Here is a 57,671-nt window from a genome sequence, read left to right as displayed (position 1 = left end):
ACGCTCTTACAGAGGAAAATGTAGAAGCAGTTCGTGCAGGTTTTGCTAACTTGAAACGCCACGTTGAGAATATCCGTAAGTTTGGTATTCCAGCAGTTGTAGCTATCAATGAATTTGTCTCTGATACAGAAGCTGAAATTGCAGCCTTGAAAGAACTTTGTGCTTCTATTGATGTACCAGTTGAACTAGCAAGTGTCTGGGCTGATGGGGCAAAAGGTGGTGTAAAACTTGCCGAAACGCTTGTCAATACAATCTCAGAAAATCCAGCTAACTACACACGTCTTTATGACAATGACCTTTCTGTCCAAGAAAAGATTGAAAAAATTGTCACTGAAATCTACCGTGGTAGCAAAGTGAACTTTGAGAAGAAAGCCCAAACGCAAATCGCTCAAATCGTTCAAAACGGATGGGACAAATTGCCAATCTGTATGGCGAAAACTCAGTACAGTTTCTCTGACAACCCAAGTGCACTTGGAGCTCCAGAAAACTTTGAAATTACCATTCGTGAATTGGTACCAAAATTAGGTGCAGGCTTTATTGTTGCCCTGACTGGTGATGTCATGACCATGCCAGGACTTCCAAAACGACCTGCAGCTCTCAATATGGATGTTGAAAGTGATGGAACCGTTTTAGGCTTGTTCTAGTAAATTGCAATTGATTTAAATGAGTTTGGAAATAATATCCAAGCTCATTTTTTTATCTAGATATGAGGAGTTGTCTTCAGCTGATGATAGAGTTACTTTCTAGACGCAATCAGTCTAGGTAAAGATATTTTCCCTGATTTTTGATATAATAGAAACATTGACTTCAAGAGTAAGGAAGAGAAAATGAACGCATTATTGAATGGAATGAATGACCGTCAAGCTGAGGCGGTGCAAACGACAGAAGGGCCCTTGTTGATTATGGCGGGGGCTGGTTCTGGAAAGACTCGTGTTTTAACTCACAGAATCGCCTACTTGATTGATGAAAAAATGGTCAATCCTTGGAATATTTTGGCCATTACCTTTACCAACAAGGCTGCGCGCGAGATGAAGGAGCGTGCTTATAGCCTTAATCCAGCAACCCAGGACTGTCTAATTGCGACCTTTCACTCCATGTGTGTTCGTATTCTACGTCGTGATGCGGATCATATTGGCTACAATCGTAATTTCACTATTGTAGATCCAGGAGAACAGCGAACACTTATGAAGCGCATTCTCAAGCAATTAAACTTAGATCCGAAAAAATGGAATGAACGGACTATTTTGGGAACCATTTCCAATGCTAAGAATGACCTAATTGATGATGTGGCTTATGCTGCTCAAGCTGGTGATATGTATACGCAAATCGTGGCTCAGTGTTATACAGCTTATCAAAAGGAGCTTCGTCAGTCTGAGTCCGTTGACTTTGATGATTTGATTATGCTGACCCTGCGTCTCTTTGATCAAAATCCTGATGTCTTGACCTACTATCAGCAGAAGTTCCAGTACATTCATGTTGATGAGTACCAAGATACTAACCATGCCCAGTATCAATTGGTCAAACTCTTGGCTTCACGCTTTAAAAATATCTGTGTAGTTGGAGATGCGGACCAGTCCATCTACGGTTGGCGTGGGGCTGATATGCAAAATATCTTAGATTTTGAGAAAGACTATCCCAAAGCCAAGGTTGTTTTGTTAGAAGAAAACTACCGTTCAACCAAAACCATTCTCCAAGCCGCCGATGACGTCATCAAAAACAATAAAAATCGTCGTCCTAAGAATCTCTGGACCCAGAATGCTGATGGGGAGCAGATAATTTACTATCGTGCTAACGACGAACAAGATGAGGCTGTTTTTGTAGCCAAAACCATCGATGAACTTGGTCGCAGTCAAAACTTCCTTCACAAAGACTTTGCAGTGCTTTACCGTACTAATGCTCAATCTCGTACTATTGAGGAGGCCCTCCTAAAGTCCAATATTCCTTATACTATGGTCGGCGGGACCAAGTTCTACAGCCGTAAGGAAATCCGTGATATTATCGCCTACCTTAATCTTATCGCTAATTTAAGTGACAATATCAGTTTTGAGCGCATTATTAACGAACCAAAACGTGGAATTGGCCCAGGAACGGTTGAGAAAATTCGCGACTTTGCGAATATGCAAGACATGTCTATGCTGGATGCTTCAGCCAATATCATGTTGTCTGGCATCAAAGGAAAAGCAGCCCAGTCAATTTGGGACTTTGCCAATATGATCTTGGATTTGCGAGAAAAACTGGATCAATTAACTATCACCGAGCTGGTTGAGGTTGTTCTAGAAAAAACAGGTTATATCGATATTCTTAATGCTCAGGCAACCTTGGAAAGTAAGGCGCGGGTTGAAAATATCGAAGAGTTCCTATCTGTTACCAAGAATTTTGATGACAATTCTGATAGTCAAGAAGAGGAAACAGGTTTAGATAAATTCAGTCGTTTCTTGAATGACTTGGCTTTGATTGCAGACACAGATTCAGGCAGTCAGGAGACATCAGAAGTGACCTTGATGACCTTGCACGCTGCTAAGGGACTCGAGTTCCCAGTTGTCTTTATCATCGGGATGGAGGAGAATGTCTTTCCACTTAGCCGTGCAGCTGAAGATCCAGATGAGCTAGAAGAGGAACGCCGTTTGGCCTATGTCGGTATCACACGAGCAGAAAAGATCCTCTATCTGACCAATGCCAACTCACGCTTGCTTTTCGGTCGTACAAATTATAACCGTCCAACTCGTTTTATCAATGAAATTAGTTCGGACTTGCTTGAGTATCAAGGTTTGGCCCGTCCAGCGAATACTAGCTTTAAAGCCTCTTATAGCAGTGGTGGAGTGGCCTTTGGTCAAGGTATGAGCTTAGCTCAGGCCCTTCAAGAACGGAAACGCAATGCTGCACCAAGCTCTATCCAGTCAAGTGGTCTTCCGTTTGGACAGTTTGCAACTGCTGCAAAATCAGCGTCTAGTGATACAAGCTGGTCTATTGGTGATATTGCTCTCCACAAGAAGTGGGGAGAGGGAACTGTTCTGGAAGTCTCTGGTAGCGGTGATACTCAGGAATTGAAAATCAATTTCCCAGAAGTCGGTCTGAAAAAACTCTTAGCCAGCGTTGCTCCAATTGAGAAAAAAATCTAATTTTTCATCCTTCTCACGAATAATAAAGTGAGGAGGATTTTTATGTACAGTATTTCATTCCAAGAAGATTCACTCTTGCCTAGAGAAAGACTAGTTAAAGAAGGAGTAGAGGCGCTGAGCAATCAAGAATTACTAGCTATTCTGCTCAGAACGGGAACGCGTCAGGCCAATGTTTTTGAAATCGCTCAGAAAGTCTTGAATAGTTTGACCAGTCTAACTGATCTGAAAAAAATGACCCTGCAGGAATTGCAGAGTTTGTCTGGTATTGGACGGATTAAGGCCATTGAATTACAAGCGGTGATTGAACTGGGACATCGCATTCACAAACATGAAACCCTTGAGATGGAAAGTATTCTCAGTAGTCAAAAGCTAGCCAAGAAAATGCAACAGGAACTTGGCGACAAAAAACAAGAGCACCTAGTGGCGCTCTATCTCAATACTCAAAATCAAATCATTCATCAACAGACCATTTTTATCGGATCTGCGACACGCAGCATCGCTGAACCAAGGGAAATCCTTCACTATGCTTTGAAGCATATGGCAACCTCTGTGATTCTCGTTCACAATCATCCATCTGGTGCTGTATCTCCTAGTCGAAATGACGACCATGTCACTAAGCTAGTCAAGGAAGCCTGCGAACTGATGGGAATTGTGTTTCTGGATCATTTAATTGTCTCTCACTCGGATTACTTTAGTTACCGTGAAAAAACGGATTTGATTTAGAGTTCGTTAACAACATAGTCAAATAGAGTTTTATCTTTGGGGCGATTTTCAAAGAGAAATTCAGGATGCCATTGGACACCAAGATAAGGAAAGTCGTCCGTAGTTGTCACAGCCTCAATGATTCCATCTTTAGGATCATGTGCTACAACCTTAAGATTTGAAGCTAGATCTTTAATACTCTGGTGGTGGAAGGAGTTGATATGAGAGATTTCTCCATAGATTTCTCGGAGAATGGTATCAGGTTCCGTTACGAGACGTTGTGTCGTGTATTCGGCTGAACAGTCCTGCCAATGATCCTCGATATCTTGGTGAAGCGTGCCTCCCATGGCGACATTGAAAAGTTGAGTACCCCGACAAACAGAGAAAATTGGCTTCTTCTGCTTAATCGCTTCTTTGATAAGTGCTAGTTCAAAAATATCTCTTTGAAGGTGGTAGTCATCACTATCAATAGCCTTTGGTTCACCATAGTATTTTGGATCAACATTTTGCCCACCCGTTAGGATGAGCTTATCAATGATACTGATGTAATAGGCAGCCATTTCTTGATCACCAATCGGTAGGATGATTGGAATTCCGCCAGCGTCCTTGACTCCTTCAACAAAGCCTTTTGCTGCATAGCTCATCATGATGTCATCATCTGGATGAGCTTTTTCATTTCCTGTAATCCCAATAACTGGTTTTTTCATAAATGTTTTCGCTTTCTAATCCTCTTTACGCATAAAATAGAGGAGGGTTTGGAGTTCGCTTGTCAAATCGACATACTGAACGACCACATCTTTTGGGAGGTGAAGGTGAACAGGGGAAAAACTGAGAATACCTTTTATACCTGCATCAACCAAAAGATTGGCAACTTCTTGTGATTTAACACTTGGAACAGTTAGGATAGCAGTTTTAACATCTGCTTCTTTGATTTTTTCTTTGATCTGTGAGATACCATAGATTGGAATTCCATCAGGTGTCTGGCTTCCAACTTCTGGATGGTCATCTAGATCAAAGGCCATGATAATTTTCATCTTGTTACGCTCGTGGAAGCGGTAGTGGAGAAGGGCATGGCCCATATTTCCAATCCCAACCAGCATAACATTTGTAATGGAGTTATCATTTAGGAGATCAGCAAAAAAATTCATCAATTTTTTGACATCGTAACCAAAACCACGACGACCTAGTTCACCAAAATAGGAAAAATCCCGACGAACGGTCGCAGAATCGATTCCGATAGCCTCTGCAATTTGCTTGGAGTTGGCACGTTCGATTTTTTCTGCATGAAATCTCTTGAAAATTCGATAGTAAAGAGAGAGCCTTTTTGCTGTTGCTTTTGGAATAGCAGACTGTTTATCTTTCACAAAATCACAACCTTTCTATTCTTCTATTTTATAGAAACATTGTGAAAAAATCAACAAAAACAAGAAAAAACTAAGAAATTTCTTAGTTTTTATCTGAAAAATGAGCTTGTGATAGAAAACGGTAGAGATCGCCAACCAATCCTTGATAAATCACCTTATCATTCAGCGTTAAGGAGCTGATTAGGAGAGTATCAGGTAGGGTCACACAGCCAGATAGAGATAACATGAGCTCTTCGTAATCCTTATATTCAAGTATACGTTCTACGTGATAGTTATCTTGATAGGTAAGTCGATACATAGTCAATTATCTTTCTTCTTTAGTGAAGATACCGCGTTCTACAAGGCTGTCCATGAGGAAGTAGAATTTTTCTTGATGAATGTGGTGGTCTTCTGATTTAAAGATATTCACCAAACGAAGGCCAGACTTGTCAGTAATGTTGAGTTTAGCACCTGTAAGGTCTTTGTTGATGATGATTTTTAGCTTGAAACCTTCACCACTGTTGGGTACTTTCTCAAGCAAACGAGTCAGTTCGTAGTTTCCAACCTTTGTTTCAAAGAAAGTATTATCTTTCAGTGTGAACTTTTTGACAGTTGGGCTAAGTGTGTAGTCGTAGCGGCAGTTTTGTAGTTTAATGGTTTTTTCGAATGCCATTAGATTAATCTCCAATAATATTTTTTAAGGTTTGTGCGAGTTGTTTCAGTTCCTCCTCAGTGTTAAGAGGAGAGAGACTGATACGGACAGATTCTTTCAATCGATGTGAATCTGGTCCATAAAATGCTTCAAGCACATGACTGGTTTGCACAATACCAGCAGCACAAGCTGAACCGGTAGAAATTGAAATTCCTTCAAGATCTAACCGAAGTAAAAGTAAATCATTTTTCTGACCAGGAAAACCGATATTAAAAACATAAGGCAGTTGGTGGTTACTTTCATTGAGGTAGTAGTCGAGACCTGCAATTTCTTCTAAAAAAGTAGATTTGAGTGCACTTAGTTTTTGGTAATGCTTAGCTTGGTCATTTAAATCTTCTTTGAGAGCAGCGACCATGCCTACAATGGCAGCGAGATTTTCTGTTCCAGCCCGTTTCTTTTGTTCTTGGTCCCCACCGTGAAGGTAGGAATCAAAGTCCACGGAAGAAGCATAAAGAAAGCCGACTCCTTTTGGTCCATGGAATTTGTGGGCAGAAGCGCTGAGAAAATCAATTCCTAATTCCTCGGGATGGATAGGGATTTTCCCGATAGCTTGAACAGCATCTACATGATAAGCAATAGGATGATCTTTTAAAATACGTCCAATCTCAGCGATAGGTAAGAGGCTACCTGTTTCATTATTAGCATACATGGTGGAAACGAGAATGGTATCGTCACGTAAGGCTTCTTGAATTTGCTGGGCAGTTATCTCTTGATTTACTGGTTGGATGATGGTCGCTTCAAAACCAAAATGTTGAACCAAATAATCGATAGTCTCAAGCACAGAATGGTGTTCAATAGCTGTCGTAATGATATGTTTTCCATTGTCTTGATGACGGAGACAATAGCCAATAATGGCTGTATTGTTACTTTCTGTACCGCCAGACGTGAAAAAGATATGTTGAGGTTTGGTTCCTAGTAAGTGGGCTAAGTCCTGACGAGCCTCTCGCAAGAGTTTGCCAGCCTGCCGACCATGACTATGAATACTAGAAGGATTACCATGAGTTTCTTGCATGACCTTGGTCATTTCTGCAATAGCTACTGCTGACATAGGAGTCGTAGCAGCATTGTCCAAATAAATCAAAGAATCACCTTATTTCTTTTTGTTGTAAGCAAAGAGCGGGCTGACTGGTTTTCTTTCATGGATGCGGACAATCGCATCTCCGATTAATTCGCTAGCAGTAATGTAACATACATTTTCTGGAGTTCTTTCTTTGGTTGCTACTGAGTCAGTCACAAGGATTTCTTTAATGTTAGTTGCATCTAGAAGTTCAGCAGCACCTTCAACGAATAAACCGTGACTAGAAACTGCATAAATCTCAGTTGCGCCTTCACGTTCAACGATTTTGGCTGCTTCAGAGAAAGTACGACCAGTATTTAGGATATCGTCAATCAAGATAGCCTTCTTGCCTTCAACATCCCCGATGATATAGCCTTCACTGCGTTCTGAGTCGTCTTGAGCATAGTCTATGATAGCGATTGGAGCATCCAAGTATTCAGCTAAGCTACGAGCACGTTTAACACCAGAGTTCTTTGGACTAACAACAACGACATCAGAACCAAGAAGACCTTTGTCACAGTAGTGTTTGGCAAAAAGAGGAATTGTATAAAGATTGTCCACTGGAATGTCGAAGAAACCTTGTACCTGTACAGCATGGAGATCGAGAGTTAGAACACGGTCAACCCCAGCTTTTACTAACATATTTGAAACCAATTTAGCTGTCAGTGGTTCACGGGAAGAAGCGATACGATCTTGACGCGCATAGCCAAAGTAAGGAAGGACGACGTTGATACTATGAGCACTGGCGCGAACACACGCATCAACCATAATTAAGAGTTCCATCAAGTGATTGCTAACAGGGTAGCTTGTTGATTGGATGATATAGACGTCATAACCACGAACACTCTCTTCGATATTGACTTGGATTTCACCATCAGAAAATTGACGTGAAGATAATTTTCCAAGAGGGACACCAACAGTATCAGCAATCTTTTGAGCGATTTCTGGGTTAGAGTTTAGGGTGAAAAGTTTCATGTTGTTTCTATCTGACATTATAGACCGTCCTCTGTAAACTTTGTGAATCATCATTAGGAAAAGTCTCTTTTTCCTAATGATGATTCTATTATTTTTATCTTTTCTATTTTACCAAAAAAAGGAGATTATTTCAGCTTTTTTTCATGCTTTTAATAAAACGAATTAATTTTGATGGAGCTTTCTGATAAGTTATCTGATTTTCATCTAAAAATCTCTGAAAATCGGCTTTGCCTTTTTCATGGTCAGTGACTTCAAGCTCGAGTTCATAGTCCGTCTGGTCAAGGTAGTGACTTTCATCTAAGGCCATTAAGCCAATTTCTGTTTTCGTTTCATAACGAAGGGTGGAAAGGCAGCCTAGAACAAGCCATTCATGGCTTTCAATACCAATCTTAGCAAGCTTCTCTAGAACGAGCCCTTGAGGTAGTTTTTGTTTTTCTAGGTATGATTCAGCTTCTGGAAGAGTTAGTTTCTGGTTGTATTCCATATTTCCTACAGTTTGAGGCACTTTTAAGGTCAATTCCGCCCAATCTGCAAAAGTGCGAATGCGCATGGCAACCTTCTTTTCACGCAATTGGAAACCTGGTGTATCAATGTAGTAGTTTTTCTGAAGGACGGGTTGGATATGGGAAAACTGTTTTTTTAGATGATCATATTCCTCTTTTTTCAGAAGTGTTTTCAATTCTATTTCTAAATGTTTCATTTTTTCAACCTTTTCTATATCTTTGAAAGCGATTTATGGTATAATGGACAATGTATTTATTGTATACGAATGTACTGAAAAAATCAAAGATTTTCGACAGAGCAATCAAACATTACAAGGGAGAAAGTATGACCATAGAATGGGAAGAATTTTTAGATCCTTACATTCAGGCTGTTGGTGAATTGAAGATTAAACTTCGGGGAATTCGCAAACAGTATCGTAAGCAAAACAAGCATTCTCCGATTGAGTTTGTAACGGGTCGTGTCAAACCGATTGAAAGTATCAAAGAAAAAATGGCTCGTCGAGGAATTACTTATGCAAGTCTAGAACATGATCTGCAAGATATTGCGGGTTTACGTGTCATGGTTCAGTTTGTTGATGACGTTAAAGAGGTAGTTGAGATTCTACGTAAACGCCAAGATATGAGAGTCGTTCAGGAACGAGACTATATCACTCATCGTAAGGCTTCGGGCTATCGTTCTTATCACGTGGTTGTCGAGTACACGGTTGATACGATCAACGGAGCGAAGACGATTTTGGCGGAGATTCAAATACGGACGTTAGCCATGAATTTCTGGGCTACGATTGAACACTCGCTCAATTATAAATATCAGGGCGATTTTCCAGAAGAAATCAGGAAAAGACTGGAAATCACGGCCAAAATAGCCTATCAACTGGATGAAGAAATGGGTAAGATTCGTGATGATATCCAGGAAGCGCAGGCTCTCTTTGATCCATTGAGCAGAAAACTAAACGATGGTGTAGGAAATAGTGACGATACAGATGAAGAATACAGGTAAACGAGTTGACCTCATAGCAAATAGAAAGCCACAAAGTCAGAAGGTCTTGCATGAGCTGAGGGAAAAACTCAAGAAACAACATTTTATACTGAACGATACCAATCCCGACATCGTCATTTCGATTGGTGGCGACGGGATGCTTTTGTCTGCTTTTCACAAGTATGAGAATCAGTTAGACAAGGTTCGATTTGTAGGTGTTCATACAGGGCATTTGGGATTTTACACAGATTATCGTGATTTTGAGCTGGATCAGTTGGTGACCAATCTTTTACTAGATACTGGTGCCAAAGTTTCCTATCCAGTCTTGAATGTCAAGGTAACGCTTGAAAATGGAGAAGTGAAAATCTTCCGTGCTTTAAATGAAGCCAGTATCCGTCGATCAGATCGGACCATGGTTGCGGATATCATCATTAACCACGTTCCGTTTGAGAGATTTCGTGGAGATGGAGTGACTGTTTCAACGCCGACGGGAAGTACCGCCTACAACAAATCCTTGGGTGGAGCTGTCTTGCATCCTACCATTGAAGCCTTGCAGTTGACGGAGATAGCGAGTCTTAACAACCGAGTCTATCGCACTTTGGGGTCATCGATCATTATTCCCAAAAAAGATAAGATTGAACTTTTGCCGACACGCAATGATTACCACACGATATCAGTCGATAACAGCGTCTATTCCTTCCGTAATATCGAACGGATTGAGTATCAAATCGACCATCACAAGATCCACTTCGTAGCGACTCCAAGCCACACTAGTTTCTGGAATCGTGTCAAAGATGCCTTCATCGGAGAGGTGGATGAATGAGGTTCGAATTTCTCGCAGATGAGCACGTCAAAGTCAAAACCTTCCTCAAGAAACATGAGGTTTCTAAGGGACTTTTGGCTAAGATTAAGTTTCGAGGTGGAGCTATTCTGGTCAATGGCCAACCTCAAAATGCGACTTATCTCTTAGATATTGGAGACAGGGTGACTATTGACATTCCAGCAGAGGAAGGATTTGAAACCTTGGAGGCCATCGATCGTCCACTGGATATTCTCTATGAGGATGACCATTTTCTAGTTTTGAACAAGCCCTATGGAATAGCTTCCATCCCCAGTGTCAATCATTCCAATACCATTGCCAATTTTATCAAGGGCTACTATGTCAAGCAAAACTATGAAAACCAGCAAGTTCACATCGTGACTAGGCTTGATAGAGATACTTCTGGTTTGATGCTCTTTGCCAAGCACGGCTATGCTCATGCACGGTTGGACAAGCAACTGCAACGAAAGTCTATCGAAAAAAGGTATTTTGCACTGGTTAAAGGAGATGGTGTCTTGGAGCCAGAAGGAGAGATTATCGCCCCGATTGCGCGTGATGAAGATTCCATTATCACGAGACGGGTTGCAAAAGGTGGGAAATACGCCCATACATCTTACAAAGTTGTAGCGTCTTATGGAAATATTCACCTAGTCGATATTCATCTGCATACTGGACGAACTCATCAGATACGAGTGCATTTTTCTCACATCGGCTTTCCTTTGTTGGGAGATGATTTGTATGGTGGTAGTTTGGATGATGGTATCCAACGTCAGGCTCTGCATTGTCATTATTTATCTTTTTATCATCCTTTTCTTGAGCAAGATTTGCAATTAGAAAGCCCCTTACCGGATGATTTCAGCAATCTTATTACTCAGTTATCAACTAATACTCTTTAAAATCTATCTGGAGTATAATTTATTTTCTTAAAGGAGAAAACTAATGGAAGTTTTTGAAAGTCTCAAAGCCAACCTAGTTGGCAAAAATGCTCGTATCGTTCTCCCTGAAGGGGAAGAACCTCGTATTCTTCAAGCGACAAAACGCTTGGTAAAAGAAACAGAAGTAATTCCTGTTTTGCTCGGAAACCCTGAAAAAATTAAAATTTATCTTGAAATCGAAGGGATCATGGATGGTTATGAAGTCATCGACCCTCAACACTATCCTCGATTTGAAGAAATGGTTGCTGCTTTAGTAGAGCGTCGTAAGGGCAAAATGACTGAAGAAGAAGCGCGCAAAGTTTTGGTTGATGATGTCAACTACTTTGGTGTGATGCTAGTCTACTTGGGCTTGATTGACGGTATGGTATCTGGTGCGATTCACTCAACTGCTTCAACAGTTCGCCCAGCCCTTCAAATCATTAAAACTCGTCCAAATGTAACGCGTACTTCAGGTGCCTTTCTCATGGTTCGTGGTACAGAACGTTACCTATTTGGAGACTGTGCCATTAACATCAATCCAGATGCAGAAGCCTTGGCTGAAATTGCGATCAACTCAGCAATCACAGCTAAGATGTTTGGTATTGAACCTAAAATTGCTATGCTAAGCTATTCTACTAAAGGTTCAGGTTTTGGTGAAAGTGTTGATAAGGTAGTGGAGGCTACTAAAATTGCTCACGACTTGCGTCCTGACCTTGAGATTGATGGTGAGTTGCAATTTGATGCGGCCTTTGTTCCTGAAACTGCAGCTCTTAAAGCTCCAGGAAGTAATGTAGCTGGTCAAGCAAATGTCTTTGTCTTCCCAGGTATCGAAGCAGGAAATATTGGTTATAAGATGGCTGAACGTCTCGGTGGTTTTGCGGCTGTCGGACCTGTTTTGCAAGGATTGAACAAACCAGTTAACGACCTTTCTCGTGGATGTAATGCAGATGATGTGTACAAGTTGACCCTTATCACAGCAGCTCAAGCAGTTCATCAATAAGATTTAGTCCTCTTTCCCATGGGAAGAGGCTTTTTAGTACTGAGAAAAGGACAGTTAGAAGCTTCTATGTTATACTAGATATATGTTAGATTTGAAAGAATACGGTATCGTCATGTGGCCAGAGGAGAAGATTATTTCTTTCCGTGAGAAACTTCTCACTTGGTATGATGAAAACAAAAGAGATTTACCCTGGCGTAGAAGTAAAAATCCTTATCATATCTGGGTATCTGAAATCATGCTTCAGCAGACTAGAGTTGATACAGTTATCCCATACTACGAACGATTCTTGGACTGGTTTCCAACTGTTGAAAGTCTGGCGAATGCCCCTGAAGAGCGTCTGCTGAAGGCTTGGGAAGGTTTGGGTTATTATTCTCGAGTGCGCAATATGCAGGCTGCAGCTCAGCAGATTATGACTGACTTTGGGGGGCAATTTCCAAACACCTATGAAGGAATTTCTATTCTGAAAGGGATTGGCCCATACACTGCGGGAGCTATTTCCAGTATCGCTTTTAACCTGCCTGAGCCAGCGGTCGATGGTAATGTCATGCGAGTTTTGGCACGCTTGTTTGAAGTTAACCATGATATCGGAGTTCCCAGCAATCGAAAGATTTTCCAAGCTATGATGGAAATCTTGATTGACCCGAAACGACCAGGTGATTTTAACCAAGCTCTGATGGATTTAGGTTCTGATATAGAGTCTCCGGTTAACCCTCGACCAGAAGAAAGCCCTGTTAAGGACTTTAGCGCAGCCTATCAGAACGGAACTATGGATGTATATCCGATTAAAGAACCCAAGAAAAAACCTCTCCCAATTTATCTCAAGGCTTTAGTTGTACGCAATGACCGTGGTCAATATCTACTTGAGAAAAATGAAAGCGAGAAACTACTAGCCGGTTTTTGGCACTTCCCCTTGATCGAAGTTGATGATTTCTCAAGTGATGACGATCAGCTAGATCTCTTTTCACAAGTCAAAGAGGAAAGCAGAGCATTTGGACCAAGCCCTCAAGAAAACTTTGAGCAGGATTATGATTTAGAAGTGAATTGGTCCCAGCAAGTATTTGACCAGGTCAAGCATGTATTTAGTCATCGGAAATGGCACATTCAAATCCTAGCTGGTCAAGTGTTGGAAACAAAACAGTTTTCGGACAGAGAAATTCGCTGGGTTTCTCCTCAGGAGTTTTCTGATTATCCACTTGCGAAGCCTCAACAAAAAATTTGGCAGGCTTATAAAACAAGTTTTGAAGATGAAGGCCTACAGTAGCCATTTGTGCCTTCTTTGCATTTTTTTGTTATAATAGATAGAGAAAAGGTGATAAAATGAAAAAAATATTAATTGTAGATGATGAGAAACCAATCTCAGATATTATTAAGTTTAATATGGCCAAGGAAGGTTATGAAGTCGTGACAGCCTTCAATGGTCGTGAGGCAATCGACCTATTTGAAGCAGAGCAACCAGATATTATTATCCTCGACTTGATGCTACCTGAAATTGATGGTTTAGAAGTTGCTAAAGCTATTCGTAAGACTAGTAGCGTGCCGATTATCATGCTATCAGCTAAGGATAGCGAGTTTGACAAGGTTATTGGTTTAGAGTTAGGTGCAGATGATTATGTTACAAAACCTTTCTCAAACCGTGAATTGCAGGCTCGTGTCAAGGCCCTGCTTCGTCGTACAGACCTGGTTTCTGTGGATAGCCAAGAGTCTGATGAGAAGAAGACGCAGCCTTTACAAATTGGTGATTTGGAAATCGTTCCAGATGCTTACGTGGCTAAGAAATATGGTGAGGAGTTAGATTTGACCCACCGCGAGTTTGAACTCTTGTATCACTTGGCATCTCATATTGGTCAAGTGATTACGCGTGAACACTTGCTTGAGACTGTATGGGGTTATGACTATTTTGGTGATGTTCGTACAGTGGACGTGACCATTAGACGCTTGCGTGAGAAAATAGAAGATACTCCAAGTCGTCCAGAGTACATTCTCACACGTCGTGGTGTTGGATACTATATGAGAAATAATGATTGAAGATATTAGACAAACTATTCTGACCAGCGATTTTATCTTTATCTTGATTTTACTTGGCTTTATCCTGGTGGTGACCTTGCTGTTACTGGAAAATCGTCGGGATAATATCCGTCTGAAGGAGATAAATCAAAAGGTTAAGGACTTGATTGCAGGTGATTATTCTCAAGTTTTGGACTTGCAAGGAAGTACAGAAATCACCAATATCACCAATAATCTGAACGATTTGTCAGAAGTTATTCGTTTGACCCAAGAAAATCTGGAACAAGAGAGTAAACGATTGAACAGTATTCTTTCTTACATGACAGATGGCGTTCTTGCGACTAATCGCCGTGGTCAGATTATTATGATTAACGATATGGCAAAGAAACAGCTCGGTGTGCAGAAAGAAGATGTTCTGAATAAAAGCATCCTCGAATTGCTTAAGATAGAAGATGAGTATGAGCTGCGTGATCTGATTACACAGATTCCTGAGTTGACGATTGACTCCCAGGATGTAAATGGGGAATACCTAAGCCTTCGTGTCCGTTTTGCTCTGGTTCGCCGTGAGTCAGGTTTCATCTCTGGTTTGGTTGCCGTTTTACATGATACGACCGAGCAGGAGAAGGAAGAACGTGAGCGGAGACTCTTCGTTTCAAACGTAAGTCATGAGTTAAGAACTCCTTTGACCAGTGTAAAATCTTATCTTGAAGCCTTGGACGAGGGAGCCTTGTATGATCCCATTGCCCCTGATTTTATCAAGGTTTCACTCGATGAAACCAACCGTATGATGCGGATGGTGACAGATCTCTTGCATCTCTCTCGTATTGATAATACGACAAGTCAGCTAGATGTGGAACTGATTAATTTTACAGCTTTCATCACATTTATTCTCAACCGCTTTGATAAGATGAGAAGTCAAGATGACGAGAAAAAATATGAACTTGTTAGAGATTACCCTATTAATTCAGTTTGGATCGAGATTGATACCGATAAGATGACTCAAGTGATTGATAACATTCTTAACAATGCCATTAAGTACTCACCAGATGGTGGGAAAATCACTGTCAGCATGAAAACCACTGACGACCAGATGATTTTATCCATCAAAGACCAAGGTCTAGGTATTCCAAAGCAAGATTTGCCGAAGATCTTTGACCGCTTCTACCGTGTGGATCGTGCAAGAAGCCGGGCTCAAGGTGGAACTGGTCTAGGTCTGGCTATCGCAAAAGAAATCATTAAACAACACAATGGCTTTATTTGGGCCAAAAGTGAATACGGTAAGGGATCGACCTTTACCATAGTGCTCCCTTATGATAAGGATGCCGTAAAAGAAGAAATATGGGAGGACGAAATAGAAGACTAGAATGAGTGAAATAGGCTTTAAATACAGTATTTTAGCATCAGGTTCCAGTGGAAATTCCTTTTATCTGGAAACCCCAAAAAAGAAAATTTTAGTGGATGCAGGCTTGTCTGGTAAGAAAATTACCAGTCTTTTGAGTGAAATCAATCGCAAACCTGAAGATTTGGATGCGATTTTGATTACGCATGAGCATTCAGACCATATTCATGGAGTCGGTGTCTTGGCTCGCAAATATGGCATGGACCTTTACGCCAATGAAAAGACCTGGCAGGCTATGGAAAATAGTAAGTATCTTGGCAAGGTAGACTCTTCGCAGAAGCATATCTTTGAAATGGGCAAAACCAAAACCTTTGGCGATATCGACATTGAGAGTTTTGGAGTCAGCCATGATGCGGCAGCACCACAGTTTTACCGATTTATGAAAGACGACAAGAGTTTTGTCATGCTGACTGACACAGGTTATGTTAGTGATCGTATGGCAGGAATTGTTGAGAATGCTGACGGTTATCTCATCGAGTCCAACCACGACGTGGAAATCTTACGAGCAGGTTCTTATGCTTGGCGTCTCAAACAGCGAATCCTGTCGGATCTCGGTCACCTCTCTAACGAAGACGGTGCTGAGGCCATGATTCGTGCCATGGGAAATCGCACAAAGAAAATCTATCTTGGGCATTTATCCAAAGAAAACAATATCAAGGAGCTGGCTCATATGACCATGGTCAATCAGCTAGCCCAAGCTGATCTGGGAGTCGGAGTAGACTTTAAAGTTTATAATACCTCACCAGATACTGCAACACCATTGACAGATATATAAAAAAGAAGGCGAGTGCCTTCTTTTGTTTTGTACTTTGTCAGGGTTTTAGTGTGGTATAATGATAAAAATAACTAAAGGAGCAGCAGTGTGAAGAGAAAATGGCTATTAAAGGATTACTATGACACAACGATTATCATACTTGCATTGATATCCGTTGTCCTTGTTTTGCTTGGATTTGCTGAGATAATTGATTTGGATAATCCACCCTATAGTATTATTGACTTACTACTTTGGTTTGTTTTTGTGGTGGATTATGGCTGGCGTTTCTTTTCAAGTAAAGAAAAATGGAGATTTATATTTGAAAATATCTTCGACTTGCTAGCTATTCTTCCTTTGAATGCTATTTTTACAGTATTTCGCTTAGGGCGTATCTTCCGTTTAGCAAGGCTGACAAAATTACTGAAACTAACTCGTCTTTTAAGAGTCGTTGGCTTGACTGGCAAGTTGGAAAAGAAGGTTGGAAAACTCTTACGAACAAATGGCTTACTTTATATTTTCTATCTCAATTCCTTTATTGTACTGGTAGGTAGTTCAATTTTATCTGTTGTTAAAGAAAAATCATTCTCAGATAGTCTTTGGTGGGCGCTTGTGACTGTAACGACTGTTGGTTATGGAGATATTGTTCCTGCGTCGATTTTTGGGAAGTGGTTAGCTGTTTTACTAATGCTTGTTGGTATTGGCACAATAGGGATGTTAACGAGTGCCTTGACAAACATTTTTGTAAAGGATAATCCAGATGAGCAGATAAAACTTGATAACCTCCAAGACGAATTACGGAGTCAAAGGATCTTACTAGAGAAACAATCTGAAAAGATAGAAGAACTGCATAGAATGATACAAGACTTGCTTGAAAAAAAGTAATTTAGACCATACAAAAACCACTCGACGAGTGGCTTTTTTACAATCCAGCAAATTCCTTGATTTCTTGTGCAGACATAGAAGAGTCGCAACGGACCTTGATTTGGCCATCTGCAATGTGAACAAATCCTGGTACAGTTGGAATTCCATAGCGTGAACGGAATTCTTGTAACTCATTGAGTTGGCTTGGTTCTTCACTGTTGATGAAGTAGATGTGAGCTTTAGTTTCAGCTACGACACCTGCCAAGGTACCTGCGAATTTACGGCAGTAAGGGCAAGTTTTACGACCAATAAAGAAGGTTGCAGTTTCTTTCTTATCAAGAGCTTCTTGCGCACGCGCAACTGTAGTGACTTCAAGGTCTTTGATGTTTTCTAAAAATTGTTCCATGAGATTACCTCGCTTTCATTGATAAGTCTAGTATGCCATAAAGTTTCTAAAAATGCTTAGATTTGATACGAAAAAAAGATGAGATTGGTTGGTCTCATCTTTTATAATTTCTTATTTAACAAAGGCATTGATTTCTGCTTCGATGTTGGCAATCTTAGCTTGTGAATCTTCATTGCTTTCACCCACAACAGCAATGTAGAATTTGATTTTTGGTTCTGTACCTGAAGGGCGAACTGCAATCCATGAACCGTCAGCAAGTGTATATTTCAACACATCACTTGGAGGAGTTGTCAAGTTTGTAACAGTACCATCAGCAGCAGTAGCAGTTTGAGCCTTGAAGTCTTCTACGACAGTGATAGCTGTTGCATTCCATTCTTTTGGAGCATTGTTACGGAACTTAGCCATGATTTCCTTGATTTGTTCTGCACCATCAACACCAGAAAGGGTAACAGAGATAGTCTTTTCAGCGTAGTAGCCGTATTCTTTGTAGATTTCTTCGATACCGTCAGCAAGTGTCAAACCGCGTGAACGGTAGTAGGCAGCAAGCTCAGCAACGACTAGAACGGCTTGGATGGCGTCTTTATCACGTACGAATGGTTTAATCAAGTAACCGAAGCTTTCTTCAAATCCCATCATGTAAGTGTGATTGTGTTTTTCTTCGAATTCTTGGATTTTCTCTGCGATAAATTTGAAACCAGTCAAAACGTTGAACATGGTTGCCCCGTAGCTTTCAGCAATCTTGGTTACCAAGTCAGTTGATACGATAGATTTACATAGGGCTGCATTTTCAGGAAGAGTTCCAGCATTTTTGTGGGCTTCCAAGATGTATTTAGCCATGATGGCACCAATTTGGTTACCTGAAAGGTTGAGGTAGCTTCCATCTTTTTGAAGAACTTCAACACCAACACGGTCAGCGTCAGGGTCAGTTGCAACAAGCACATCTGCACCAACTTGACGACCAAGTTCTTCAGCAAGGGCGAAGGCTGCTTGGCTTTCTGGGTTTGGAGATTTTACAGTTGAGAAGTCAGGGTCAGCAGTTGCTTGCGCTTCAACGACTTGAACAGAGTCAAATCCTGCTTGGGCAAGAGCACGACGAGCCAACATTTCACCCGTACCATGAAGTGGTGTGTAGACAATCTTCATGTCTTTACCGAATTCTTCGATCAAGGCTGGGTTGATGTTTACGTCCTTAACTTCTTTAAGGTATTCTGCATCAACAGCTTCGCCGATAACTTCAATCAAACCAGAAGCTTTTTCAGCTTCGACATCAGCAACTTCCACAGCGAATGGATTTTCGATAGCACGAATGTAAGTAGTCAAAGCGTCTGCATCGTGTGGAGGCATTTGCCCACCGTCTTCACCGTAAACCTTGTAACCGTTAAATGGAGCAGGGTTATGGCTGGCAGTAATCATGATACCTGCGAAACAGTTGAGGTGACGAACTGCAAATGACAGTTCTGGAGTTGGACGAAGGCTTTCAAATACGTAAGATTTGATACCGTGTTTAGCAAGAACTGCAGCAGATTCAAAGGCAAACTCAGGTGAGAAGTGACGGCTATCGTAGGCAATTGCCACACCACGTTCTTTTTCATTTCCACCTTTTGATTCAATCAAACGAGCCAAACCTTCGGTAGCTTGACGAACAACGTAGATGTTGATGCGGTTTGTACCAGCACCAATCAAACCACGCATACCAGCAGTACCAAATTCAAGATTGGTATAAAAGGCATCTTCCTTTGTTTTTTCGTCCATATTTTCCAAATCTTGACGAAGGTAGTCTGGAAGATCAGCGAAATCGAGCCATTTTTGATAATTTTCTTGGTAAGTCATAGAGTGTCTCCTTTGTTGTAAATTGTTTTAATCGGTTTCATTATACCATGATTTAGGATTTTAGTAAAACGGTAGCATAGTTGTTATTGCTCGAATCGAGCTTTTTTCATTTCCCTAAAAAGGATAAACAAGAGTTTATAACTAAACGGTTTCAGATTGAATTCCTAATAAATTTAGAAAAATATATAGAAAAAGTTTTCAAAGGAAAAACGTGACTTCGTATTGATTCTCTAAGATGATGCTTCTATACTTAAAATAATTTTTTGGAAAATTTTAAGCTATTATTCTAAAATTTTAAGTTTTTTTTAAAAGGTTCGGTTTCTATTTTGAATTTTATTATCGCTATGGTAGAATATAGTAAATAATAAAAGGAGATATTCTATTATGAAAAAAATTCTTAAGCATTCTGCTTTGCTGGTATCAGCTTTAGCACTTGTTGCTTGTGGATCAACAAAGAAGGCAAGCGACAACGGTACTGCCTCAAACTCCAACTTTGAAGTATCTGTTAAAGATGGGATGTTTGTATTGCCTAAAGATGAAGATTCATCTTCAAGCTACCTTGCTCTTCAAGTAGAAATCAAAAACAACCGTGACAAACAGTTCAGTTTCACTAGCCGCGATATCACCCTTTACAATGAAAAGGATGAAAAATTAGAACCAATTCAAATTTATGAAAGCGACAGCAAGACTAAATTCATGTCATATGGAGATAGCATCTCTAAAGGTAAGAGTGTAGCTGGTTATGTTGTTTATGAAGTAGACAAAGATGCTAAATATGAGCTTCATTTTGCACCTAGCTTCTACGATGATATCAAAGAAAACTCTAAAAAGAATAACGACGTAGCTATCAAAGTTGATCCAAGCCAATATGAGGATCACATTGATGAAGCTAAAGAAGTAATGAAAAAATATGTTGATGCTGTTTACCTTAATGGAGAAAGCTCAGGTGGCGGAACAAACCTAAGCACATCTGATAACAAGGCTCAAGTCGTATCACTTGCTGATGATAAAAAATCTTCTGATGGTAATGCTGAATTTACAAACGATGTGAAGGCTGATAGAGAAGAATTCATCAAGAAATTTGTAGAATCATTCGGAAAAGGTTTCTATAACTACAAACCTTCAGATGCCGAGCTTCGTACATTTGCTGAGGCGTATATCAAAGCAAACTCTAAACGAGCAAAAATTGATTACAAAGTTAAAACATACTTGCCTGATTACGCTGTTATCTATGTAAGACCTGAAACGATTGACTTGGACAACTTGAATGTCTATGAATTGAGCAGTAAATTCTATGACGAAAACAAAGGTAAGTACAGCAGCTACTCAGAGGCTATGAAAGCCGGTGAGAAGTACATCTTAGAAAACGCACCAAGCCAATTTGAATCTACTCCTCTAGATACTAGTGATAGTATGAGAAAAGAGGGATATGAAATCAAAATGACGAAGAAAGATGGTAAATGGACCATTGATACCTCTTCTAAGAATTACGACTTAAACGATATGGCTCGCACATTCCGTGGAGGCATTGGATATTAAGCTAAAAAGTTCGAGTGTTAACTCGAACTTTTTTCATTGCAATTGTCTAAAAGTGAAAAAGATAGTAAAATAGAATCATGATTATTTTACAAGCTAATAAAATTGAACGATCTTTTGCTGGTGAGGTTCTCTTTGAACATATCAACCTGCAAGTAGATGAACGGGATCGGATTGCCCTCGTTGGAAAAAATGGGGCAGGAAAGTCCACACTTTTGAAGATTTTAGTTGGAGAAGAGGAGCCAACTAGAGGGGAAATCAATAAGAAAAAAGACATCTCTCTTTCCTACCTAGCCCAAGACAGCCGATTTGAGTCTGAAAATACCATTTACGACGAAATGCTCCATGTCTTCGATGATCTACGGAGTACAGAGACACAACTGCGTCAGATGGAGTTGGAGATGGGTGAAAAGTCTGGTGCTGAGTTGGATAAACTGATGGCGGATTATGACCGTTTGTCAGAAAATTTCCGTCAAGCAGGTGGCTTCACCTACGAAGCAGACATTCGAGCGATTTTAAATGGATTCAAGTTTGATGAGTCTATGAGGCAGATGAAAATTGCTGAGCTTTCAGGTGGTCAAAATACCCGTCTGGCACTGGCTAAAATGCTCCTTGAAAAGCCAAATCTCTTGGTCTTGGACGAGCCTACCAACCACTTGGATATCGAAACCATAGCCTGGCTAGAGAATTACTTGGTGAACTATAGCGGCGCCCTCATTATTGTCAGTCACGACCGTTACTTTTTGGATAAGGTTGCGACGGTTACACTGGATTTGACCAAGCATTCCTTGGATCGTTATGTGGGCAATTATTCTCGTTTTGTTGAGTTGAAGGAGCAAAAGCTAGCTACTGAGGCAAAAAACTATGAAAAGCAACAAAAGGAAATCGCTGCTCTAGAAGACTTTGTCAATCGCAATCTAGTCCGAGCTTCAACGACCAAGCGTGCCCAATCTCGCCGTAAACAACTAGAAAAAATGGAGCGTATAGATAAGCCTGAATCTGGGAAGAAATCAGCCAATATGACCTTCCAGTCTGAAAAAACATCTGGTAATGTTGTCCTGACAGTTGAAAATGCAGCTATTGGCTATGATGGGGAAATATTGTCAGAACCTATCAACCTAGACCTTCGCAAGATGAATGCTGTTGCTATCGTTGGACCAAACGGCATTGGGAAGTCAACCTTTATCAAGTCAATAGTAGACCAGATTCCTCTTATCAAAGGAGAGAAGCGTTTTGGAGCAAATGTCAAGGTTGGTTACTATGACCAGACTCAAAGCAAGTTAACACCTAGTAATAGTGTTCTGGATGAACTCTGGAATGACTTTAAATTAACACCAGAAGTTGAAATCCGCAACCGCCTTGGTGCCTTCCTCTTCTCTGGTGATGATGTTAAGAAATCAGTAGGCATGCTGTCTGGGGGTGAGAAAGCTCGTTTGCTTCTTGCCAAACTTTCAATGGAAAACAATAACTTCTTGATTTTGGATGAGCCAACCAACCACTTGGATATTGATAGCAAGGAAGTGTTGGAAAATGCCTTGATTGACTTTGATGGGACCTTGCTCTTTGTCAGTCACGACCGTTACTTTATCAATCGTGTAGCCACTCATGTTTTGGAATTGTCCGAGAGTGGTTCAACCCTCTACCTTGGAGATTATGACTACTATGTTGAAAAGAAAGCAGAAGTAGAAATGACTCAGACAAAAGAAGCTTCAACTAGTAATCAAGCAAAAGAAACAAGTCCAGTTAATGACTACCAAGCTCAGAAAGAAAGTCAGAAAGAAGCCCGTAAGCTCATGCGACAAATCGAAAATCTAGAAGCTGAAATTGAAGAGTTAGAAACTCAAAGTCAAGCCATTTCTGAACAAATGCTGGAAACCAACGATGCTGAAAAGCTCATGGAATTGCAGGCTGAACTGGACAAAATTAGCCATCGTCAAGAAGAAGCTATGCTTGAGTGGGAAGAATTATCAGAGCAGGTGTAAGAAATGGAACATCTTGGAAAGGTATTTCGTGAATTTCGAACAAGTGGGAAGTACTCCTTAAAAGAGGCGGCAGGTGAATCATGTTCAACCTCTCAGTTATCTCGCTTCGAGCTTGGGGAGTCTGATCTAGCAGTTTCTCGTTTCTTTGAGATTTTGGACAATATTCATGTGACTATTGAAAATTTCATGGACAAGGCTAGAGATTTTCAAAATCATGAACATGTTGCCTTGATGGCACAGATTATTCCGCTTTACTACTCAAATAATATTGCAGGTTTTCAAAAGCTACAAAAGGAACAGCTTGAGAAAGCAAAGAGTTCGACCAATCCCCTCTATTTTGAGCTGAATTGGATTCTGCTACAAGGACTGATTTGTCAAAGAGATGCTCATTACACGATGAGGCAGAGTGATTTGGAAAAGGTAGCAGATTATCTTTTTCAAACAGAAGAATGGACTATGTATGAGTTGATTCTTTTCGGTAATCTCTATACTTTCTACAATGTGGACTATGTGGCTCGGATTGGCAGAGAAGTTATGGAGAGGGAAGAGTACTACAAGGAAATTGGTCGGCATCGTAAACTCGTTTTGATTTTAGCTCTTAACTGTTACCAGCATTGTTTGGAAAACCGTTCCTTTGCGGATGCGGACTATTTTGAGGGCTATGTGGAGAAGTTGATTGGAAATGGTATCAAGCTTTATGAGCGCAATATCTTCCATTATCTCAAAGGTTTCGCCCTCTACCAGAGAGACTTGAAAGAAGAGGGTTGTAGTCAGATGCAGGAGGCTATGCATATTTTTGATGTGCTTGGGCTTCCAGAGCAAGTGGCTTACTATCAGGAACATTATGAAAAATTTGTAAATGCTTAAATTTCCCAAATAAGGGAAAAATAAAGAGACTCCTTTCAGTTTTGATACAATAGTTTCAAAATTTGAGAGGAGCTTTTTATATGAATCGACATGCAATCCAGTTGATTAGTCGTGGTGCTATTAATAAAATAGGAAATATGCTCTATGATTATGGAAACAGTGTTTGGTTGGCATCAATGGGAACGATAGGGCAGACTGTTCTTGGGATTTATCAAATTTCTGAACTCGTCACATCGATTCTGGTCAATCCCTTTGGAGGAGTGATTTCAGACCGCTTTTCGCGTCGCAAAATTTTGATGACGACAGACTTGATTTGTGGCGTTCTCTGTTTAGCTATTTCTTTCATCAGAAATGATAGCTTGATGATTGCTGCCTTGATTTTTGCCAATATTGTTCAGGCAGTTGCCTTTGCATTTTCTCGTACAGCCAACAAAGCCATTATAACTGAAGTTGTAGAAAAAGAAGAGATTGTGACCTATAATGCTCGCTTAGAGCTCGTTTTTCAGGTTGTAGGTGTTAGCTCCCCTGTACTTTCTTTTCTCGTTTTACAATTTGCCAGTCTCCATATGACGCTTGTTTTAGATGCCATTAGCTTTTTCATCGCATTTACTTTAGTAGCTTTTCTCCCCCAAAAAGAGACTCAGGAACAAGAGAAAAAGACTTTCAGCTGGAAAAATATTTTTGCTGATATGAAAGAAGGGATTCGCTATATTTGGCGCCAGCAAGAGATCTTTTTCCTTTTGGTAGTAGCTTCCAGTGTTAATTTCTTTTTTGCAGCTTTTGAATTTCTCCTCCCCTTTTCAAATCGACTATACGGGGTAGAAGGAGCTTATGCAACTATTTTAACTATGGGCGCTATTGGTTCGATTATCGGAGCTCTTCTAGCTAGCAAAATAAAGGCAGGTGTTTATAATCTTTTGATTCTATTGGCCTTGACTGGAGTTGGGGTTTTTATGATGGGGTTACCATTGCCAACTTTTCTTTCCTTTTCTGGAAATTTAGTTTGTGAACTGTTTATGACGATATTTAACATTCACTTTTTTACTCAGGTTCAAACCAAGGTTGAGGGGGAATACTTGGGAAGAGTACTAAGCACAATTTTTACCTTAGCCATCCTATTTATGCCGATTGCAAAAGGCTTTATGACGGTGCTACCAAGTGTCCATCTCTCTTCTTTTCTGATAATTGGCAGCGGTGTTATCATCCTGTCTTGTTTCTCCCTCGTTTATGTGCGAGGTCATTTTGATAAAGAGTTATAATTTCTCTTTTTAAGAAAATATTACACTACAAACCATTTTTCAGCCCTTCTCTATTGTGAGGAGGGCTTGCTTTGTGGTAAAATGGGAATATGAATGAAAGAATGAATGAGTTAGTTGCCTTACTTAACCGCTATGCAACCGAGTACTATACGAGTGACAATCCCTCGGTTTCAGATAGTGAGTATGATTGCCTCTACCGAGAGTTGGTCGAATTGGAAGCCGCCTATCCGGATCAAGTTTTAGCAGACAGTCCAACTCATCGTGTTGGTGGTAAGGTTTTAGATGGTTTTGAAAAATACAGTCATCAGTATCCTCTTTATAGTTTGCAGGATGCTTTTTCACGTGAAGAGTTAGAAGCTTTTGATGCGCGTGTGCGAAAGGAATTACCCCACCCGACCTATATTTGCGAGCTGAAAATCGATGGTTTGTCTATCTCGCTAACTTATGAAAAGGGAATTTTGGTAGTCGGTGCCACACGTGGTGATGGGTCTATTGGAGAAAATATCACAGAAAACCTCAAGCGTGTCAAGGATATTCCTTTGACCTTGCCAGAAGAACTTGATATCACTGTTCGTGGAGAGTGTTACATGCCACGCGCTTCGTTTGATCTGGTCAACCAAGCTCGCCAAGAAAATGGAGAGCCTGAATTTGCCAATCCTCGTAATGCAGCAGCAGGAACCCTCCGTCAGTTGGATACAGCAGTAGTGGCCAAGCGTAATCTTGCGACTTTCCTCTATCAAGAAGCAAGCCCTTCTACTCGAGCTAGCCAAGAAAAGGTCTTGGAGCATCTTGAACAGCTTGGTTTTGTGGTTAATCCTAAACGAATATTGGCTAAAAGCATAGATGAGATATGGGATTTTATCCAAGAAGTAGGACAAGAACGGGAGAAACTGCCTTACGATATCGATGGGGTGGTAATCAAGGTCAATGACTTAGTAGGTCAAGAAGAACTCGGTTTTACCGTTAAAGCACCCAAGTGGGCAATCGCCTATAAATTTCCCGCTGAAGAAAAAGAAGCCCAGCTCCTTTCAGTTGACTGGACAGTAGGTCGTACGGGTGTTGTGACCCCGACTGCCAATCTAACACCTGTTCAGCTTGCTGGGACAACTGTTAGCCGTGCAACACTGCACAACGTAGATTATATCGCCGAAAAGGATATCCGAAAGGGCGATACGGTTATTGTTTATAAGGCTGGAGATATCATTCCTGCTGTTTTGCGTGTGGTAGAGTCCAAGCGTGTTTCTGAAGAAAAACTAGATATTCCATCAAATTGCCCAAGTTGTGACAGTCACTTGCTTCATTTTGAAGATGAAGTGGCTCTTCGTTGTATTAATCCACGATGCCCTGCCCAAATCATGGAAGGCTTGATTCACTTTGCCTCTCGTGATGCCATGAATATTACAGGACTTGGTCCATCTATCGTTGAAAAGCTTTTTGCTACCAATTTAGTCAAAGATGTGGCAGATATTTATCGTTTGAAAGAAGAAGATTTCCTCCTTTTAGAAGGTGTCAAGGAAAAGTCTGCTTCTAAACTGTATCAGGCCATTCAAGCATCCAAGGAAAACTCTGCTGAAAAACTCTTGTTTGGTCTGGGAATTCGCCATGTCGGAAGCAAGGCTAGCCAACTCTTGCTCCAACATTTCCACTCTATTGAAAATCTAGCCCAAGCTGATCTTGAGGAAGTAGCAAGTATTGAAAGCTTGGGTAATGTAATTGCACAAAGCCTTCAGACTTATTTTGCTACAGAAGGGTCGAAGATTCTCTTAGACGAGTTGAAAGAAGCTGGAGTCAATCTTGACTACAAAGGGCAGACAGTAGTGGAAGATGCAGCCTTGTCAGGTTTGACCGTTGTACTCACGGGGAAATTGGAACGTCTCACACGCTCAGAAGCCAAAAGTAAACTCGAAAGCCTCGGTGCCAAAGTCACAGGCAGTGTATCCAAGAAAACGAATCTTGTTGTAGCAGGAGCGGATGCAGGAAGCAAGCTCCAAAAAGCACAAGAACTTGGTATCGAAGTTAGAGATGAAGCTTGGCTAGAAAGTTTGTAAAGAATAGTTGAAAACTAGATGTTAGATAGTCTGGAACTATCTCTCCCGATGTGTTTTTATATTTATTAAACTATTCTCTATTGTGCTGAAATTCCCGCTAAATTCTTCAGCATGACTTAAAAATTAAAATTAGGAATTAGGAAAAGAAATGTATAGTTACCCTGTAGTCATCCATTTTCACCGAAAAAATGGGGATTATGATGCTTGTTCATTCAGTAGAAAACAAGCAGATGTTAAAGAAAATTTGTATTATGAAAATGACTATTTTGGAGCAAAATTCTCCTTTACAGTCACAAGTGAAGAAAGACTCAATACTTTAACCTTTTCTGTCGAAATAGATGGAAAGACAAAAGACTATCTCCTACGGTTTAACTATTATCCACTGTTGACTGAGGTTTGGATATTAGATGGTGATGAGACGGTTTATTATTCTGAAAATCCTGCCATTGCAAGTCCTTACTATAAAGATCGAAATCCCTTTGCTTTTGATAAAGCCTTTCACAGTGAAAGCTTTGATCATCATTGGGGATACCAAGGAGAGTTAGGTTATAGTATTTCAGACTACCAGACAAGCTTTAAACTTTGGGCTCCAACAGCTACAGCAGTCCAAGTGGTCGTTTATGAAAATACAAGTAACGACGCGCCGATTTGGAAAACCCTTAATCTAAAGCGTGGGAATAGCTATTCATATAGTCATAAGTACAATACCATTGGTGTTTGGAGTGTAGACCTGGATGAAAATCTTGCTGGCAAGGCTTATCAGTATCAGATTGAATTCCCTCATCACAAGAGTTTGACAAGAGATCCTTATACAATTGCAACAAGTCCTGACGGAAAACGTTCTGTTATTCTCTCACACAAAGAGAGACAAGTAGAAGGATTCGAAGTCAAACATGGGACAGATGCTCCTTGGCGTTTGGAAAACCCATGTAAAGCCGTTATCTGCGAGATGCACATTCGTGATTTTACAAAATCACCGACATCTGGAGTTCCAGAAAACCTTCGAGGGACCTTCCTTGGGGCTGCCCAGACTGGAACAGTTAACCAGTATGGTCAAGCAACTGCCTTTGACTATATCAAAGAACTCGGCTGTAATTATGTTCAGCTCCAACCAATCTTTGATCGCCATAAGGAATATGACGAGGATGGAAATGTAACCTATAACTGGGGTTATGACCCTCAAAACTACAATGCGCCAGAACCAAGTTTCTCTAGTAATCCAGATGATCCTGGACAGGTTATTCGAGACCTCAAGACCATGATTCAGGCTTATCATGATGCAGGAATCGGTGTCATTATGGATGTCGTTTACAACCATACCTTTTCAACGGTCGATGCACCTTTCCAAACAACTGTTCCTGATTATTACTATCGTATGAATCCAGATGGAACCTTCCAAAACGGCACTGGTGTAGGAAATGAAACCGCAAGCGAACACGAAATGTACCGCAAGTATATGATTGACTCACTCCTTTATTGGGTAAAAGAATACAATATTGACGGTTTCCGTTTCGACTTGATGGGAATTCACGATATCAAAACCATGCAGGCAATTCGTTGGGCACTGGATGAAGTTGATCCTCGTATTATCACTTATGGAGAAGGTTGGGATATGGGGACTGGTCTTGCACCTTATGACAAGGCCAAGAAGGACAATGCTTACCAGATGCCAAATATTGGATTCTTCAATGATGATCAGCGTGATGCCATCAAAGGAGGAGAAGTTTATGGCTCAATCAAGGCAGGATTTGTTAGCGGTGCAGCTACAGAACCGATTGTAGCCAAAGCTATTCTTGGTAGCCGAGAGTTGGGCTCATATCTTAGTCCAAACCAAGTTCTTAACTACGTGGAAGCCCACGATAATTACAACTTGCATGATTTGTTAGTAACCCTTCATCCAGATCACAGTTCAGATAAGATTATGCGACAGGTTGAGACAGCAACAGCGATGAGCATTCTTATGCAAGGAATGTCCTTTATGGAAATTGGCCAAGAATTTGGTCGAACCAAGTTGATTCCGACAGGTGAAGATGGACAACTCACTCCAGCAGACCGAGAACGTGCTATGAATAGTTACAACGCTCCTGAAAGTGTCAACCAAATAAACTGGAATTTGATCAATGAAAGACAAGAAAGCATTGACTTTGTCCGTCAGATTATTCGTCTAAAAACACAGACTAGCGCCTTTTCTTATCCAACATACGAAGAAGTTTATCGTCATGTCTTCGTCCATACAGCTGCTGAAAATAGTGGGTGGATTGTTTACGAAATTCACGGTGGATTAGAGCACTTATTGGTGGTATTCAATGCCAAGGGAACTTCCTTCTACTTTGAAAATGCAGGGAATCTAGAAATGCTTGTGACAAATAGTCGTTCTAAAGAGTCTAATGTGATTGATGATATCAGCGTTGCGGTCTTGAAGGTACTTTCATAGTAAATACCACAAAAAGGTTTAGATAATCTAGACCTTTTTTTGATTTTTATTGAAAAACCAATATCTAATAGGAATAAATTTCAAATAATTTGAAGAATCAAGTTTGTGAAAAAAATATCAATATTTTCCAAAAAGGGGTTGTAATTTTCTGAAAATTTGATAAAATAAGTTTTAATCATTTTCAGGAGGAAGAGAATTTGACACATTATCAGAATTTAGTGAATGGAAAATGGAAATCATCAGAGAATGAAATTGCCATCTATTCTCCCATCAATCAAGAAAAGCTGGGTACAGTACCTGCTATGAGTCAGGCTGAAGTAGATGAGGCTATGAAAGCAGCGCGTGCAGCTCTCCCAGCATGGCGTGATTTAGCACCCGTTGAGCGTGCAGCATATTTGCATAAGACAGCAGACATTTTGGAACGTGATAAAGAAAAAATTGGTACCATTCTTGCCAAAGAGGTTGCAAAAGGGATTAAAGCAGCCATTGGAGAAGTAGTACGTACAGCAGAATTGATTCGTTTTGCTGCTGAGGAAGGTCTCCGTATCACTGGACAAGCAATGGAAGGTGGCGGTTTTGAAGCTGCAAGTAAAAATAAACTAGCTGTTGTCCGTCGTGAGCCAGTTGGGGTCGTCCTAGCTATTGCACCATTTAACTATCCAGTCAACCTTTCTGGATCTAAGATTGCTCCAGCTTTGATTGCAGGAAATGTCGTTATGTTTAAACCACCAACACAAGGATCTATTTCTGGTCTTTTGTTGGCTAAAGCATTTGACGAAGCAGGAATCCCAGCAGGTGTCTTTAACACTATCACTGGACGTGGTTCTGAGATCGGAGACTACATCATCGAACACAAGGAAGTGAACTTCATTAACTTTACAGGTTCAACACCGATTGGGGAGCGTATTGGTCGTTTAGCTGGTATGCGCCCAATTATGCTTGAACTTGGTGGAAAAGATGCAGCAATTGTCTTAGAAGATGCAGATTTAGAAAATGCAGCTAAGCAAATCGTAGGTGGAGCTTTTAGCTACTCTGGTCAGCGTTGTACTGCCATCAAACGTGTTTTGGTTGTGGAAAACGTAGCAGACAGATTGGCAGAATTGCTCCAAGCTGAAGTTGCTAAGCTAACAGTAGGCAATCCATTTGACAATGCAGATATCACGCCAGTTATTGATAATGCTTCAGCTGATTTCATCTGGGGATTGATTGAAGATGCTCAGGAAAAAGGAGCCAAAGCGCTCAGCCCAATCAAACGTGAGAATAATCTCATTTGGCCAGGACTTTTTGATTATGTCACAAGAGATATGAAATTAGCCTGGGAAGAACCATTTGGACCTGTTCTTCCAATTATTCGAGTTTCAGATGCTAATGAAGCGGTAGAAATTGCTAATGAATCAGAATTCGGTCTTCAATCTTCAGTCTTTACAAATGACTTTAAGAAGGCATTTGAAATTGCTGAAAAACTTGAAGTTGGAACCGTTCATATTAATAATAAAACACAACGTGGACCAGATAATTTCCCTTTCCTTGGTGTAAAAGGTTCTGGTGCAGGAGTGCAAGGAATTAAATATAGTATCGAAGCGATGACAAATGTTAAATCCATTGTTTTTGATGTGAGATAATTTATAAAATCAGGAAAATAACTTCCTGATTTTATTTTTTTCAAAATAATACAGTAGAAAATTGATAAAAAACGAATATTCTGGTATTATAATAAAAAAATATATGGAAATTGTTTCGTGTTCTATTTTCTGGATATCTTTTTTAAAATGCTAGGTAATTTTTTGAAGGCTTTCATAAAAAAATATGATTTCCTTCGTAAATTACTTGAAAGTTATCTTAAAAGAGTGTATAATAGAATTATAGAAAACGCTTACAAAAGAAAGGGGATTGAATGAATAATCAAGAAGCATTAAGAACCTTTACTACAGGTGAGAACTTTCACCTCCAGCATTATTTAGGAGCGCATAGAGAGGAGAAAAACGGAGAAATAGGCTATACCTTTAGGGTTTGGGCCCCAAATGCACAAGCAGTTCATCTAGTTGGTGATTTTACCGATTGGGTTGAGAATCAAATTCCAATGGTTAGAAACGAGGCAGGTGTTTGGGAAGTCTTTACGAGTCAAGCTCAGGAAGGTCAGATTTATAAATATCATATCACGCGTGCAAATGGTCACCAGATTATGAAGATTGATCCTTTGGCAGTTTATTTTGAAGCTAGACCGGGTACAGGGGCAGTTCTGACCAATATCCGTGAAAAGAAATGGAAAGATGGCCTTTGGCTAGCACGTCGCAAACGTCTGGGATTTTTTGAGAGACCAGTTAATATATACGAGGCTCATGCAGGTTCTTGGAAGAGAAATCCAGACGGTAGTCCCTATACGTTTTCGCAACTGAAAGACGAGTTGATTCCATACTTAGTTGAGATGAACTATACACATATTGAGTTCATGCCTTTAATGGCTCACCCACTTGGATTGAGCTGGGGCTATCAACTTATGGGTTACTTTGCTTTTGAACATTCCTATGGTACACCTGAGGAATTCCAAGATTTCGTTGAAGAGTGTCATATAAATAACATTGGTGTTATCGTAGACTGGGTTCCAGGTCATTTCACTATTAATGATGATGCCTTGGCATATTATGACGGCACACCAACTTTTGAATACCAAGACCACAACAAGGCTCATAACTATGGTTGGGGTGCGCTGAATTTTGACCTTGGGAAAAATGAGGTCCAGTCTTTCTTGATTTCAAGTATTAAATTTTGGATTGATTTTTACCACTTAGATGGTATCCGGGTCGATGCAGTGAGCAATATGCTGTATCTAGATTATGATAATGCTCCTTGGACTCCAAATAAGGACGGTGGAAACCTTAACTACGAGGGTTATTATTTCCTTCAACGGTTGAACACAGTGATTAAGTTAGCTCATCCAGATATCATGATGATTGCAGAAGAAAGTTCATCAGCGACAAAGATTACTGGTATGAAAGAAATGGGTGGCCTTGGCTTTGACTATAAATGGAATATGGGCTGGATGAACGACATTCTCCGTTTCTACGAGGAAGATCCGATTTATCGCAAGTATGACTTTAATCTTGTGACTTTCAGCTTTATGTATGTTTTCAATGAAAACTATCTCCTGCCTTTCTCACATGATGAAGTAGTTCATGGTAAGAAGAGTATGATGCATAAGATGTGGGGGGATCGCTACAATCAGTTCGCTGGTCTGCGCAACCTCTACACCTATCAAATTTGTCATCCAGGTAAGAAACTCTTGTTCATGGGTAGTGAGTACGGACAATTCCTCGAGTGGAAGTCCGAGGAGCAGTTAGAATGGTCTAATCTAGAAGATCCAATGAATGCCAAGATGAAGCATTTCACTTCACAACTGAATCAATTCTATAAAGACCATCGATGTCTTTGGGAAATTGATACTAGTTATGATGGTATAGAGATTATCGATGCTGATAATAGAGATCAGAGTGTCCTTTCCTTTATTCGTAAGGGCAAGAAGGACGAAATGTTAGTCTGTGTCTTTAATATGGCACCAGTTGAACGTAAGGACTTTACGATTGGTTTACCTGTTGCAGGTATTTACGAAGAAGTTTGGAATACAGAATTAGAAGAATGGGGAGGTGTGTGGAAAGAGCACAATCAAACAGTTCAGACTCAAGAAGGCTTATGGAAAGATTATGAGCAGACTTTGACCTTTACCTTGCCTGCCATGGGAGCAAGCATCTGGAAGATCAAGCGTCGTTTGAAACCAGCTAAGAAAAAAGAATAATGGGCTGTTGATTACAATTTTTTAGATTTTAAAAACGGATGTACTTGTATTGGACTTGAAACACAAGAGAAATGGATTTCCTATTATTTTTATAAAAAAGTTTGACTTCCGACCTTCTTTCGATTTTAACGTTCACATGTCTTTATAAAGGAGTAGAAAATGAAGAATGAAATGCTAGCTTTGATCCTTGCGGGTGGGCAAGGAACACGTCTCGGAAAACTCACTCAAAGCATTGCCAAACCGGCAGTGCAATTCGGTGGGCGCTACCGTATCATTGACTTTGCTCTTTCCAACTGTGCAAACTCTGGAATCCATAATGTTGGTGTGATTACTCAGTACCAACCTCTTGCTTTGAATAACCATATCGGAAATGGCTCTAGCTGGGGATTGGATGGTATCAATTCAGGTGTCTCTATTTTACAACCTTATTCAGCCAGCGAAGGAAACCGTTGGTTTGAAGGGACTAGTCACGCTATCTACCAAAACATTGACTACATCGACAGTGTTAATCCTGAGTATGTTTTGATTCTTTCTGGTGACCACATCTACAAGATGGACTACGATGATATGCTTCAGTCCCACAAGGATAACAATGCCAGTTTGACAGTAGCTGTCCTAGACGTACCGCTCAAAGAAGCTAGCCGTTTCGGTATCATGAATACAGATGCCAATAACCGTATCGTTGAATTCGAAGAAAAACCTGCGCAACCTAAGTCTACAAAGGCTTCTATGGGGATTTATATTTTTGACTGGAAACGACTTCGCAATATGCTTGTTGCTGCTGAAAAGAGCAATGTGGATATGTCAGACTTTGGTAAGAACGTTATCCCTAACTATCTCGAGTCTGGTGAAAGTGTCTATGCTTATGAATTTAATGGCTACTGGAAAGACGTTGGTACGATTGAGTCGCTTTGGGAAGCCAATATGGAGTACATTTCGCCAGAAAATGCCTTGGATAGCCGCAATCGTCAGTGGAAAATTTATTCAAGAAACTTGATCTCACCACCAAACTACTTTGGTGCGCATGCACATGTTGAGGATTCATTGGTCGTGGATGGTTGTTTTGTAGATGGAACTGTTAAACGTTCGATTCTTTCAACAGAAGCACAAGTACGTGAAGGTGCTGAGGTCGTTGATTCTGTTATCATGAGTGGGGCTATTATTGGCCATGGAGCAAAGATTACTCGTGCTATTATTGGTGAGGGTGCCATTATTGCAGACGGCGTAGAGATTGACGGAACTGACGAAGTACAAGTAGTAGGATACAATGAAGTAGTGGGGGTAGCAACAGATGAAGATTGATAAATATTCAGCCATTTTAGGAAACACAGTTGGTTTTCATGATATGTCAACGTTAACAGAACACCGTCCGGTAGCTAGCTTGCCTTTCGGTGGGAAATACCGTTTGATTGACTTCCCCCTTTCCAGTCTTGCAAATGCCGGTGTTCGTAGTATCTTTGGTATTTTCCAACAAGATAATATCAGCTCAGTTTTCGACCATATCCGTTCAGGTCGTGAGTGGGGCTTGTCAACCCTTCTAAGTCACTACTATCTAGGAATTTACAATACTCGTGTTGAAAGCAGTACAGTTGGAAAAGAGTATTACCAACAACTTCTTACCTACTTGAGACGTTCAGGTTCAAACCAAACTGTTTCGATTAACTGCGATGTGTTGGTGAATATTGACTTGAATCAAGTCTTCCACCTACACAATACAACAAAAGGTCCGATTACAGTTGTATATAAGAAACTTCCAAAGAAAGACATTTCTGATGTGAATGCTATTCTGGAAATCGATGAGACTGACCATGTTCGTTCGCACAAACTCTTTGATAACAAATCTACGGATGAACTCTTCAACATGTCTACAGATATCTTTGTTGTGGATACTCCTTGGTTGATTGAACGACTTGAAGAAGAAGCTCAGAAAGAATATCCTGAAAAGTTGCGCTATGTTCTTCGCGATTTGGCTGTAAAAGAAGGTGCTTTTGCATACGAATACACAGGCTACTTAGCAAATATTCACTCTGTTCAATCCTACTATCAAGCAAATATTGATATGCTTGAATCTAAAAAATTCTACTCTCTTTTCTCACCAAATCAAAAGATTTATACAAAAGTTAAGAATGAAGAACCAACCTACTATGCGAATACTTCAAAAGTAAGTACTTCTCAGTTTGCTTCTGGTAGTATCATTGAGGGTGAAGTAGTTCAGTCAGTCCTATCTCGTAACATTTATGTTCACAAAGATAGTGTGGTGAAGGACAGCATTTTATTCCCTCGTGTTGTGATTGGGCAAGGTGCCCAAGTTGAATATGCTATCTTGGACAAGGGAGTTGAGGTTGCGGACGGTGTTGTCATTCGAGGCACAGCAGAACATCCAGTTGTAGTGAAGAAGGGTGAAACAGTAACAGAGGACATTTATTCATGAAAATTTTATTTGTAGCGGCAGAAGGAGCACCCTTTTCAAAAACAGGTGGTTTGGGCGATGTTATTGGCGCACTTCCCAAATCACTTGTAAAAGCGGGGCACGAAGTTGCAGTTTTCTTGCCTTATTATGATATGGTAGAAGCTAAGTTTGGTGACCAGATAGAGGATGTTCTCCACTTTGAAGTTAGTGTGGGATGGCGTAGACAATACTGTGGTATTAAAAAAACGGTCTTGAATGGGGTTACTTTCTACTTCATTGATAATCAGTATTATTTCTTCCGTGGTCATGTGTACGGTGATTTTGACGATGGTGAACGCTTCGCCTTTTTCCAACTAGCTGCTCTTGAAGCCATGGAGCGCATCCGCTTTATCCCTGACCTTCTCCATGTTCATGACTACCACACAGCCATGATTCCCTTCTTGTTAAAAGAAAAGTACCATTGGATTCAGGCATATCAAGGAATCAGAACCGTTTTAACTATTCATAATTTGGAATTTCAAGGTCAATTTTCTGAAGGAATGTTGTGGGATTTGTTCGGTGTGGGATTTGAACGCTATGCTGATGGGACCCTTCGCTGGAATGATTGTCTCAACTGGATGAAATCAGGTATTCTCTACGCAGATCGTGTCACAACCGTTTCCCCTAGCTATGCACATGAGATTATGACCAGTCAGTTTGGCTGCGGTTTGGACCAGATTCTTCGGATGGAGTCAGGTAAGGTTTCAGGTATAGTCAATGGTATTGACGCAGATCTTTATAATCCAGAGACAGATGCTCTTTTAGACTATCATTTTGATAAGGAAGATTTGTCTGGAAAAGCTCAAAACAAAGCAAAATTGCAAGAGAGAGTTGGGTTGCCTGTCCGAGCAGATGTTCCGCTAGTTGGGATTGTCTCTCGTTTGACCCGCCAAAAAGGTTTTGATGTCGTTGTAGAAAGCTTGCATCGTTTCTTACAGGAGGACGTTCAAATAGTCCTTTTAGGAACAGGTGACCCAGCTTTTGAACATTCCTTCTCATGGTTTGCGCAAGTCTATCCTGACAAGCTATCAGCAAATATCACTTTTGACGTCAAACTTGCTCAAGAAATCTACGCAGCTTGTGATCTCTTCCTCATGCCAAGTCGTTTTGAACCATGTGGCTTGTCTCAAATGATGGCGATGCGCTATGGAACTCTACCATTGGTTCATGAAGTGGGTGGCCTGCGTGATACGGTTCAATCCTTCAATCCGATCGAAGGAACTGGTACTGGATTTAGCTTTGATAATTTAACACCATACTGGCTTAACTGGAGTTTCCAAACAGCCTTGGATGTTTATAAGTACCAGCCGGACGTTTGGAGAAATCTACAAAAACAAGCTATGGAATGCGATTTCTCATGGGATACAGCCTGCAAATCTTACTTGGACTTGTACCATAGTTTAGTCAACTAATAGATAAAATCGTATGATTCTTTCATACGATTTTTGGACTGTTTAGAAAAGAGGAGAAGGGATGACTCAAGTAAAGGGACTTTGTATTATGGATGTTGATGGCACCCTGATAGCAGAGGAAGTGATTGATCTTTTAGGAAGAGAAGCAGGTTGTGAAGAAGAAATATCGCAGATTACAAGCCAGGCAATGCGAGGTGAACTGGACTTTGAAACAAGTTTACGAGCGAGAGTGGCTTTATTAGAAGGTCTTCCGATTTCAGTCTTTGATACTGTTTTCAAATCCATTCATCTGTCCAAGAATGCTCAGGAATTTATCTCCATACTTCAAAAGAATGGTATTCTAGTCGGTCTAGTGTCTGGTGGATTTACACCAATAGTTGAGAGATTAGCAAAATCCCTCGGTATCTCCTATTTCTCTGCCAACCAGTTAGAAGTCAAAGAAGGTTTTTTAACAGGTCGACTAGTTGGTGAAATTGTGACAGGTCAAGTAAAAAAAGCTACGCTTGAGATTTGGAGAAAGGAATTAGGACTTTCCAAAGAAAGAACGATTGCCATAGGTGATGGTGCCAATGACCTATTAATGTTGAAGTCAGCAGGTCACGGAATAGCCTTTTGTGCCAAAGAGGTCGTAAAAACAGAGATAGCTTCTCATATAGATACGAGGGATTTTTTAGAAGTTCTACCTTTGATTGATTTCTTAGAATGAGAGGGAACTATGAAAATTGTAATTGCACCCGATTCTTTTAAAGAGAGTTTGACGGCAGAAGAGGTCGCTCAAGCTATAAAAAGGGGCTTCCAAAAATCGATAGCAGATGTAGAATGTCTGCTTTGCCCTGTAGGTGATGGTGGGGAAGGAACTGTAGATGCTATTCGACATTCTCTTGAACTAGAAGAAAAATGGTTCCAAGTGACAGGACCTTTTGGCCTAAAAGAATCAATGCGCTATTTTCAAAAAGGCCAAATAGCGCTCTTTGAAGTTGCTGACTTGGTTGGTTTAGGAAAGATTCCGCAGGAGAAACGAAACCCTCTTCACATCCAAACCAGAGGTATCGGAGAGTTGATTCGCCATCTCGTTGATCAAGGGATGAAAGAAATCTATATCGGTGTAGGTGGTACGGCAAGTAATGACGGTGGGATAGGCATTGCCGCTGCTTTGGGTTATCGTTTTTATGATAAGAATGGAAAGGAATTGCCAGCTTGTGGTCAGACTTTGCTTGAGTTCGAGTCAGTTTCAGACAGCGAGTTATATAGGATTCCTGAAGATGTGAAAATCCGCATTTTAGCAGATGTCGTGAGCCCTCTATGTGATCATCAAGGGGCAACCTATACATTTGGAAAACAAAAGGGCTTGGATCCTGCTTTGTTTGAGATAGTAGATCTGGCTATACAGCGGTTCTATGAAAAACTTTCGCCATCAACCTTATCTCTTAAAGGAGCGGGAGCTGGTGGTGGGATTGCGGCTGGGCTCTGTGCCTTTGCTGAGGCCACTATCGTATCTGGGATTGACACTTGCTTAGATTTGATTGACTTTGACAAGAAAGTTGCAGGGGCCGACTTGGTTATCGTTGGAGAAGGTAGACTGGACAGTCAAAGCTTTGTTGGAAAAGCTCCTATCGGTGTAGCAAAAAGAACCCCTAGCGGAGTTCCTGTTATTGCTATTTGTGGTAGTCTTGCTGACGATTTGCCTCCCCTACCATTCGAAAATATACAAGCAGCCTTTTCCATTTTAGAGAAAAGTGAAACTTTGGAAGAGAGTCTGAAAAACGCAAGTCTCTATTTGGAGCACACAGCTACTAATATTGGTCGTTTATTAAATATGAGAAATCATTAACCAAACCATTTTTTCCAGATGGATTTTTTAGGTGGCTCTGCCTTTTTCTCTTCCCAGAGGCTTGAGAATGCAAGTCTAAGGTCCTTTTCGTCTACTTGAACAGGTTCGTTTGTATGAATGACAAGACCAAAAGGAGAAGTGATATGATCGTCTGAAACAATAGTCGCCTGACAGTTACTTTCTTTTGCTTGTTTTAAGTAAAAGACCTGTTTGTCAAACTCGATATTTGGTGAGATTTTCACAAAAAGTTCCTCTACCTTTTCTTGAAAACCCTCTAAAATAGAGAAAAATCCATGTTCTAATTCAGAACTATTGGCAGTACTGATATCCGCGTAGCCAAGAACTCTTTCCTCGAAAGTGCCGAGATAGCGGCGCTGTTCGTCAGGGTTTATTTTCGGCCCACCATGAGCTTTTTCTAGTAGTTGTTTTGATAAATCTGTCATAGTTTGATTTTACCATAATTCAAGTTGAATTCCAAAATAAAATCTCCTTCAAAATATGAAAGAGATAAGATGATCTAGTTATTTTTCTTTACGTAATCTACAATGTCTGCAACCTTTTTATCAAGATCAGAAAATACAGTGAAATTTTTAGAAATCAAGTATTTATTAAGTTCTTCTTTGCTTGAACCTGTTTCAGAACTCCCATCTGCGTTATTAATTAAATATGAACCATTTGCATAGAGGATGACATTGTCATCAGAAGGAAGTTGAATGGTATAAGAGCCACCACTATCTTTTGAGACAAAACTACCGTCAGTACCATGGTACTGATAGGTCTTGTCGTTGTCAAGATAAATAATTGATGAACCGTCTTCTTGTAAAAATGTAAAATCTTTACCGTTTGTCCCAATTACACTACCATCAGTATAAGTAATAGTTGAAGTACCATCACTGTTCTTCTCTACAACCTTACTATTATTATTAGCACAGGCAGTAAGTAAAATAACTGATATAAATAAAGCAATTAATAAGAATTTCTTCTTCATTATTAGTCTCCTTAATATTTTTCTTATAGTATAGTATCAAATTTAACTCAATTTTTAAAGTGAATAAAGTATTTGATATGGAATTGTAAAATACTAACACTTGTGACATATATTTTAAATTACTTGTAAAATTAAAGGTAGAACTTGTTTAATCGACATAAATGAATTATTATTTTGATTAATATTAATAAAGGTTATAACGATTTCATATTCAAACAAGTTGATAATTTTAAGTGGATAAACAGGAAATTGTGAAAGCGATTACTTTATAAAGTTAAGGAAAATTTGCACAAAGATAACGTTTTTTCTTGAAAAACGCTTATTTTTAAGGTATCATAGAGGTGTAAAAAATTTAACTCAAAGGAGAGTAAAAAATGTCAATTATTACTGATGTTTACGCTCGCGAAGTCCTAGACTCACGCGGTAACCCAACACTTGAAGTAGAAGTTTATACTGAATCAGGTGCTTTCGGACGTGGTATGGTTCCATCAGGAGCTTCTACTGGTGAACACGAAGCAGTTGAACTTCGCGACGGTGACAAATCTCGTTACGGTGGTCTTGGTACACAAAAAGCTGTTGACAACGTAAACAACATCATCGCTGAAGCAATCATCGGCTACGATGTACGTGACCAACAAGCTATTGACCGTGCTATGATCGCACTTGACGGTACTCCTAACAAAGGTAAATTGGGTGCAAACGCAATTCTTGGTGTGTCTATCGCTGTAGCTCGTGCTGCTGCTGACTACCTTGAAATCCCACTTTACAGCTACCTTGGTGGATTCAACACTAAAGTTCTTCCAACTCCAATGATGAACATCATCAACGGTGGTTCTCACTCTGACGCTCCAATTGCTTTCCAAGAATTCATGATCGTACCTGCTGGTGCACCATCATTCAAAGAAGCTCTTCGTTGGGGTGCTGAAATCTTCCACGCTCTTAAGAAAATCCTTAAATCACGTGGTTTGGAAACTGCCGTAGGTGACGAAGGTGGATTCGCTCCTCGTTTCGAAGGAACTGAAGACGGTGTTGAAACTATCCTTGCTGCGATCGAAGCTGCTGGATATGTTCCTGGTAAAGACGTATTTATCGGATTTGACTGTGCATCATCAGAATTCTACGATAAAGAACGTAAAGTTTACGACTACACTAAATTCGAAGGTGAAGGCGCTGCTGTACGTACTGCTGCAGAACAAATCGACTACCTTGAAGAATTGGTAAACAAATACCCAATCATCACTATCGAAGATGGTATGGATGAAAACGACTGGGACGGTTGGAAAGCTCTTACTGAACGTCTTGGTGGTAAAGTTCAATTGGTTGGTGACGACTTCTTCGTAACAAACACTTCTTACCTTGAAAAAGGTATTGCAGAAGGTGCTGCTAACTCAATCCTTATCAAAGTTAACCAAATCGGTACTCTTACTGAAACATTCGACGCTATCGAAATGGCGAAAGAAGCTGGTTACACTGCAGTTGTATCACACCGTTCAGGTGAAACTGAAGATTCAACAATCGCTGACATCGCAGTTGCAACAAACGCAGGACAAATCAAGACTGGTTCACTTTCACGTACAGACCGTATCGCTAAATACAACCAATTGCTTCGTATCGAAGACCAACTTGGTGAAGTAGCTGAATACCGTGGATTGAAATCATTCTACAACCTTAAAAAATAATCTAGTTCAGTGAACAAGGTTTGAAGCCCCTCGGATTTTTTCCGAAGGGCTTTTTTCTGTTCAGGGGGCAAAAAGGGGGCAGTGTTTATGGTATAATAGACAAAAACACTTGTATTAGGAAGAAATTATGTCTAAAGAGATTGATATTGAGTATTACCACCAACTAGCACTGCAAAAGCAGAAGGAGCACCGCAAAGTGTTAGCTAATCTAAAGAAAAAACCTCCTAAAAACTTAGATAAGATTGCGCAGCAGATTCACCAAGAAGTCTTTGCTGAGATTGATTGTACTGCCTGTGCTAACTGTTGCAAGACTTTGGGGCCCGACTTTAAAGAAGCAGATATCACCCGTATCGCTAAGTACTTTAAGATGAAATTACCGGCTTTTGAAGCGGAATTCCTTCAGGTGGATGAAGATGGGGATAAAGTTTTCAAATCCATGCCTTGCCCCTTTCTAGGAGGAGACAATCTCTGCTCCATCTATGATGTTCGTCCCAAGGCCTGTCGTGAATTCCCCCATACAGATCGGAAAAAGATCCATCAAATCAACCATTTGACGATTAAGAATACCTTGACCTGCCCAGCAGCCTATCTCTTTGTTGAGAAATTAAAAGATAAGTTATAGAATTTACCCCTTTAAATCTTTTACAAAGATTCTAGGGTGGAAGTATCTTGTATTTGTTAGAATATAGATAGAATTGAACACGGACTAAAAGCTATGCGAAAAAGAAAAAATTACCTAGAACCAGCATTAATTTTCCTATTTTCACTTTGCTTTTAATGACCTTTGTATCTTATGGAGGTAAGAAAAGAAGAATATGATGCATCAATTCAATCAAACTATGGATTATTTGGAGCAGCAACTGACTGGAGAAGTGGATATGAAAAGATTTCAGCAGCTATCGGGCTATTCTTACCCGCTCTTTAGCAGGTTATTTTCTATCCTGGCAGATATGACATTAGCAGAATACTTGCGCAATCGCAGGTTGTCAGAAGCTGTGACAGACTTGCGGGAAGACTCTGAGAAAGTCATCGATATAGCACTGAAATATGGCTACGACTCTGCGGATGCTTTTAGTGCGGCCTTTAAGAAATTCCATGGTGCAACTCCCTCAGAAGTTCGAAATGGAAAACCTTATCGGGTCTTTCCTAGACTTCAATTATCCTTAAAGATTACAGGAGGAAAGAACATGGATATCAAGATTCAAAAGAAGCCTGCATTTACCGTTGCAGGTGTCCTATTGGAAGCTATTGACAATAGCAAATGCCCATCTGCTTGGGAGCAACTCTATGCAACTCACAGTTTTGAAAGCCTAGAAGGTTTGGGTAGCGGCCAATCCTTTGGCGTCTGCTCGGATGTCAAAGAAGGTGAAATTATCGACTATATGGCCGCTTACGATGTGACGGATAAAGTAAAAGCAGAAGAATTGGGTTTGTCAATCAAAGACATCCCAGCAGCTGAATATGCTATCGTACCAGTCAAGGGGGCTATACCAGCTAGTATCCACCATACTTGGAAATACGTCTTAGAAGTCTTTTTCCCGGAAACTGGTTATCGCCATTCAGGAGCCCCAGACTTTGAAGTTTATTTCAAAGGAGATATGTCGTCCTCAGACTACCAAATGGAACTCTGGATACCAGTCATCAGGGACTAAATCATTTTCTGACTTTTTATAAAGATGCAAATCGAACTCTGTAGAAAGAATCTCTACAGAGTTTTTAATTGTTGACATTCATGTCTGTAAACAAACAGACCATATTTTTTGTTTGGATTTTATGGGGTATGAGAATAGTTTTCTCGGTATAATAGTCCCATAGAAGATAAGGAGGCAGGGATATGCAGATGTATTTTGGAGATGTGTCACTTTGCTATAGCTATTCATTGGCTATGGCACTGGATGCCTATGGTTATGACTTTAAAGCAGAGTTTTTAGAGGCAATTATGGTGATGGGAAATGGCGCTAGTATTGTAAAGGAAGATGAACGACACCCTCTAATATTCTTTGACAATGGAATGCCAGATCTTTCTATCTCTCATTCTTTAAAAATACTTGGATTTGACTATGAGGACTTCTATCTAAAGGATGGAGCGGAAGTAGATTTGGAAGAGATTAGAAGAAAGTTGGAAACCTTTCTGTCCAATGGACCTGTCGTACTGGGACCTCTTGATATGGGCCATCTGACCTACAATCCCAATCACACAATCCTTTATGGTGTGGATCACTTTGTAACCGTGTATGCTCTTGATGGTCAGTATCTCTATTTGCATGATCCAGCTGGTTTTGCCTGTATGAAGGTTGCTTTTAATGATATCTTAGAAGCCTGGAAGGCAGAGGCTATTGACTATAAGCGCGGAGCATACTCTATGTGGGGAAATTTTAAGAAGATCAAGAGTCCTAGTCAGACTGAAATCTATCAGGAAACAGCAAAGATTATAAAGTCCCGATATCTGAATGGTCAAAACGGTGTTTTGAAATGCTATGCAAAAGCAGTTGCTGAAAACGGCTTAAATACCGAGCAAAAACAATTGCATCAGTATTTCAGCTTTAAACTTGCAGCTGTTCGAAATCTCTATCTCAGTAAATTCTTAAAAGCGTATGATCCGGAAGGGGCAAGATTAAAAGAGGAATTGGCATCTCTATTTGGTCAAGCTCATCTTTCATGTTTAAAAGAAGATTACCAAGAACTATCCCACTTGCTCTATCAGATAGCAGAAGTGGATGGTCGCTTTAGAGATTTATATGTAAACTAGTGACTATAAGAATAAAAAAATAGTTAGTAAAAGCAGTTGTTCGTAAAATGAAGAACTGCTTTTTGATTATGGTATAATGAAGTAAGAAAATAGCTTATTCTAGTTGAAAATGAAGGGAGAACTCCTATGCCTAGACCGAGAACGAAAGAGGAGCTAGTGTTAGCCTCTAAGGAAAACTATGAAAAACTTAATCTCTTAATTTCTCAGCTAAGTGAAGAGGAGCTACAGACTCCTTTTGATTTTTCAAAAGACCAAAAGAAAAAAGAAGCTCACTGGAATAGAGATAAAAATCTACGGGATGTCCTGGTCCATCTCTATGAATGGCATCAGCTGCTTTTGACCTGGGTACATTCCAATCAAAAGGGTCATGAAAGACCTTTTCTCCCCGAACCTTATAATTGGAAAACTTACGGGGAAATGAATGTCGCTTTTTGGAAGAAGCACCAGAGAACTTCCTTAGAAGAAGCCATTAAACTTCTCGATCAATCACATAGAGAGGTTTTAGAGTTGATGGAAGGCTTCAGTAATGACGAATTGTTCACAAAAGGTATCTATAAATGGACAGGTGGGACAAGTCTAGGCTCCTACTTTGTGAGTGCCACTTCCAGTCACTATGACTGGGCTCTGAAAAAACTCAAAGCTCATCAGAAAAATTGTAAGTCCTACTAGTTAAAGTGAGTATGAAGTTTAGAAAAGGTTCTTCTAAGCTTCGAATAGCTTCATTCTCGTGATTTTAGAGCTATTCTAGCTTTAGAATCCTTCTAAAATTAAAATTTAGGGTTATCATAAACTTAGAATAGCTCTAAAACATTTATTTTATAGTAAATCTAAGTTTAGAATTACAATTATATTAAAGGAATTGGACTGTTCGACGCATAGAATGCCTTTATTCTGTGAAATTTTGATTATAAACTGATTCGAATGGCTTTTTTCTGAAATAGGATGATAGATAAATGGGGGAGATGATGAAGATACAAAAAGAGAGAGTTAGAAAAGAGTTGGTGTCCCTCTGTTTGGGAGAGTTCACAGCCGTCCTATCTATTTGGTTTTGTTTTTTCCTTTTGAAAAATCGGCTTGGTGATGTGAATAGTCTAGTAACCATTCTCTATCCTCTGTCTTTACTGACATTTATTTTGCTTCAAGGTTCAATCTATTGGGCGATTTTGATTAGAAGACTCTCGAAACCTCAGTTCGGAAGTGGAAATGTCCCTAAACTATATGGTGTTCTCAGAATACTAGACCTTGTTTTACTTATTTCAGGCTTTCCTTTTATTGTCTGGTACTCACAGAGTGTTCGAGTGGCTATTATAGCCACACTAATACAGCTTTTTGCCCTTATCGAATGGGTTAATTATTTCCTCCTACGTTTATCCTATAGTCTGAACCCACTTGTTTTATGGAAACGAATTACTAAGGGAAAACTTGAAAAAAGCAGAATAGCCAAGGAGTTGGGGTAGGGGGAATGAATGGAGGAAATATCTTGGATAATACAATTCTACGGACTGAGTGGTTCGATGAAACAGAAAAATTTTGTGAAATAAGACTGGATTGTGAGACAAAATATCTAACAATTTATCAAGTATGCTACATTTTTGAAGAGAAGATGAGCAAGGTATATATTGCTATAGATGAATATATAAAAAATCCTCATCAAATGAAAGAGATTATTTTTGGAGACGATAGTGAGGGGGGAAGTGGGTATTTTAGTTTCTTACTAACTCCTATCAATTTAAAAGAAGAATTAAAAGTTGAAGTAAACATGGAAATTGCTGATAATGAAAACAGCTTACATCGTTGCAAATTCTTTAAAATACTCGATTGGAAAATTTAAAGTATTTCAGAAACAATTTACCTAGAATATTTTCGAAAAACTCTAATAAGGAAATTAAATTGCATCCATATTTTTAGTAGAATTGAAAAATTTAATAAGGTTTTAAAGATAAATATTAAAGAAATTATTTTAAAAGAGACATCATATGAAATAGTTTAATTCAAATTTTGGAGATTATAAATGAGAACTATTGTTTTACAAATACATTATAAAAATATCGAACTGACTCAAGAGTGTCGACTTACTCTCATTGATAGCAAAATAGGAGTCCAATCATATGGAACTAGGTAAATTTAATTTTAAAAATAGAGGTCAGTCGCTAGCAGAATTGGGTGTTGCAAGTTATGCATATACATATCAAGATATGTTGGCCTATATAGACTGGATAGAGTTGAAAAAGTTTATGATTTTTGGTGGCGATGTCTATGTAGAGGGAGATGGGGGACTTGAGTTGACCTATGATAGCTGGTATTACTCTCCTAAAAATAATGATAGCGACTTACTCCAGTCAATTTCTGTAGCAAAAGATTATATCAACCAGTATGTAGATAGCAATGGAAAACATTTATATTTTACAGTAGTTACTTCAGAATAGATGGAATTGATAGTATAATAGCAATTAGAGGTCATAAATATGAGTAAAACAGGAATGGGATTAGGTGCTTCAATAGTGTCTAATAATATTTTAAGAAATAAGGCGAATATAAAATGGATATTCCGAGAGGATTCCGTTGATGAACTAGATAATGGATGGCGTTTTTTTTCCAAAATAGATACTGAAGAGTATCTATCACATTCAGAAAATATGTCAGTATGTGACTGGAGTACAATTGTTGAAATAGAACCTGCGGTATTATCAATTTTTAACATGCCTATTGGAACAGAACTCATACTTATTTACGAAGGTGAGAAGAAGTATTTCTTAGATTCAAATACTGGCGAAAAAATTTTTTAATAGAATTGGTATAGATTTAAGGATATTGAAAAATTAATATAAATCTCTCATTGAAAACCTAGTTTATTATGACACTTTATAATAATTAAAATTTTACTTAAGAATCTGATATATTTTAAATACCCTATCCATCTTTAATAGAACCATAGATAAAACTCTCGAGGATGAATTTCTTAGAGAGTTTTATGTTTAGATATTTTCATTTATGCTATAATGTTCTTAATGGATTTTCAGAAAGGAAACTCAATGTCCTACAAATTTCTACTCTTCGACCTTGACCACACTCTTCTTGATTTTGATGCTGCTGAGGATGTGGCTTTGACGCAACTTCTAAAGGAAGAAGGAGTTGCAGATATTCAAGCCTACAAAGATTATTACGTACCCATGAACAAGGCTCTCTGGAAGGACTTGGAGCAAAAGAAAATCAGTAAACAAGAACTGGTTAACACGCGCTTTTCTCGTTTATTTGCCCATTTTGAACAGGAAAAAGACGGTAGGTTACTTGCCCAGCGTTACCAATTTTACTTAGCCAAACAGGGACAAACACTTTCGGGTGCTCATGAACTCTTGGACAGCCTCATCGAACGTGATTATGACTTGTATGCTGCGACAAATGGCATTACTGCCATTCAGACGGGTCGTCTGGCTCAATCAGGTCTGGCTCCCTATTTCAACCAAGTCTTTATCTCTGAACAGTTGCAAACGCAAAAACCTGATGCACTATTCTATGAAAAAATCGGTCAGCAGATTGCAGGATTTGATAAAGAAAAGACGCTGATGATTGGAGATTCCTTAACCGCCGACATTCAAGGTGGAAATAATGCTGGCATAGATACCATCTGGTACAACCCACATCACCTCGAAAATCACACACAAGCCCAACCAACTTATGAAGTTCATTCTTACCAAGACTTGCTGGATTGTTTAGATGCTTTGTAGTGATTTCCCTAAGAGGTGTTGATATGGAAATTAAAGTCATTGAAGAGATTGATAACTTACTAAATCTCATCGAGCAGTATCAGTTAAAAGGTGTGGTTGCCCAAGTAAATTCTTTAAAAGAGTTAAAGTATATCATAAGCAATCATATAGAGTTAAGTACTCGAGAGAAGATGAATATCCACTGTTCACTCTTTCTCCCTAGGGGTGGTTTATCTGAACTCTACTATATGGACGCTAATCTTGAACGGATGATGTCTGTAAATAATCAACTTTCCTATGCTATTGATACAATCGAAAAGTTTTTAATGGCTGATTGATACTGTGAATACTAATGTCAAATAATAGGGTCAATAACAGTATATATAAGAACTGTAAAAAGTGGTTTAGATAGCCACTTTTTGCTATAATAGAGGCAGTAAAAATAAAGGAATGGTAAACGATGTCAAGACCAGAACTTTCTCTTTATGAACCATTGTATACACTAAAGGAAGTTGATCAAAATATCTGGATAGCAGATGGTGACTTGATACAAATGGACTTGAAGGTCTTCAAACTTCCTTTTCAGACACGTATGACAGTGATAAAGTTAAACGATGGAAAACTCTGGATTCATTCTCCTATTGCGCCAAATGAGGAGCTCTTTACTGAACTGGACGCTTTGGGCAAAGTCGCTTACCTAATTTCACCCAATAAGATTCACTACGCCTATATTGCAGATTGGAAAAAAAGATATCCTTATGCACAAGCATGGTCTAGTCCAGGAGTTGAAGAGAGAGCAAAAAGTCAGAATGTCATGGTGGAATTTGATGCTCCTTTAACTGATAAGGCACCTGACTTATGGTCTGATGAGATTGATCAACTTATTTTTAAGGGAAGTTCTGTCATCGAAGAGGTCGTGTTTTTTCATAAATCGACTAAAACACTCATTGTAACGGACCTTATAGAGAATTTTGAACCAGAAAAGATAGCTAGTCCAATCCGAAGAAAAATTTATCGTTTAGCCCGTGTAACAGCCCCTGATGGGCAAACTCCTATCGATTATAGGATGACTTTTTTTAGAAGACAAATAGAGGCAAAGGTTTCCTTTTCCCGTATGTTAAACTGGAAACCGGACAAGATCATTCTTGCACATGGTTTATGCTTTTTTAAAAATGGTACGGATGAATTAAGACGTGCTTTTAGATGGATACGATAAAGGAGAGAAAGATGCAACACTCATCATGGCATGCTTTGATTAAGGAGCAATTACCTGAAGGTTATTTTGGGAAAATCAATCAATTTATGGAACAGATCTATGCTCAGGGAACTGTTTATCCACCTAAGGAAAAAGTTTTTCAGGCTCTCTTGACTACACCGCTTGAGGAAGTGAAGGTGGTGATTCTAGGGCAAGACCCCTATCACGGGCCAGGTCAAGCGCAGGGTTTGAGTTTTTCTGTACCCGATGCTATCCCAGATCCGCCGTCCTTGCAAAATATCTTGAAAGAATTGTCGGATGACATCGGAGCTAAGAAATCCCATGATTTGACAGCTTGGGCTGAGCAAGGAGTCTTGCTTCTCAATGCTTGCTTGACGGTTCCTGCTGGGCAAGCCAATGGTCATTCTGGGCTAATATGGGAGCCCTTTACTGATGCTGTGATTCGAGTTGTTAATAATCTGGATAGATCAGTAGTCTTTGTGCTCTGGGGTGCTTATGCACGCAAGAAGAAGACCTTGGTTACCAATCCTCACCACTTGATTATCGAATCAGCCCATCCTAGTCCGTTATCGGTTTATAGAGGATTTTGGGGTTCCAAGCCTTTTTCCAAGGCTAATGCATTCTTAAAAGAGACAGGACAAGAGCCAATCGATTGGCTTAGATAAGGAGATAATATGCCTCAGTTAGCGACGATTTGCTACATTGATAACGGAAAAGAACTACTCATGCTCCATCGCAATAAGAAGCCCAATGATGTCCATGCTGGTAAATGGATTGGTGTGGGTGGTAAGCTAGAGAGGGGAGAGACGCCTCAGGAATGCGCGGCACGTGAAATCCTCGAAGAAACAGGTCTCAAAGCCAAGCCTGTGTTAAAAGGCGTTATCACTTTTCCTGAGTTCACGCCTGATTTAGACTGGTACACCTATGTTTTTAAGGTAACGGAGTTTGAGGGGGACTTGATTGACTGCAACGAGGGAACATTAGAATGGGTTCCCTATGATGAAGTCTTGAGCAAGCCGACTTGGGAAGGTGATCACACCTTTGTTGAGTGGCTTTTAGAGGACAAACCCTTCTTTTCAGCCAAGTTTGTTTACGATGGGGATAAATTATTGGATACCCAAGTTGATTTCTATGAATAAAGGAGAAAGCAGATGCTACTTATCAAAAATGGTCGTGTAATGGATCCCAAGTCTGGTTTGGATCAAGTGTGTGATGTTTTGGTCCAAGACGGAAAAATTGTCAAAATTGCGCCCGAAATCAAGGAAGAAGGAGCAGAAGTGATTGACGCTACGGGTCTTGTGGTAGCTCCTGGACTGGTTGATATCCATGTTCATTTCCGTGAACCTGGTCAAACCCACAAGGAGGACATCCATACTGGGGCCCTAGCAGCCGCTGCAGGTGGCTTTACAACCGTTGTTATGATGGCTAATACTAGTCCAACCATTTCGGATGTAGAGACTCTTCAAGAAGTTCTCCAGTCAGCTGCCAAGGAAAAGATTAACGTCAAGACAGTTGCGACCATTACTAAGAACTTTAATGGCCAAGACTTGACAGACTTTAAGGCGCTTTTAGAAGCAGGTGCGGTTGGTTTTTCTGATGACGGTATTCCGCTTGAGAGCAGTAAAGTGGTCAAGGAAGCCATGGAAGAAGCTAAAAAACTTAATACTTTTATTAGTCTTCATGAGGAAGATCCTGGTTTGAATGGGATTCTTGGATTTAACGAAAACATCGCTAAGGAACATTTTCATATCTGTGGAGCGACTGGGGTTGCTGAGTACGCTATGATTGCGCGTGATGTTATGATTGCCTATGCAACAAAGGCCCATGTGCACATTCAGCATTTGTCTAAGGAAGAAAGTGTCAAGGTAGTGGAGTTTGCTCAGGGATTAGGGGCGCAGGTCACAGCAGAAGTAGCGCCACAGCATTTCTCTAAGACAGAAGCTCTTCTTTTAACTCAAGGAAGCAATGCCAAAATGAATCCTCCACTTCGTTTGGAGTCAGACCGTCGTGCCGTTATCGAAGGTCTCAAGTCAGGTGTTATCACAGTTATCGCAACGGACCACGCTCCTCACCATGCAGATGAGAAAAATGTAGAAGATATCACCAAAGCACCATCTGGTATGACCGGTTTGGAAACCTCTCTTTCTCTTGGTTTGACTTATTTGGTGGAAGCTGGTGAGTTGAGCTTGATGGAATTGCTAGAAAAAATGACTGTTAATCCAGCCAAGCTTTACAACTTTGAAGCAGGTTATTTGGCTGAGAATGGTCCAGCGGACATCACTATCTTTGATGCCAAGGCTGATCGTACTGTTGGTCCAAACTTTGCTTCAAAATCAGCTAATTCTCCATTTATCGGTGAAACTTTAAAAGGGCAAGTTAAATATACCATCTGTAAGGGACAAATCGTCTACAAAAAATAGATGGGATTCTGCTCTATAAACTATAAGAATAGAGAGCGTATATGTATCCAACCCATCAATTTAAAGACAAGTTTGTCTTATTTCTTAAGATATTTTTCCCTATTCTGATCTATCAATTTGCCAATTATTCTGCCTCTTTTGTTGATACAACTATGACTGGGCAGTACAATACCATGGACTTGGCAGGAGTATCAACTGCAACGAGTCTATGGAATCCTTTCTTTACTTTTTTAACAGGGATTGTTTCGGCCATGGTTCCCATCATCGGCCATCATCTGGGACGGGGTAAAAAGGAAGAAGTAGCATCTGACTTTTACCAATTTATCTACTTGGCTTTCGGACTGTCTTTGGTCTTGCTTGGAATGGTAGTATTCTTAGCGCCACCTGTCTTAAACAACATCGGACTAGAAGCTCAAGTAGCTTCAGTTGCAGTTTCTTATCTTTGGTACCTTTCTATCGGGATTATTCCCTTGTTGCTTTTTAGTGTCATTCGGTCTTTGTTAGATTCTCTTGGATTGACCAAACTATCTATGTATCTCATGCTCCTATTACTTCCGCTCAATAGTGGTTTTAACTATCTCTTGATATATGGAGCATTCGGTTTCCCTGAGCTTGGTGGCGCAGGAGCAGGACTAGGAACTTCACTAGCCTATTGGGTTTTATTGGGGATTTCTATTCTTGTTTTATTCAAACAAGAAAGGTTAAAAGCGTTACATCTTGAAAAACGCATTCCACTAAATATAGATAAAATCAAGGAAGGTGTTCGATTAGGTCTACCAATCGGGGGAACCGTCTTTGCTGAAGTAGCTATCTTTTCTGTGGTTGGCTTGATCATGGCTAAGTTTTCATCGCTCATCATCGCCAGTCACCAGTCAGCTATGAATTTTTCGAGTCTCATGTATGCTTTTCCTATGAGTATTTCCTCTGCTATGGCTATTGTTGTGTCTTACGAGGTGGGGGCTAAACGTTTTGAGGATGCAAAAACCTATGCTCGTCTGGGAAGAGTAACCGCCCTTATTTTTGCAGGTCTTACCCTATCTTTTCTCTACATTTTTAGAGATCGTGTAGCAAGTCTATATGGAAATGACCCTCACTTCATTGAAACCACGGCTGTTTTCCTGACATACAGTCTCTTTTTCCAGCTAGCTGATACCTTTGCGGCTCCGCTCCAAGGAATTTTAAGAGGGTATAAGGACACTATCGTTCCTTTCTATCTTGGTCTAATCGGATATTGGGGAGTAGCGATACCTCTAGGATATCTACTAGATCAATCAACTGACTTAGGGGCATTTGCCTACTGGATTGGGTTAATTGCCAGCTTGATTGTTTCTGGTTGTTTGTATCAATGGCGTTTGAAAACCGTAATGAAAAGATTGAGCTAATTTTAAGAAATTATCCTGAAAAACAACTTTGTGAAAAAATGCTCTAACTAGAGAGAATCCCTGTTTTAACAGGGGTTTATTTTTTTATATTGTGAAATTTTATTAGCCATATACTTTGACAGTGTATACTAAAAAGGGTAAAATAGTAAGGTAAGTACAAAGTTAGAAAGGCAAGATTATGTCAACTTTAGATAAGAATCTTTTGCTAGAGATGTTCCGTAAGATGGAAGAAATCCGTCGCATGGACTTAAAAATCGCTCAGTTAGTGAAAAAGGGGAAAGTTCCCGGTATGACTCACTTTTCTGTCGGAGAGGAAGCTGCTAACGTCGGAGCGATGCTGGCTCTTAATCCAGATGATCTGATTACCTCAAATCACCGTGGACATGGGCAAGCTATTGCTAAGGGGATTGACCTTAACGGAATGATGGCTGAAATCCTTGGAAAATACACTGGAACCTGTAAAGGAAAAGGTGGTTCTATGCACATCGCCGACTTAGATGCGGGTAACCTTGGTGCCAATGGTATCGTAGGTGGTGGTATGGGAATCGCTGTTGGCGCAGCCCTCAGTCAGCAAATGCAAAACACTGGAAAAATCGTCGTCTGCTTCTTTGGAGATGGCGCGACCAACGAAGGTGTTTTCCACGAAGCAGTGAACATGGCTTCTATTTGGAAACTTCCTGTTATTTTCTACTGCATTAACAACGGTTATGGGATTTCTGCGGATATCAAGAAAATGACCAATGTGGAGCATATCCATCAACGTAGTGCGGCATATGGAATTCCTGGAATGTTTATAGAAGATGGCAACAATGTCATCGATGTTTATGAAGGATTTAAGAAAGCCGTAGACCATGTTCGTGGCGGCAATGGCCCAGTTTTGATCGAAAGTATCACTTATCGCTGGCTTGGTCACTCATCATCTGACCCTGGTAAATATCGTACCCGTGAAGAAGTGGAATTGTGGAAACAAAAAGACCCAATTGAAAACCTCCGCAATTACCTTATTGAAAATAACATTGCTAGCGCTGAAGAATTGGAAAAAATTCAAGCACAAGTCAAGGAAGCAGTAGAAGCTTCTGTTAAATTTGCAGAAGAAAGCCCATTCCCACCGCTTGAATCAGCCTTTGAAGATATTTACGCAGACTAAGGAGAAAGAGATAAAATGGAAACAAAAACAATGTCTTTCCGTGACACCATTATCCTTGCTATGTCTGAGGAAATGCGTCGCGATGAAAATGTATTCTTGATGGGAGAAGACGTCGGTATCTTCGGAGGAGACTTCGGAACTTCTGTTGGAATGCTCGAAGAATTTGGTCCAGAACGTGTCCGTGACTGTCCGATTTCTGAAGCTGCCATCTCGGGGGCAGCAGCAGGAGCAGCCATGACAGGACTTCGTCCAATTGTCGATATGACCTTCATGGACTTCTCTGTTATTGCCATGGACAATATCGTCAACCAAGCTGCTAAAACACGTTATATGTTTGGTGGTAAAGGTCAGGTTCCAATGACTGTCCGATGTGCAGCTGGTAACGGAGTTGGTTCTGCGGCTCAGCACTCGCAATCACTAGAGTCTTGGTTTACTCACATTCCTGGACTTAAGGTTGTAGCTCCAGGTACACCTGCGGATATGAAAGGGCTGCTCAAGTCTTCTATCCGTGATAACAACCCAGTTATCATTCTTGAATACAAGTCAGAATTTAATCAAAAAGGGGAAGTGCCAGTTGATCCAGAATACACAATCCCACTTGGAGTTGGCGAAATCAAACGCGAAGGAACAGATGTAACAGTCGTTACTTATGGTAAAATGCTTCGCCGTGTGGTTCAAGCTGCTGAAGAATTAGCAGAAGAGGGAATTTCAGTTGAAATTGTGGACCCACGTACCCTCGTTCCACTTGATAAGGATATCATCATTAACTCAGTGAAGAAGACTGGTAAGGTCGTTCTGGTCAACGACGCCCACAAAACAAGTGGCTATATCGGAGAGATTTCAGCTATTATTTCAGAATCAGAAGCATTTGATTATCTAGATGCGCCAATCCGCCGTTGCGCCGGAGAAGATGTGCCAATGCCTTACGCGCAAAACCTTGAAAATGCAATGATTCCAACAGTTGAAAGCATCAAAGATGCCATCCGTAAGACATATAACAAAGAATAATACATAATATAAGTTATGTAAATAAAATAAAAAAGACGAGAAACTTTGTATCTTTTAGGTGCAGAACTCTTTTCGTCCTTGATATTATAGATTAGAGCACGGGCTAAAAGCTCGGAAAAAAGATAAATCTCCTTGACTTCATCGAAGTCTGCGTTGATTTCCTATTTTTCGGTCGCTTTTAAACGCCCTTTGCATCATAAATAGAATTGGAGAGGTCATGGCTGATGACAAGCTAAGAGCGACTCCTGCGGCTAGAAAGTTAGCGGATGATCTAGGGATCAACCTCTACGACGTTTCTGGCTCAGGTGCAAACGGTCGTGTCCACAAAGAAGACGTGGAAACTTATAAAGACACAAATGTGGTTCGCATTTCGCCACTTGCAAAACGAATTGCCCTTGAACATAACATTGCTTGGCAGGAAATCCAAGGAACAGGTCACCGTGGTAAAATCATGAAGAAGGACGTTTTGGCCTTACTTCCTGAAAATATCGAAAACGACACCATCAAGTCTCCTGCTCAAATCGAGAAAGTGGAAGAAGTTCCAGACAATATCACTCCTTATGGTGAGATTGAGCGTATTCCAATGACACCAATGCGTAAGGTTATCGCGCAACGTATGGTTGAATCTTACCTAACTGCGCCAACTTTCACACTCAACTATGAAGTTGATATGACTGAAATGCTGGCCCTTCGTAAGAAGGTTCTTGAGCCAATTATGGAAGCGACTGGTAAGAAGACTACTGTAACAGACCTTCTTTCACTCGCTGTTGTGAAAACATTGATGAAACACCCATACATCAACGCTTCATTGACAGAAGACGGCAAGACCATTATCACTCATAACTATGTCAACCTTGCGATGGCGGTTGGTATGGATAATGGATTGATGACACCTGTTGTCTATAATGCTGAAAAAATGAGCTTGTCAGAGTTGGTCGTAGCCTTTAAGGATGTGATTGGTCGTACCTTGGACGGTAAATTGGCTCCAAGCGAACTGCAAAATTCAACCTTCACAATCAGTAACTTGGGAATGTTTGGCGTTCAGTCCTTCGGTCCGATTATTAACCAACCAAACTCAGCTATCCTCGGGGTTAGCTCAACAGTTGAGAAACCTGTAGTTGTCAATGGTGAGATTGTTATTCGTCCTATCATGAGCCTGGGGTTAACTATTGACCACCGTGTCGTAGATGGTATGGCTGGTGCTAAGTTTATGAAAGACTTGAAAGCCTTAATTGAGAACCCAATCTCAATGTTGGTTTAAAAATACAGTATTTATTTTTAGAGATATAGATAAAGGAAGTAAGACATGGCCTTAGAAGTAATTATGCCAAAAGCCGGCGTGGATATGACAGAAGGACAAATCGTCCAATGGAATAAGAAAGTCGGAGAATTTGTAAAAGAAGGAGAAATCCTTTTGGAAATCATGACTGACAAAGTCAGCATGGAATTGGAAGCCGAAGAAGATGGGTACTTGATTGCCATCCTCAAAGGAGATGGTGAAACTGTTCCTGTAACGGAAGTTATCGGTTACCTAGGGGAAGAAGGGGAAAACATCCCAACAGCTGGAGCAGCTGCACCAGAATCAAAACCTGCGCCTGCAGCTAGTGCTTCAAACGACGATGGTAAGAGCGATGATGCCTTTGATATCGTTGTGATTGGTGGAGGTCCTGCTGGTTATGTGGCGGCGATTAAAGCTGCTCAACTTGGTGGTAAGGTTGCCCTTGTTGAAAAATCTGAACTCGGTGGAACGTGCTTGAACCGTGGATGTATCCCAACTAAAACCTACCTTCACAACGCTGAAATCATCGAAAACATTGGCCATGCAGCAAACCGTGGTATCGTCATCGAAAATCCAAACTTCACTGTAGATATGGATAAACTCCTTGAAACCAAATCTAAGGTTGTCAATACTTTGGTTGGCGGAGTTGCAGGTCTTCTTCGTAGCTACGGAGTTACTGTACATAAGGGAATTGGTACCATCACTAAAGACAAGAATGTCTTGGTAAATGGTTCGGAATTGCTTGAAACCAAGAAAATCATCCTTGCTGGTGGTTCAAAAGTCAGCAAGATCAACGTACCTGGTATGGAATCTCCACTTGTGATGACCAGCGATGATATTCTTGAAATGAACGAAGTTCCAGAAAGCCTCGTAATCATCGGTGGTGGAGTTGTCGGTATCGAACTCGGTCAGGCCTTTATGACATTTGGGTCAAAAGTAACTGTTATCGAAATGATGGACCGTATCGTTCCAGCTATGGATGCGGAAGTTTCTAAGAACCTTCGCTTGATCCTTGAGCGTAAAGGAATGACCATCTTAACAGGTACAAAACTGCAAGAAATCATCGAGGAAAATGGTCAACTTCGTATCAAGGTTGAAGGAAAAGATGATATCATC

Annotated in this window: 56 protein-coding genes (2 of these 56 cut by a window edge); 45 read left to right on the top strand and 11 right to left on the bottom strand. The window is 40.2% G+C overall.

Annotated features, from left to right (window positions below; translation table 11 throughout):
* From BWR56_RS05015 to radC, 3 genes are all read left to right on the top strand, one after another.
* Positions 1-644, top strand: the end of a protein-coding gene (locus BWR56_RS05015; protein WP_076984566.1) for a formate--tetrahydrofolate ligase. 1,027 nt of this gene lie to the left of the window's left edge; the window shows 644 of its 1,671 coding nt (coding positions 1,028-1,671); the start codon falls outside the window, past its left edge; its stop codon occupies positions 642-644.
* Positions 645-827: 183 nt separating this feature from the next.
* The gene (gene pcrA, locus BWR56_RS05010; protein ID WP_076984565.1) at positions 828-3,119 is read left to right on the top strand and encodes a DNA helicase PcrA; all 2,292 of its coding nucleotides are present in this window, start codon (positions 828-830) and stop codon (positions 3,117-3,119) included.
* A 42-nt stretch (positions 3,120-3,161) separates the two neighbouring features.
* Positions 3,162-3,842 (top strand): RadC family protein, encoded by a 681-nt coding sequence (radC, locus tag BWR56_RS05005; protein WP_000286942.1) that lies wholly within the window; start codon positions 3,162-3,164, stop codon positions 3,840-3,842.
* Here the strand turns inward: radC and BWR56_RS05000 are convergent.
* From BWR56_RS05000 to BWR56_RS04970, 7 genes are all read right to left on the bottom strand, one after another.
* Positions 3,839-4,528 carry a gamma-glutamyl-gamma-aminobutyrate hydrolase family protein gene (locus BWR56_RS05000; protein ID WP_076984564.1) on the bottom strand — a complete coding sequence of 230 codons (690 nt, stop codon included), beginning with the start codon at positions 4,526-4,528 and terminating at the stop codon, positions 3,839-3,841. The two genes, radC and BWR56_RS05000, sit on opposite strands and share 4 nt — an antisense overlap.
* A 15-nt stretch (positions 4,529-4,543) precedes the next feature.
* Complete coding sequence (locus BWR56_RS04995) at positions 4,544-5,185, bottom strand: redox-sensing transcriptional repressor Rex (RefSeq protein ID WP_000653409.1); 642 nt, start codon at positions 5,183-5,185, stop codon at positions 4,544-4,546.
* A gap of 82 nt (positions 5,186-5,267) precedes the next feature.
* A complete protein-coding gene (locus tag BWR56_RS04990; RefSeq protein ID WP_000286091.1) occupies positions 5,268-5,483 on the bottom strand; it encodes a DUF4649 family protein in 216 nt (71 codons plus the stop codon).
* Between the two features lie 6 nt (positions 5,484-5,489).
* Positions 5,490-5,837 carry a DUF1831 domain-containing protein gene (locus tag BWR56_RS04985; protein WP_000863526.1) on the bottom strand — a complete coding sequence of 116 codons (348 nt, stop codon included), beginning with the start codon at positions 5,835-5,837 and terminating at the stop codon, positions 5,490-5,492.
* A gap of 4 nt (positions 5,838-5,841) precedes the next feature.
* Positions 5,842-6,957 carry a cysteine desulfurase family protein gene (locus BWR56_RS04980; RefSeq protein ID WP_049505852.1) on the bottom strand — a complete coding sequence of 372 codons (1,116 nt, stop codon included), beginning with the start codon at positions 6,955-6,957 and terminating at the stop codon, positions 5,842-5,844.
* Positions 6,958-6,966: 9 nt separating this feature from the next.
* Positions 6,967-7,926, bottom strand: coding sequence for a ribose-phosphate diphosphokinase (locus BWR56_RS04975; protein WP_049505851.1), 960 nt, complete (start codon positions 7,924-7,926; stop codon positions 6,967-6,969).
* 112 nt (positions 7,927-8,038) lie between these two features.
* Positions 8,039-8,608 (bottom strand): CYTH domain-containing protein, encoded by a 570-nt coding sequence (locus BWR56_RS04970; RefSeq protein WP_049505850.1) that lies wholly within the window; start codon positions 8,606-8,608, stop codon positions 8,039-8,041.
* A 128-nt stretch (positions 8,609-8,736) separates the two neighbouring features.
* Between BWR56_RS04970 and yjbM the strand changes: the two genes are divergently transcribed.
* The 9 genes from yjbM (at position 8,737) to BWR56_RS04925 (ending at position 17,160) form a co-directional block, all read left to right on the top strand.
* Positions 8,737-9,408, top strand: coding sequence for a GTP diphosphokinase (yjbM, locus tag BWR56_RS04965; RefSeq protein ID WP_000151555.1), 672 nt, complete (start codon positions 8,737-8,739; stop codon positions 9,406-9,408).
* On the top strand, positions 9,392-10,210 hold the full coding sequence (locus BWR56_RS04960; RefSeq protein WP_000799063.1) for an NAD kinase: 819 nt from the start codon (positions 9,392-9,394) through the stop codon (positions 10,208-10,210). Before yjbM ends, BWR56_RS04960 begins: the two co-directional genes overlap by 17 nt.
* Entirely contained in the window at positions 10,207-11,103 is an 897-nt protein-coding gene (locus BWR56_RS04955; RefSeq protein WP_049505849.1) for an RluA family pseudouridine synthase, read from the top strand. The genes BWR56_RS04960 and BWR56_RS04955 overlap by 4 nt, the downstream gene beginning before the upstream one ends.
* Before the next feature lie 43 nt (positions 11,104-11,146).
* Positions 11,147-12,121 (top strand): phosphate acetyltransferase, encoded by a 975-nt coding sequence (gene pta / locus BWR56_RS04950; protein ID WP_076984563.1) that lies wholly within the window; start codon positions 11,147-11,149, stop codon positions 12,119-12,121.
* Positions 12,122-12,203: 82 nt separating this feature from the next.
* The gene (gene mutY, locus BWR56_RS04945; RefSeq protein ID WP_049505847.1) at positions 12,204-13,382 is read left to right on the top strand and encodes an A/G-specific adenine glycosylase; all 1,179 of its coding nucleotides are present in this window, start codon (positions 12,204-12,206) and stop codon (positions 13,380-13,382) included.
* A gap of 56 nt (positions 13,383-13,438) precedes the next feature.
* Positions 13,439-14,146: a response regulator YycF gene (gene yycF, locus BWR56_RS04940; protein ID WP_049505846.1), complete on the top strand. Its 708-nt coding sequence runs from the start codon at positions 13,439-13,441 to the stop codon at positions 14,144-14,146.
* The gene (vicK, locus tag BWR56_RS04935) at positions 14,139-15,488 is read left to right on the top strand and encodes a cell wall metabolism sensor histidine kinase VicK (protein ID WP_049505845.1); all 1,350 of its coding nucleotides are present in this window, start codon (positions 14,139-14,141) and stop codon (positions 15,486-15,488) included. The genes yycF and vicK overlap by 8 nt, the downstream gene beginning before the upstream one ends.
* Position 15,489: 1 nt before the next feature.
* Positions 15,490-16,299 carry an MBL fold metallo-hydrolase gene (locus tag BWR56_RS04930; RefSeq protein ID WP_049505844.1) on the top strand — a complete coding sequence of 270 codons (810 nt, stop codon included), beginning with the start codon at positions 15,490-15,492 and terminating at the stop codon, positions 16,297-16,299.
* Between the two features lie 87 nt (positions 16,300-16,386).
* Positions 16,387-17,160 (top strand): potassium channel family protein, encoded by a 774-nt coding sequence (locus BWR56_RS04925; protein ID WP_076984562.1) that lies wholly within the window; start codon positions 16,387-16,389, stop codon positions 17,158-17,160.
* Positions 17,161-17,197: 37 nt separating this feature from the next.
* Here BWR56_RS04925 and BWR56_RS04920 read toward each other — a convergent pair whose 3' ends face one another.
* Both BWR56_RS04920 and BWR56_RS04915 read right to left on the bottom strand, forming a co-directional pair.
* A complete protein-coding gene (locus BWR56_RS04920; RefSeq protein ID WP_076984561.1) occupies positions 17,198-17,545 on the bottom strand; it encodes a DUF6568 family protein in 348 nt (115 codons plus the stop codon).
* Between the two features lie 111 nt (positions 17,546-17,656).
* Positions 17,657-19,375, bottom strand: a complete 1,719-nt coding sequence (locus BWR56_RS04915; RefSeq protein ID WP_076984560.1) for a phospho-sugar mutase — start codon at positions 19,373-19,375, stop codon at positions 17,657-17,659.
* A 384-nt stretch (positions 19,376-19,759) separates the two neighbouring features.
* On the opposite strand from BWR56_RS04915, the gene BWR56_RS04910 reads away from it, so the two are divergent.
* The 13 genes from BWR56_RS04910 (at position 19,760) to BWR56_RS04850 (ending at position 38,983) form a co-directional block, all read left to right on the top strand.
* The gene (locus tag BWR56_RS04910) at positions 19,760-20,914 is read left to right on the top strand and encodes a DUF4352 domain-containing protein (protein ID WP_049505841.1); all 1,155 of its coding nucleotides are present in this window, start codon (positions 19,760-19,762) and stop codon (positions 20,912-20,914) included.
* Between the two features lie 77 nt (positions 20,915-20,991).
* Positions 20,992-22,893, top strand: coding sequence for an ABC transporter ATP-binding protein (locus BWR56_RS04905; RefSeq protein WP_076984559.1), 1,902 nt, complete (start codon positions 20,992-20,994; stop codon positions 22,891-22,893).
* A gap of 3 nt (positions 22,894-22,896) precedes the next feature.
* On the top strand, positions 22,897-23,760 hold the full coding sequence (locus tag BWR56_RS04900; protein ID WP_076984558.1) for an Rgg family transcriptional regulator: 864 nt from the start codon (positions 22,897-22,899) through the stop codon (positions 23,758-23,760).
* 80 nt (positions 23,761-23,840) lie between these two features.
* Entirely contained in the window at positions 23,841-25,019 is a 1,179-nt protein-coding gene (locus BWR56_RS04895) for an MFS transporter (protein ID WP_076984557.1), read from the top strand.
* 89 nt (positions 25,020-25,108) lie between these two features.
* Entirely contained in the window at positions 25,109-27,067 is a 1,959-nt protein-coding gene (ligA, locus tag BWR56_RS04890) for an NAD-dependent DNA ligase LigA (RefSeq protein ID WP_076984556.1), read from the top strand.
* A gap of 148 nt (positions 27,068-27,215) precedes the next feature.
* Entirely contained in the window at positions 27,216-29,501 is a 2,286-nt protein-coding gene (gene pulA / locus BWR56_RS04885; RefSeq protein ID WP_076984555.1) for a type I pullulanase, read from the top strand.
* Positions 29,502-29,698: 197 nt separating this feature from the next.
* Positions 29,699-31,123 (top strand): NADP-dependent glyceraldehyde-3-phosphate dehydrogenase, encoded by a 1,425-nt coding sequence (locus BWR56_RS04880; RefSeq protein WP_049505835.1) that lies wholly within the window; start codon positions 29,699-29,701, stop codon positions 31,121-31,123.
* A gap of 272 nt (positions 31,124-31,395) precedes the next feature.
* Complete coding sequence (gene glgB / locus BWR56_RS04875; protein ID WP_001064529.1) at positions 31,396-33,291, top strand: 1,4-alpha-glucan branching protein GlgB; 1,896 nt, start codon at positions 31,396-31,398, stop codon at positions 33,289-33,291.
* Between the two features lie 159 nt (positions 33,292-33,450).
* A complete protein-coding gene (locus tag BWR56_RS04870; protein WP_000787250.1) occupies positions 33,451-34,593 on the top strand; it encodes a glucose-1-phosphate adenylyltransferase in 1,143 nt (380 codons plus the stop codon).
* Positions 34,583-35,722 (top strand): glucose-1-phosphate adenylyltransferase subunit GlgD, encoded by a 1,140-nt coding sequence (gene glgD / locus BWR56_RS04865; RefSeq protein WP_000687052.1) that lies wholly within the window; start codon positions 34,583-34,585, stop codon positions 35,720-35,722. The genes BWR56_RS04870 and glgD overlap by 11 nt, the downstream gene beginning before the upstream one ends.
* Entirely contained in the window at positions 35,719-37,152 is a 1,434-nt protein-coding gene (gene glgA, locus BWR56_RS04860; protein ID WP_049505834.1) for a glycogen synthase GlgA, read from the top strand. The genes glgD and glgA overlap by 4 nt, the downstream gene beginning before the upstream one ends.
* A gap of 61 nt (positions 37,153-37,213) precedes the next feature.
* Positions 37,214-37,858 carry a phosphoserine phosphatase SerB gene (gene serB / locus BWR56_RS04855; RefSeq protein WP_049505833.1) on the top strand — a complete coding sequence of 215 codons (645 nt, stop codon included), beginning with the start codon at positions 37,214-37,216 and terminating at the stop codon, positions 37,856-37,858.
* Between the two features lie 9 nt (positions 37,859-37,867).
* Positions 37,868-38,983, top strand: a complete 1,116-nt coding sequence (locus BWR56_RS04850) for a glycerate kinase (RefSeq protein ID WP_049505832.1) — start codon at positions 37,868-37,870, stop codon at positions 38,981-38,983.
* Here the strand turns inward: BWR56_RS04850 and BWR56_RS04845 are convergent.
* Positions 38,980-39,426: a DUF1694 domain-containing protein gene (locus BWR56_RS04845; RefSeq protein WP_000131082.1), complete on the bottom strand. Its 447-nt coding sequence runs from the start codon at positions 39,424-39,426 to the stop codon at positions 38,980-38,982. The genes BWR56_RS04850 and BWR56_RS04845 overlap by 4 nt on opposite strands.
* Positions 39,427-39,500: 74 nt before the next feature.
* On the bottom strand, positions 39,501-39,971 hold the full coding sequence (locus tag BWR56_RS04840; RefSeq protein WP_033629736.1) for a hypothetical protein: 471 nt from the start codon (positions 39,969-39,971) through the stop codon (positions 39,501-39,503).
* Between the two features lie 374 nt (positions 39,972-40,345).
* Here BWR56_RS04840 and eno point away from each other — a divergent pair, with 374 nt between their 5' ends.
* The 20 genes from eno to lpdA all read left to right on the top strand — a co-directional run.
* On the top strand, positions 40,346-41,650 hold the full coding sequence (gene eno, locus BWR56_RS04835; RefSeq protein ID WP_000022821.1) for a surface-displayed alpha-enolase: 1,305 nt from the start codon (positions 40,346-40,348) through the stop codon (positions 41,648-41,650).
* 127 nt (positions 41,651-41,777) lie between these two features.
* Entirely contained in the window at positions 41,778-42,272 is a 495-nt protein-coding gene (locus BWR56_RS04830) for a YkgJ family cysteine cluster protein (protein WP_000031476.1), read from the top strand.
* Positions 42,273-42,465: 193 nt separating this feature from the next.
* The gene (locus BWR56_RS04825; protein ID WP_049505830.1) at positions 42,466-43,302 is read left to right on the top strand and encodes an AraC family transcriptional regulator; all 837 of its coding nucleotides are present in this window, start codon (positions 42,466-42,468) and stop codon (positions 43,300-43,302) included.
* Between the two features lie 182 nt (positions 43,303-43,484).
* On the top strand, positions 43,485-44,399 hold the full coding sequence (locus BWR56_RS04820) for a peptidase (protein ID WP_049505829.1): 915 nt from the start codon (positions 43,485-43,487) through the stop codon (positions 44,397-44,399).
* A 126-nt stretch (positions 44,400-44,525) separates the two neighbouring features.
* The gene (locus BWR56_RS04815) at positions 44,526-45,068 is read left to right on the top strand and encodes a ClbS/DfsB family four-helix bundle protein (RefSeq protein ID WP_049505828.1); all 543 of its coding nucleotides are present in this window, start codon (positions 44,526-44,528) and stop codon (positions 45,066-45,068) included.
* A 284-nt stretch (positions 45,069-45,352) separates the two neighbouring features.
* Entirely contained in the window at positions 45,353-45,856 is a 504-nt protein-coding gene (locus BWR56_RS09935) for a hypothetical protein (RefSeq protein ID WP_049505827.1), read from the top strand.
* Between the two features lie 23 nt (positions 45,857-45,879).
* The gene (locus BWR56_RS04805; RefSeq protein WP_231110151.1) at positions 45,880-46,230 is read left to right on the top strand and encodes a hypothetical protein; all 351 of its coding nucleotides are present in this window, start codon (positions 45,880-45,882) and stop codon (positions 46,228-46,230) included.
* Positions 46,231-46,507: 277 nt separating this feature from the next.
* Positions 46,508-46,825 (top strand): Imm40 family immunity protein, encoded by a 318-nt coding sequence (gene imm40 / locus BWR56_RS04800; protein ID WP_049505825.1) that lies wholly within the window; start codon positions 46,508-46,510, stop codon positions 46,823-46,825.
* A 39-nt stretch (positions 46,826-46,864) separates the two neighbouring features.
* Complete coding sequence (locus BWR56_RS04795) at positions 46,865-47,185, top strand: immunity protein Imm33 domain-containing protein (RefSeq protein WP_231110150.1); 321 nt, start codon at positions 46,865-46,867, stop codon at positions 47,183-47,185.
* A gap of 246 nt (positions 47,186-47,431) precedes the next feature.
* A complete protein-coding gene (gene pynA / locus BWR56_RS04790) occupies positions 47,432-48,124 on the top strand; it encodes a pyrimidine 5'-nucleotidase PynA (RefSeq protein ID WP_049505824.1) in 693 nt (230 codons plus the stop codon).
* A gap of 23 nt (positions 48,125-48,147) precedes the next feature.
* Positions 48,148-48,441 carry a hypothetical protein gene (locus BWR56_RS04785; protein WP_049505823.1) on the top strand — a complete coding sequence of 98 codons (294 nt, stop codon included), beginning with the start codon at positions 48,148-48,150 and terminating at the stop codon, positions 48,439-48,441.
* Between the two features lie 122 nt (positions 48,442-48,563).
* On the top strand, positions 48,564-49,319 hold the full coding sequence (locus tag BWR56_RS04780) for a DUF4336 domain-containing protein (RefSeq protein WP_044020767.1): 756 nt from the start codon (positions 48,564-48,566) through the stop codon (positions 49,317-49,319).
* Positions 49,320-49,330: 11 nt separating this feature from the next.
* Positions 49,331-49,984, top strand: a complete 654-nt coding sequence (locus BWR56_RS04775; protein ID WP_076984554.1) for a uracil-DNA glycosylase — start codon at positions 49,331-49,333, stop codon at positions 49,982-49,984.
* A gap of 9 nt (positions 49,985-49,993) precedes the next feature.
* Positions 49,994-50,458: an NUDIX hydrolase gene (locus BWR56_RS04770; RefSeq protein WP_001135756.1), complete on the top strand. Its 465-nt coding sequence runs from the start codon at positions 49,994-49,996 to the stop codon at positions 50,456-50,458.
* Between the two features lie 12 nt (positions 50,459-50,470).
* Entirely contained in the window at positions 50,471-51,739 is a 1,269-nt protein-coding gene (locus BWR56_RS04765; protein ID WP_076984553.1) for a dihydroorotase, read from the top strand.
* Positions 51,740-51,780: 41 nt separating this feature from the next.
* The gene (locus BWR56_RS04760; RefSeq protein WP_076984552.1) at positions 51,781-53,121 is read left to right on the top strand and encodes an MATE family efflux transporter; all 1,341 of its coding nucleotides are present in this window, start codon (positions 51,781-51,783) and stop codon (positions 53,119-53,121) included.
* 178 nt (positions 53,122-53,299) lie between these two features.
* Positions 53,300-54,268, top strand: coding sequence for a thiamine pyrophosphate-dependent dehydrogenase E1 component subunit alpha (locus BWR56_RS04755; RefSeq protein ID WP_049505819.1), 969 nt, complete (start codon positions 53,300-53,302; stop codon positions 54,266-54,268).
* A 15-nt stretch (positions 54,269-54,283) separates the two neighbouring features.
* A complete protein-coding gene (locus tag BWR56_RS04750; protein ID WP_049505818.1) occupies positions 54,284-55,276 on the top strand; it encodes an alpha-ketoacid dehydrogenase subunit beta in 993 nt (330 codons plus the stop codon).
* A gap of 217 nt (positions 55,277-55,493) precedes the next feature.
* Positions 55,494-56,537 carry a dihydrolipoamide acetyltransferase gene (locus BWR56_RS04745; protein WP_049505817.1) on the top strand — a complete coding sequence of 348 codons (1,044 nt, stop codon included), beginning with the start codon at positions 55,494-55,496 and terminating at the stop codon, positions 56,535-56,537.
* A 45-nt stretch (positions 56,538-56,582) separates the two neighbouring features.
* On the top strand, positions 56,583-57,671 hold the 5' portion of the coding sequence (gene lpdA, locus BWR56_RS04740; protein ID WP_001162881.1) for a dihydrolipoyl dehydrogenase. 615 nt of this gene lie beyond the right edge of the window; 1,089 of the gene's 1,704 nt are visible here — the first part of the coding sequence; it begins with the start codon at positions 56,583-56,585; its stop codon lies off the right edge, out of view.

Source organism: Streptococcus oralis (assembly GCF_001983955.1).
GTDB lineage: Bacteria > Bacillota > Bacilli > Lactobacillales > Streptococcaceae > Streptococcus > Streptococcus jiangnanensis.
Note: the sequence above shows the minus strand (reverse complement) of the source record. Positions and strands in the feature narration are given on the sequence as shown.

Coding starts and splice junctions, on each gene's coding strand:
- pcrA (WP_076984565.1), top strand. CDS start 828: ATGAACGCATTATTGAATGGAATGAATGACCGTCAAGCTGAGGCGGTG.
- radC (WP_000286942.1), top strand. CDS start 3,162: ATGTACAGTATTTCATTCCAAGAAGATTCACTCTTGCCTAGAGAAAGA.
- BWR56_RS05000 (WP_076984564.1), bottom strand. CDS start 4,528: ATGAAAAAACCAGTTATTGGGATTACAGGAAATGAAAAAGCTCATCCA.
- BWR56_RS04990 (WP_000286091.1), bottom strand. CDS start 5,483: ATGTATCGACTTACCTATCAAGATAACTATCACGTAGAACGTATACTT.
- BWR56_RS04985 (WP_000863526.1), bottom strand. CDS start 5,837: ATGGCATTCGAAAAAACCATTAAACTACAAAACTGCCGCTACGACTAC.
- BWR56_RS04975 (WP_049505851.1), bottom strand. CDS start 7,926: ATGTCAGATAGAAACAACATGAAACTTTTCACCCTAAACTCTAACCCA.
- BWR56_RS04970 (WP_049505850.1), bottom strand. CDS start 8,608: ATGAAACATTTAGAAATAGAATTGAAAACACTTCTGAAAAAAGAGGAA.
- yjbM (WP_000151555.1), top strand. CDS start 8,737: ATGACCATAGAATGGGAAGAATTTTTAGATCCTTACATTCAGGCTGTT.
- BWR56_RS04960 (WP_000799063.1), top strand. CDS start 9,392: ATGAAGAATACAGGTAAACGAGTTGACCTCATAGCAAATAGAAAGCCA.
- BWR56_RS04955 (WP_049505849.1), top strand. CDS start 10,207: ATGAGGTTCGAATTTCTCGCAGATGAGCACGTCAAAGTCAAAACCTTC.
- pta (WP_076984563.1), top strand. CDS start 11,147: ATGGAAGTTTTTGAAAGTCTCAAAGCCAACCTAGTTGGCAAAAATGCT.
- mutY (WP_049505847.1), top strand. CDS start 12,204: ATGTTAGATTTGAAAGAATACGGTATCGTCATGTGGCCAGAGGAGAAG.
- yycF (WP_049505846.1), top strand. CDS start 13,439: ATGAAAAAAATATTAATTGTAGATGATGAGAAACCAATCTCAGATATT.
- vicK (WP_049505845.1), top strand. CDS start 14,139: ATGATTGAAGATATTAGACAAACTATTCTGACCAGCGATTTTATCTTT.
- BWR56_RS04930 (WP_049505844.1), top strand. CDS start 15,490: ATGAGTGAAATAGGCTTTAAATACAGTATTTTAGCATCAGGTTCCAGT.
- BWR56_RS04920 (WP_076984561.1), bottom strand. CDS start 17,545: ATGGAACAATTTTTAGAAAACATCAAAGACCTTGAAGTCACTACAGTT.
- BWR56_RS04915 (WP_076984560.1), bottom strand. CDS start 19,375: ATGACTTACCAAGAAAATTATCAAAAATGGCTCGATTTCGCTGATCTT.
- BWR56_RS04910 (WP_049505841.1), top strand. CDS start 19,760: ATGAAAAAAATTCTTAAGCATTCTGCTTTGCTGGTATCAGCTTTAGCA.
- BWR56_RS04905 (WP_076984559.1), top strand. CDS start 20,992: ATGATTATTTTACAAGCTAATAAAATTGAACGATCTTTTGCTGGTGAG.
- BWR56_RS04900 (WP_076984558.1), top strand. CDS start 22,897: ATGGAACATCTTGGAAAGGTATTTCGTGAATTTCGAACAAGTGGGAAG.
- BWR56_RS04895 (WP_076984557.1), top strand. CDS start 23,841: ATGAATCGACATGCAATCCAGTTGATTAGTCGTGGTGCTATTAATAAA.
- ligA (WP_076984556.1), top strand. CDS start 25,109: ATGAATGAAAGAATGAATGAGTTAGTTGCCTTACTTAACCGCTATGCA.
- pulA (WP_076984555.1), top strand. CDS start 27,216: ATGTATAGTTACCCTGTAGTCATCCATTTTCACCGAAAAAATGGGGAT.
- glgB (WP_001064529.1), top strand. CDS start 31,396: ATGAATAATCAAGAAGCATTAAGAACCTTTACTACAGGTGAGAACTTT.
- BWR56_RS04870 (WP_000787250.1), top strand. CDS start 33,451: ATGAAGAATGAAATGCTAGCTTTGATCCTTGCGGGTGGGCAAGGAACA.
- glgD (WP_000687052.1), top strand. CDS start 34,583: ATGAAGATTGATAAATATTCAGCCATTTTAGGAAACACAGTTGGTTTT.
- glgA (WP_049505834.1), top strand. CDS start 35,719: ATGAAAATTTTATTTGTAGCGGCAGAAGGAGCACCCTTTTCAAAAACA.
- serB (WP_049505833.1), top strand. CDS start 37,214: ATGACTCAAGTAAAGGGACTTTGTATTATGGATGTTGATGGCACCCTG.
- BWR56_RS04850 (WP_049505832.1), top strand. CDS start 37,868: ATGAAAATTGTAATTGCACCCGATTCTTTTAAAGAGAGTTTGACGGCA.
- BWR56_RS04845 (WP_000131082.1), bottom strand. CDS start 39,426: ATGACAGATTTATCAAAACAACTACTAGAAAAAGCTCATGGTGGGCCG.
- BWR56_RS04840 (WP_033629736.1), bottom strand. CDS start 39,971: ATGAAGAAGAAATTCTTATTAATTGCTTTATTTATATCAGTTATTTTA.
- eno (WP_000022821.1), top strand. CDS start 40,346: ATGTCAATTATTACTGATGTTTACGCTCGCGAAGTCCTAGACTCACGC.
- BWR56_RS04830 (WP_000031476.1), top strand. CDS start 41,778: ATGTCTAAAGAGATTGATATTGAGTATTACCACCAACTAGCACTGCAA.
- BWR56_RS04825 (WP_049505830.1), top strand. CDS start 42,466: ATGATGCATCAATTCAATCAAACTATGGATTATTTGGAGCAGCAACTG.
- BWR56_RS04820 (WP_049505829.1), top strand. CDS start 43,485: ATGCAGATGTATTTTGGAGATGTGTCACTTTGCTATAGCTATTCATTG.
- BWR56_RS04815 (WP_049505828.1), top strand. CDS start 44,526: ATGCCTAGACCGAGAACGAAAGAGGAGCTAGTGTTAGCCTCTAAGGAA.
- BWR56_RS09935 (WP_049505827.1), top strand. CDS start 45,353: ATGGGGGAGATGATGAAGATACAAAAAGAGAGAGTTAGAAAAGAGTTG.
- imm40 (WP_049505825.1), top strand. CDS start 46,508: ATGGAACTAGGTAAATTTAATTTTAAAAATAGAGGTCAGTCGCTAGCA.
- BWR56_RS04795 (WP_231110150.1), top strand. CDS start 46,865: ATGAGTAAAACAGGAATGGGATTAGGTGCTTCAATAGTGTCTAATAAT.
- pynA (WP_049505824.1), top strand. CDS start 47,432: ATGTCCTACAAATTTCTACTCTTCGACCTTGACCACACTCTTCTTGAT.
- BWR56_RS04785 (WP_049505823.1), top strand. CDS start 48,148: ATGGAAATTAAAGTCATTGAAGAGATTGATAACTTACTAAATCTCATC.
- BWR56_RS04780 (WP_044020767.1), top strand. CDS start 48,564: ATGTCAAGACCAGAACTTTCTCTTTATGAACCATTGTATACACTAAAG.
- BWR56_RS04775 (WP_076984554.1), top strand. CDS start 49,331: ATGCAACACTCATCATGGCATGCTTTGATTAAGGAGCAATTACCTGAA.
- BWR56_RS04770 (WP_001135756.1), top strand. CDS start 49,994: ATGCCTCAGTTAGCGACGATTTGCTACATTGATAACGGAAAAGAACTA.
- BWR56_RS04765 (WP_076984553.1), top strand. CDS start 50,471: ATGCTACTTATCAAAAATGGTCGTGTAATGGATCCCAAGTCTGGTTTG.
- BWR56_RS04760 (WP_076984552.1), top strand. CDS start 51,781: ATGTATCCAACCCATCAATTTAAAGACAAGTTTGTCTTATTTCTTAAG.
- BWR56_RS04755 (WP_049505819.1), top strand. CDS start 53,300: ATGTCAACTTTAGATAAGAATCTTTTGCTAGAGATGTTCCGTAAGATG.
- BWR56_RS04750 (WP_049505818.1), top strand. CDS start 54,284: ATGGAAACAAAAACAATGTCTTTCCGTGACACCATTATCCTTGCTATG.
- BWR56_RS04745 (WP_049505817.1), top strand. CDS start 55,494: ATGGCTGATGACAAGCTAAGAGCGACTCCTGCGGCTAGAAAGTTAGCG.